A 56,497-nucleotide genomic window follows, 5' to 3' on the forward strand; every position below is an offset into this window, starting at 1 on the left:
AGTTCCGCGAAGGCGGCGCCTTCGAGGCGCATGATCACGACGACGAGGGCCATGGTGAGGAGGGCCACAAGCACGCCGAGGGCGAAGCGGAACACGACGATGCCGCAGCTCCCGAGGCTGCTGCCGCAGATGACCACGATCATGCGCATGAGGGCCATGATCACGAAGGCTTCGACATGCACCTGTGGCTCGACCCGCAAAATGCTAGGGCGATGGCAGCCGAGATCGAAAAGACGCTCACAGAGGCCGACCCGGACAATGCCGGCGCCTACAAGGCCAATCTCGAGAAACTCAACCAGCGCCTCGACGCGCTGGACAAGAGCCTGGTCGCAACCGTCGCGCCGGTGAAGGACAAGCCCTTCGTCGTCTTCCACGATGCCTATCAGTATTTCGAGCATCGCTACCAGGTGCGGGTGGCGGGCTCGATCACGGTCAGCCCGGAGGTTCTGCCCGGCGCCGATCGGCTGTCGCAGATCCACGCCAAGATCAAGGAACTGGGTGCGACCTGCGTCTTTGCCGAACCGCAGTTCGAACCGAAACTGATCAATGTGGTGATCGAAGGCACGCCGGCGAAATCCGGGACGCTCGATCCAGAGGCGGCCACGCTCGATGCCGGGCCGGACCTCTACTTCCAGCTGATGGAAGGTATCGGCACGTCGCTCAAGACCTGCCTCGCCTCGGCAAGCTGATCCGTGCTCCCAAGGCGGCATAGCCGTCCTCCCAAGGCGGCAAAGGCGCGCCACGCGCCGCCCCTCTCCGTCATGCTCGGGCTTGACCCGAGCATCCAGCGTGCCTCCCTGTGGGGCTTTCAGCCGCTGGATCCTCGGGTCAAGCCCGAGGATGACGAAAGGACAGATCAAGCCCCGGAAGTGACCGGCGGACAGGTCTAACCGATGACTGAGACCGGTCGAGGCAGGACCGGCGCACAAGGCCGAAGCCTCGCGGCCGATGGCAAAGCCAGTCCACGAGCGACCGGATTGTTCAGGCGGGCGTAAGCGTCCGCCTTTTATAGGCGCGTCAAGCGTAATGGTATAACATACAGGAAACAACGATGGAAAGACTTCCCGTAACCGTGCTGTCCGGCTTCCTTGGCGCCGGCAAGACGACGCTGCTCAACCATGTGCTGTCCAACCGCGACGGCTTGCGTGTAGCCGTCATCGTCAACGATATGAGCGAGATCAATATCGACGCCGCGTTGATCCGCGACGGCGGCGCCAACCTGTCGCGCACCGAAGAGCAGCTCGTTGAAATGACCAATGGCTGCATCTGTTGCACGCTGCGCGACGATCTGCTGCGCGAAGTCCGCGATCTCGCCGAACAGAACCGCTTCGACTACCTGCTGATCGAATCGAGCGGCATTTCCGAACCCCTGCCCGTCGCAACCACCTTCGATTTTCGCGACGAGGATGGCGAAAGCCTTACCGACGTCGCCCGCCTCGACACCATGGTCACCGTGGTCGATGCCGCCAATCTGCTTGCTGACTACTCCTCGCTCGATTTCCTTGCCGATCGCGGCGAGACGGCAGGCGAAGGCGATACCCGCACATTGGTCGACTTGCTTGTCGAGCAGATCGAGTTCGCCGATGTCGTCGTGCTCAACAAGATCGGCACGGCTACATCAGAGCAGCGCGATGCCGCACGCAAGATCATCGTCGGGCTGAACCCGGATGCGCAGCTGGTGGAAGTGGATTTCGGCCAGGTGGAACTGCGCGACGTGCTCGGCACCGGCCGCTTCGACCTTGCCAAGGCCGAACAGCACCCGCTCTGGTACAAGGAGCTGCATGGTTTCAAGGATCATATTCCGGAAACCGAGGAATACGGCATCCGCTCCTTCGTCTACAAGGCCCGCCGCCCGTTCGATCCCACCCGGTTCCAGGCGTTTCTCAATCGCTCCTGGCAGGGCGTGGTGCGGGCCAAGGGTTTCTTCTGGCTGGCGACGCGACCCTATCATGTCGGCGAACTGAGCCAGGCCGGGCCGCTGGTCAGAACATCAAAGATGGGCCTGTGGTGGGCGGCAGTGCCTAGGGAGCAATGGCCGCGCGACCCGGGCTTCCTGAAGGCTGTCGGTCCCTACATCGATCCCGTCTGGGGCGATCGCCGCCAGGAGATCGTCTTCATCGGCGCCGACCCCCTGGATCAGGCGATGCTGACGGCCGAACTCGACGCCTGCCTGGTCAATGACACCAGCTTCCAGCCGGACCGTTGGCGGGATCTGCCCGATCCCTTCGCGAACTGGTCGCAGCGGGCGGCCTGATGCAGGCGGCCGGTCCAAGACCACGTCGACCGCGCTTCACCTGCATGGGCCTCAATGCCGCCGGCAGGCCCGTGCCGATGTTCGATCCGTTCTTTGATGGACAGGATAATGGGGAGGAGGCACTCGCCCCGCCCGGCCCGCTGGAGCGACTGCTTTTCGGAGAGCGGGGTCGGACTGAAGCCGCGGACATTCCGTCGCTGCGTCGAACGACGGTGTAGGGAAAATCGAAGGGGTAGCCATAAAGCGCCCCCGGACTGCTGACAAAGTTGCCGCTGGTTATCTGCCGACCATTGGCAAGCTCAAGGCGATCGGAAACTTCCTTCATTCCTGTGCCTGTCACAGGAATCCAGTCAGCCCAAGTCCTTGGGCTAAAGGGTCTTTTGGCCCGACAGACGTCGGGCCACTGGATCCCCGCCACAAGGGCGAGGATGAGGAGAGCGGGTTTCGCCCTTCGTCAATAGATTCTTTCAGAGGCTGTAATAAGTTTGAAGGGGCAGCCCGAAAGGCTGCCCTCGATCAAATCGTTCAACGCGCAGACGTCAGGCCGACGATGACGCCGGTCGCAAGGCTGATCAGCAGGAAGTCGTTGTCGACACGCACCCACTGCTGGCCGCGCGGCGGCTGGCGCAGCTTGTAGCGGCGATAATCGCGCACCTGCGCCATGTGGCGGCGCTCGGCGGGGCTCAACCGATGGCCGCGCGACCAGCGTTCCTTCTTCTTGACGATGACACGCTTTTCGATTGTCACGTGCTTGTCGACATGCCGGTCCACGTGGCGGTCGACAGGTCGACGCTGATAGCGGTCGTAGTTCTGTGCGACCTCGAAGGAACCTGCCGGCTGGGCAAAGGCTGCTACCGGTGTGATCAGGAAGGAGCTGGCGACCAGAGCGGTCAGGAGACGTTTCATCGGGGTATCCTTTCGTTATTTGCACCCCGAAAATAGGTCCGGCTTCCTGAACCGAATATGAAACGCTACATTACAAATACGTAATGATATCGAGTACTTATAAGCGTTACCTTACAGACTGATATTCTCACTCTGAGAGGCTGACGTAACGGAACAGATCGAAATCCGCCGCCAGTCCCGCACCCGACGTGTCGAAGGCGAACATGCCGGCGAAAGCGCCGGTAAACGATCCATGTTCGCCGCGGCCGCCCTCGTCCGACACCACGCCAGCGTCGAGCACCGGGCCGAGGGCCTGCCAATCGACCGCCCCGTCTGCGCGCCAGAAGAACTGCAGGTCATTGTCGCGGATCTCCATGGCAAGCCCGATCGGCCCTCCGGGCACGGCGATGCCGCTTCCGACAGGAAACTGCAGCCGGCCAAGCGGGAAGTCGCCCGGGCAGGACAGGATCGTCAGCGTCCGCCCAAGAGTCTCGTGCCAGGTGAGGCCGAGCGCATGAAACTTGTGGCGGTTGTAGTAGTGCGTCAGCCCGGCGACCTGCTGATAGGTCTCCGGCGCGAAGTCGACCAAGGTTTCAGCGCGGAAAGAATGATGCTCCTGCCGGCGGGCGACCAAAGCCTGCTCGAACCAGCTGCCGATGCTTTCGCGGGCAAAGAGCCTCAAGTGCCCTGCCCGCCTTTCCAGCGAAAAGATCCGCTCCGGCAGCGGCGTGCGCAGCCACTGGAACTCGGCCGGAAGCGCGGCCCCATCGAAATCGGTTTCGACCACGCGCGGCTCCACCAAGGCCCCGACCGGGCCTGGAGCTGCGACCAGGACTTCGGGAACCGGCCCGCCGTTTTCGAGATAGAGCCAGCCGTCATCGCGCCAGACGCATTTCTGCAGTGCCGTCTCGCGGCCAAGCGTGCAGCGACGCTCCGGCGGCAGCGGCCGGCCGCAGAGATGGGTGTGATAGGCTTGCCCGTCCGGCGTCTCGACATATTGCCCGTGCCCTGCGCGCTGCAGCGGCGCATCAGGGTGATCCTTTGACGTGATTAGGTAGGTATCGGGATGGATTTCGTAGGGACCGTCGATCGTGCGCGACCGCGCCATGGTCACGACATGGTCGTATCCCGTGCCGCCTTCCGCCGTCGTCAGATAGTACCAGCCATTGCGCTTGAAGAGATGCGGCCCTTCGACCAGACCGAGCGGCGAGCCGGCAAAGATGTTCTTCACCGGCCCGGCCAGCCTGCGCGCGCGCTCGTCCCATTCCTGCAAGAGGATACCGTCGAAGGCCGGATGTTTCGGCGAGCCGCCTCTGCGATGGTTCCACTGCATGTTGAGGAACCATTTTCGCCCATCGTCGTCATGGAACAGCGACGGGTCGAAGCCGGAGGAATTGACGTAGACAGGATCGGACCAGACGGCTTCGATCGCCTCTGCCGTGACGATGTAGTTGTGTGCGTCCTTGAAGTTGCCGTCGAAGCGCTTGACGTCGGTATAAACAAGGAAGAACAGGCCGTCGTTATAGGAAAGGCACGGCGCCCAGACGCCGCAGCTATCCGGGTTGCCACGCATGTCCAGCTGGCTTGCCCGCTCCAGCGGCCGGCGCACCAGACGCCAGTTCACCAGATCGCGCGAATGGTGGATCTGCACGCCCGGATACCACTCGAAGGTGGACGTGGCGATGTAATAGTCATCGCCCACCCGGCAGATGGACGGGTCCGGGTTGAAGCCGGGCAGGATCGGATTGCGAATCAGGGCAGTCATTCCTCGGGCATCCTCCAATTGTCGGCCGCATCCAGCCCCAAACCGCCGTGATTTTCAAGACTGCAACGTTACAGTTGGTGACGTAGCCCACGACGCGGCATGAGTGGTTCACGCAGTATTGCCATTTGCGCCCTTCACATCTGCAGTGAAACCCACTGGCGATACTGGTTGGCACCCTGTTGTGCACAATGATTGGGCAATCGCCTGACAGCTCCATTCGACTTTAGTCTGGGGTGGCGGAACTAACCGGGAAAATCGAGCCTCGGACTTGAACGCTGGCTTGAAATCGGCACTCTGGTTGTGCTTGGCACAAAAACCAAAACAGCCACTGCGGGGAGGAAATCGATGAAAGCGTTACTCGGCTTCAGCCGACTCATAGACACGACGACCGAGTTCATCGGCAAATCGGTGTCCTGGCTCATTCTGGTCGCTGTGCTCGTCAGCGCCGGCAATGCCATCATCCGGAAAATGTTCAACATGTCGTCGAACGCCTGGCTCGAGGCGCAGTGGTATCTCTTCGGGGCGGCCTTCATGTTCGCCGCCGCCTATACACTGAGCCAGAACGAACACATCCGCATCGACGTCGTCTACGGCCAGTTCTCGCGCCGCGTGCAGCACTGGATCGACCTGTTCGGTCACGTCTTCTTCCTGATGCCGTTCGTGCTGCTGATGCTCTATTACTTCGTGCCCTACGTGAAGATGTCCTACATCTCGGGCGAGGGCTCCTCCAGCGCCGGTGGCCTGATCATCTGGCCGGCCAAGGCCATCCTGCTCTTCGGCTTCCTGCTGCTCGCCTTCCAGGGCGTATCCGAAATCATCAAGAAGGTCGCGATCATGACCGGCAACATGGACGACCCGACACCCTATGTGCCGACCCATGCACCGCTTGACGACGTCGTCGCTCCGGAGGCCCGTCCATGATCGAATTCATTGCTGAAAACCTGGCACCGATCATGTTCGTCTCGCTGATCGTGTTCCTGCTGCTGGGCTATCCCGTCGCCTTCTCGCTCGCCGCCAACGGCCTCCTGTTCTTCATCATCGGCGTGGAGCTCGCTCCGCTGTCGGATTCGATCAACCTGTCCTGGCCATTGCTCAACGCGCTTCCCGACCGGTTCTGGGGGGTGATGTCGAACGACACATTGCTTGCCATCCCCTTCTTCACCTTCATGGGGATCGTGCTCGAGAAATCGGGCATGGCGGAAGACCTGCTCGACACAATCGGCCAGCTCTTCGGCCCGATCCGCGGTGGTCTCGCCTATGCGGTCATCTTCGTCGGCGCGCTGCTTGCAGCCACCACCGGCGTGGTTGCAGCCTCGGTCATCGCCATGGGCCTGATCTCGCTGCCGATCATGCTGCGCTACGGCTACGACCGCAGGGTCGCATCGGGCGTCATCGCTGCCTCCGGCACGCTCGCCCAGATCATCCCGCCATCGCTCGTTCTGATCGTTCTCGCCGACCAGCTCGGCCGCTCAGTCGGCGACATGTATGCCGGCGCGCTTATCCCGGGCCTGGTCCTGACCGGCCTCTACATGATCTATATCCTGATCATGACCTTCGTCCGGCGTGACTCGATGCCGGCCCTGCCGCTGGCCGCCCGCACACTCGGCTCCGGCGTCACCTCACTGATCGTCGCGCTCATCGTCGCCGGCGCCTTTGCCTACGCGGCGCATATCTATCTCTATCCGACCCATGGCGAGAACGCCGACATCCTCGGCGCCACCGTTGGCGTCGGCTTCATCTACGTCGTCGCTCTTCTGGATCGCGGCTTGAAGATCAATGCGATGTCGCGGCTTGCCCAGCAGGTCATCATCGTGCTGATCCCACCGCTGGCGCTGATCTTCCTCGTGCTCGGCACCATCTTCCTCGGTATCGCCACGCCGACAGAAGGCGGCGCCATGGGTGCGGTCGGTGCACTGATCATGGCGGCGGCCAAGGGCCGCCTGAGCATGGACGTCGTTCGCTCGGCCCTGGCGGCAACCACCCGGCTTTCCGCTTTCGTGCTGTTCATCCTCATCGGCGCCCGCGTGTTTTCGCTGACCTTCTACGGCGTCAACGGCCACATCTGGGTCGAACACCTGCTGACGGCGATGCCGGGCGGCGAGACCGGCTTCCTGATCACGGTCAACCTGCTCGTCTTCTTCCTGGCGTTCTTCCTCGACTTCTTCGAGCTTGCCTTCATCATCGTGCCGCTCTTGGCTCCGGCCGCCGACAAGCTCGGCATCGACCTGATCTGGTTCGGCGTGCTGCTCGGCATCAACATGCAGACCAGCTTCATGCATCCGCCGTTCGGCTTCGCGCTCTTCTATCTGCGCTCGGTCGCGGCCAAGGTGCCCTATCTCGACAGGGTCACCGGAAAGATGACACAACCGGTGACGACAGGGCAGATTTACTGGGGGGCTGTGCCCTTCGTCGGCATCCAGATCATCATGGTGGCGCTGACGATCATGTTCCCGCAGATGGTCATGCACTACAAGGGAAGCGGCGAAGTCATCGATCCGAACACCATCAAGATCGAGGTGCCCGGATTCGGGACCGGTGGCGGCGGGCTTACGCTCCCCGACAACGGCGGCGGCCTCGGCCTTCCCGGCGGTCTCCAGCTTCCGGGCGGCAGCCCGCTCGACCAGAAGCCGGCGGACCAGAACGGCGGGGCTGGCGCACAACCGCAGACGGCGCCGTCAAACGACCTGAGCCAGCCGCCTTCGTTCAAGTAACGTTCGGCTTATGCAGACAGAGGGCGGCCCCGTAAAGGGCCGCCCTCTCAGCTTGCTGCCCCCCGAAGATCGCTTTCTGGCAAACGGGCATCCCATTTTCCCTCATCCTCGCCGTTGTGGCGGGGATCCAGCGACCTGACGTCCGTCGGGCCAAAAGACTCTTTTCAGCCCAAGGACGTGGGCTGACTGGATTCCTGTGACAAGCACAGGAATGATGGAGGTTTTGGATGGCGTTCGGGCTTTCCCCCGCAAACTTGCGATGATCGAACATGCCCTTGTCGGCAGTCAGGGCTGGCCCCACAAGGGCCGCCCTCTTCATGTGGCAACAAGCCTGCTCCAGCCACCGATGTCCGCTCAATCCAGCCGCTTGGCCGGATTGTCGCGATACCAGTCGACGATCATCGGCATCATCTCCTCGAACGGGCCGCCGACGAAAACATTGAGCAGGCCCATGCGCGACGTGCTCTCGTTGCGGAAGTCGTGCATCGTTCCGCGCGGGATGACACAGATCGATCCCTTCTCCATTTGGTGCCAGGTGTCGCCGACCAGGATGCTGGCGGTCCCCTCGATCACGTAGAAGATTTCGTCATTGTCGTCGTGCTTATGCGCCCCCGGCCCTTCGTGCCGCGCCTCCACCCACCATTCGGAAATCGAGAACCGACCTTGGGTCTCCGGGCCGTCGGCTTTGAACACGGCCTGTATCGCGCCCATGTCGTAGCGCCGGCCGCCGTCCGGCCCGTGCACGATCGATTGGCTTTCGCTCGGCATGGCATCCTCCTCATCGAGCGTTAAGACAGCAACCTTACCACGAAATCTGGAGACCGCGTCCACCCGCAAGCCGGAACGAAAAAGCCGCCCGCAACCGAAGTTGCAAGCGGCTTTCATTCCGGTTCGATGCCGCTTCCCATCAGCGATGGAAAGCGCTGTAGCCAGTCGCAGGCTTAGAGCTTGCCGCCCCGCTGCAGGATCATCATGAAGGTGTCGTAGTTGTATTCGGCGATCTGGGCGTTGAGGTAGTACTCGCCGCGGAATGCCTTGATCGAGTCCCAGATCTTCTTGAAGGTCGGGTTCGAAGCTTCCATTTCGGCATAGACTTCGTTCGCCTTTTCGAAGCACGCCGACAGGATTTCCGGGCTGAACGGGCTGAGCTTGGCGCCCGAAGCCACCAGGCGCTTGATCGCCGACGGGTTCAGGTAGTCGTACTTCTGCAGCATGTTTGCGTCGGTTGCGTGGCAGGCGGTGCGCAGCAGCGACTGGTAGTTCTTCGGCAGGCCGTCGAACGCCGCTTTGTTGAACATGGCGTGGACCGTCGGGCCACCTTCCCACCAGCCGGGATAGTAGTAGTAGGGCGCGACCTTGTAGAAGCCGAGTTTCTCGTCGTCATAGGGGCCGACCCATTCGGCAGCGTCGATGGTGCCCTTTTCGAGCGCCGGGTAGATGTCGCCGCCGGCGATCTGCTGCGGCACGACGCCGAGCTTTTCGACCACCTTGCCGGCGAAGCCGCCGATGCGCATCTTCAGGCCCTGCATGTCGGCAACGGTCTTGATTTCCTTGCGGAACCAGCCGCCCATCTGCACGCCGGTGTTGCCGCCGGGGTAGCCGACGAGACCCTGGGTCGCCAGGAACTCGTTGAATAGTTCGATGCCGCCGCCATGGTAGTGCCAGGCGTTCATGCCGCGCGCGTTGAGCGCGAAAGGAACGGCAGCGCCAAGCGCCCAGGTCGGGTCCTTGCCCCAGTAATAGTAGGCGACCGTGTGGCAGGCCTCGACCGTACCGGCAGCGGCAGCATCCGCAGCCTGCAGGCCGGGCACGATTTCACCGGCTGCAAAGACCTGGATCTGGAAATTGCCGTCGGTTGCTTCAGAGACATATTTCGAAAGGACTTCGCCGCCGCCATAGATCGTGTCCAGCGACTTGGGGAACGACGAGGCAAGGCGCCAGTTGATCTTGGGATTTGCCTGCGCGATCGCAGGCGATGCGAGCGCCGATGCGCCAGCCGCAGCCAGGCCACCGAGGCTTGCGTTTTTAATGAATGAACGGCGATCCATGGTTCCTCCCTATTTCCGCCGAGGCAGAATCCGGCGCAACCGTGGTCGCGCCTCCGCCCAATGGAACCTCACCGCCTTTGCGGCACGTGCGAGGCCCCGCTCCTCCTCCCAAAGCGTCGCGATCTCCAGGATTCGCTCGCTGCGCTTTAAGCTCTACTGCAGTTTCCTTAAATCCTATTCGATTTAAGAATAAAAACATGCAGCAATTCAAAGTGCTACAGCGACCTTTGCGTGTCTCATAAGACGCGCGGCGCTGTAGTTTCTGCAAAGCCGCTGCGCACGGCATGCTTTGGAGCCATCCGTGTCGCAGCGCGAACCGGTGGCATCGACGCACCTTACACGCTCACTTATGCATGTCCAGCGGACGCTTTCCGGCGCATATTCGACTTTTGTCTAATGCGCCGGAAAGTAATCGGAATTGCTCAAAATCGAGGCAAATCAATGTATTCGCAGGATCAGAGCTCGGCCGAAGAGGCCCAGAGATTGACGTCGGCTTCGCGCGCGTAAAGGTCGATCTCGGCCAGCTCTTCCGCCGTGAACGTGTCGTTTTCAAGCGCCTTGACGCAATCGACGATCTGCTCGGAACGGCTGGCACCGATCAGCGCCGAGGTGATGCGCCCGCCGCGCAGCACCCAGGCGAGCGCCATCTGCGCCAACGTCTGGCCGCGCTTTTCGGCAATGCCGTTGAGCTTGCGGATGTTGTCGATGATCGCCGGACGGATGAAGTCCTTCTTGAGGAAGTGGTTCTGTGCGGCGCGGCTGTCCTGCGGAATGCCGCCGAGATACTTCGTCGTCAGCATGCCCTGGGCGAGCGGCGAGAAGACGATCGAGCCGATGCCGAGATCTTCGAGCGTGTGCACGAGGCCGTCGTCCTCGATCCAGCGGTTGAGCATGGAATAGCTCGGCTGATGGATCACGCAGGGTGTGCCGAGTTCCTTCAGGATCGCGGCCGCCTCGCGGGTGCGCTGCGAGTTGTAGGAGGAAATCCCGACATAAAGCGCCCGGCCCGACCGCACGATATGGTCGAGGGCGCCGCAGGTCTCTTCCAGCGGCGTGTCCGGATCGAAGCGGTGCGAATAGAAGATATCGACATAGTCGAGCCCCATGCGCTTCAGGCTCTGGTCGCAGGACGCGATCAGATACTTGCGGCTGCCCCACTCGCCATAGGGACCCGGCCACATGTCGTAGCCGGCCTTGGATGAGATGATCAACTCGTCGCGCAGATGCGCGAAGTCCGTGCGCATGATCTCGCCAAAAGCGGTTTCGGCCGATCCCGGAGGCGGACCGTAATTGTTGGCGAGATCGAAATGGGTGATGCCCAGATCGAAGGCAGTACGGCACATGTCGACCTTGCGGTCGTGCGGGGTGTCGCCGCCGAAATTGTGCCAAAGCCCCAGCGAGATCGCCGGCAGCTTCAGGCCGGACCGTCCGACGCGGTTGTACTTCATGGTGTCGTAGCGGTTTTCCGCCGGTAGCCAGGTCATCGCAATTCCTCCGCGATCGGGTTTTGATGGCGAATAAGAGACCGCCATCCTGCAAATGAGAAAGGTTTCCGCGGCTGCGGAAACCTCTGTTCAGAAACGTCTAAACTGGTCCGATGCAGCTATGAAGCGGCAGCGGCACGATTTCCCGATATTTCTTCTTGAGGTTCGATGAGCAGCGCCCGCGCCTCCTCGATCCCGAGGGCTGCCGGCTGGGTGCAGGTGGTACTGAGTTCGATGAACCGCCCTTCCTCGCCCGACTTCAGGATCGATACCATCACGTCGACGCCGTGCAGCGCGCGGTCAAGCGAGCAGCGGGCATCGCGACCCTCGAGAATGGCGATCGCCATGTCGGCAAGGCCAGCCGTGCGGTAGTTCGCCATCGGGCCCTGCGGGTGCTCCTGGTTTTCGACGGCAAAGGGATGATCCCACATTTCCAGCGGCTGGATGTTCTTGTCCCGGCCGCTCGCTTCGACCTTGCCGCCGAAGAAGTTGGGATCAGGGACGAAAATCGAGCCCTCCGTGCCGTAGAGCTCCATATTGGCGTGGCGATGCGACCAGACATCCCAGCTCGCCGACAGGGTGATCGTTGCGCCGTTTGCGAACTCCAGCAGCGCATGGATGTTGGTCGGCGTCTTCACCGGGATGACCTCGCCGTTGCGCGGCTCGCTGGTAATGGTGCGTGTCGGATTGGCCATCGAAGACAGCGCTGCCACGCGCTTCACCGGACCGATGAGGTTGATCAGGTTGGCGATGTAGTAGGGCCCGAGATCGAGGATCGGACCGCCGCCGGGAAGAAAGAAGAAGTCCGGGTTCGGATGCCACATCTCCATGCCGGGGCTGAGCACGTGGCAGGTGCCCGACGTCACGCGGCCGATCTTGCCGGCGTCGATATAGCTGCGGGCAAGCTGGTGGGCGCCACCGAGGAAGGTGTCGGGGGCGCAACCGACCGTCAGGCCCTTGGCCTTGGCAAGGGCGCGGAGTTCCTCACCCTGCTCCAGCGAGAGCACCAGCGGCTTTTCCGAGTAGACGTGTTTTCCCGCTTCGAGAATACTCTTGGATACCGGGAAATGCGCATCAGGGATCGTCAGGTTGACGACGATATCGACATCCGGGTTGGCGAGAAGCGCTTCGATGCTCTGCGCTTTGACGCCATACTCAGTCGCCCGTGCTTCGGCTGCCGCCGGATTGATATCCGCGCAGGCGACGACTTTGATGCCCCTGAAAAGCGGGGCAAGCTTGAAATAGGTGGTGGAGATGTTGCCGCATCCGATGATGCCGACGCCAAGTTCCTTGGTCATGGATCTACCTGTTTTTCAGTAGGATTGGATGGAGGCGAGCGAGCGCTTGGCGAAGCGCTGGAAGTCACTCGGATTGTCGTGCTCGGCAATGAAATAGCGCGCCTTGGTGCCGGAGAGCGCCTGGAACAGGCCCTTCCAGTCGACCGTACCCTCGCCGACATCGGCCCAGCCGTCTTCGTCCTTTTTCTCGCCCGTCGGCGCGATGTCCTTCACATGCACGGCAGTGATCCGGTTGGCATATTTCTTGATCCAGGCGATCGGGTCGGCGCCGCCGCGGATGATCCAGGCGATGTCGGCCTCCCAGGAAAGATCCGGCCCACCCTCGAAGATCAGGTCCTGCGGAATGCTGCCATCCGGCAGGGCGAAGAATTCGAAGTCGTGGTTGTGCCAGCCGAAGATGAGGCCGGCATCGCGGTAGGGCTTGCCCGCCGCCTGCAGGCGCTCGCCGAAGGCGCGCCAGCCGGCCGCGTTCGTCGGGCGATGCTCGGGCAGGAGATAAGGGCAATAGATCGCCCGGATGCCGAGCGCCTTGGCGATTTCAAGCACCCGTGCCGGATCGCTTTCGAGCATATCCAGGCCGAAATGCGCCGTCGGCATGGCGAGGCCGTTCTCGTCGAGACCGTGCTTGAAGCTTGCGATCTCCGCATCGCTGAGCGCCGCATAGAGCGCGCCGTAACCTTCGACCTGGCTATATCCTGCCTCGCCGATCGCCTTCAGCACATCGGCGAAGGGCGGGAAGTTGCGGGCGCTATAGAGCTGAAAACTGACGTCTTTCATCGAAAATCCTCCTCGGGAAATCATCGTGATCGGTCTGATCGGCCAGGGGCGGGACGAGACCCGGCCGGGTTTTTCGTCATCCGGCCCTGAGCCAGGCGTCGTAATCCGACACCAGCAGATGGACGGGGGCTGTGTCCTCCTCGATCGCCGAGAAGCGACCAACGGGTTCGCGGAAGTAATTGTCGGTAAGGTCGTCGTTGACGGTCGAAACCTCGCCCATCAACACGTCTCCGTCTTCCGCCCAGAAGGCGTGCCAGTTGCCGGGCAAAAGCGTCACGCTTTCGCCGGGCATGAGTTTCAGGAGGTCGCCGGCCTTCAGCCGACGCAGGCGCGCATCGGTCGCTACCTCGACGTCGCTTTCGTCGTCGACAGAGCCGTCGGAGTGCGAATTGTACATCTGCAGCACCAGCGTGCCACCGCCACGGTTGATGATGTCCTCGGTCTTGGCGGCGTGGCGATGCAGCGGGTTGACCTGACCGTTGCGGGTGATCATCAGTTTCTCGGCATAGACCATGCCCTGCCCCGTCGTCAGGTTCGAGGCATCGCCATTGCGCAGCGTGAAGAGCACGAGACCGACCTCATCGAAGCGGCCCTTGCCGTAATCGGTGATGTCCCATCCGAGCCGGGCATCGAAGATCGTCGGGCAATCCGAAGCGACGCGCGACTTCATTTCTTCCGGCGACCAATAGGCAAAGGGCGGAAGCACGAAGCCGAAGCTGCGCATGAAGGCATCGCTGCTGGCGATGATGTCATTGACGTGGCTGCGTTTCACGGTGGGTCACCCCTTTCCCTGGCAGGATTCAAGATCGAAGGCGGCAAAGCGCGGCACCGTGCCTTCGGCAAGTGATGTCTTCGGCGTGAAGCGGATGACCTTCGTTTCACCTGATGTGAGATCGAAGGCATTGTCGGCGTAGCGCCCGGCGACGTCGGCCTCGATCATCACATGCAGCGCCAGGCCACTCGCCTTGATCGAGACGTCGTAGGCGCCGTCGCCGATTGGCAAGACCTCAAGCGACAGCTTGGAGGGCTGAAGATCGAGAGCCTTATAGGTGCCCGGCACGTGATGGCCTTCGCCACGCATGCCGTTCGACGCCTCGAACGACCAGAACAACAGTGCGTTTTCGGGAATGTCGCGCGCCGCGATGCTCACCAAGGTCGCCGCGCGGTCCGGCGAGCAGGTGCCTGCTGCCGCCATCAGCGGCGTGCGCGCACCGTCAAGCGTAACGACGAAGGCCTGCAGTTCCACAGTCACCGGCGCGGCGGTGTCGTTGACCATCGAAAAGGTGATTTCCTTGCCGTCGGCGGACGGAATGGCGGCAACGGCCACCGGCTGGAAGAAGCGGCGCACCATGTAATGCATGGCCTTCCAGCTGCCGCCGTAGTCGAGGCTCGACCAGGAAGCGACCGGCCAGGTGTCGTTGAGCTGCCAGTAGAGCGTGCCCATGCAATGGGGCTTGAGCGAGCGCCAGTAATCGACGGCCGTGCGGATCGCCAGGCCCTGCTGGATCTGGCTGAGATAGACGAAGCTTGGGAAGTCCTTGGGGAAGCGGAAATAGCGGAACATCGTGCCGGCAATGCGCTCGTTGCCGCCGACGTTCTTCTGGTGGCTCTCGATCACCGGCGACGCGATGTTGAGGTCCTTCTCGGCAGCAAACTGCCGGATGACGGGCATGGAGGTATAGGACTGGAAACCGAACTCCGAGCAGAAGCGCGGGCGCACGGACCGGTAATTGTCGAAGGATTTGTTCTCATGCCAGACCGACCAATAGTGCATGTCGCCGGAACCGTCGGAATGCCAGGCGTCGCCGAAATCGAGATAGCCGGAGGCCGGGCTTGAGGGCCACCACAGTGCGTCCGGCAGCGCCGCCTTCAGCGCAACTTCGACCGTACGGTTCAGGCGGTCATAGGAGACGAGATAACGGTCGCGATCCTTGCGCGGCTCGTCGAACCAGGTGAGCGCGCCCACCAGCTCGTTGTCGCCGCACCAGAGCGCGATCGACGGATGGGACGACAGGCGCTTGACCTGGTAGTCGACCTCGGCCGCGACGTTGTCGAGGAAATCGGGCGTCGAGGGATAGAGGTTGCAGGCGAACATGAAGTCCTGCCAGACCATCAGGCCCAGCCGGTCGCAGAGATCGTAGAACCAGTCCGGCTCGTAGAAGCCGCCGCCCCAGACGCGGATCATGTTCATGTTGGCGTCAAACGCTGAGCGCAGCAGGTCCTCGACACCATCAGGCGTCACCCGTGACATCAGCGCGTCGGCCGGGATCCAGTTGGCGCCCCGACAGAAGATCTCGCGGCCATTGACGCGAAAGGCAAAGCGGCTTCCCGCCTCGTCCTTGTCGGTCAGAAGCTCGATCGTGCGAAAGCCGATCTGACGCGTCACCTGCTCCTGTGGCACTTCCACGGTCAGCATCGAAAGGTTCTGCTCGCCGCTGCCGGCCGGCCACCAGCGTTTCGGCTCACTGACGGTAAAGACGTGGGTGATGCGGGTCTCGCCGGTGCCGACGGCGCAATCGAGCCGCTCCCTTTGGCCGTCGAGAGAGAAATGAACCGGGACGATGCCCGGACCATCGGCAAAGAGCGTGACCGTTACCTGCAGATCGACCGAGCCGTCGCCGAGCCAGATCTGCTTTGTCGTCACATGCTCGATGCGGGCGATCTCCAGCCGGCGCAGCGCCAGCGTACCGTAGACACCGAGCGGCGCAATCGCGATGTTCCAGTCCCAGCCGAAATGGCACTGGGGCTTCCTCAGCATGTTGCCGTTGGCGATCGGCGAATTTCCGGGGTGGTAGGGCACGTAGAAGGGCTGCGCCCTCTGCCGGCGTGCACCCTCTGATATCGAGGACGGCAGCACGATGCGGATACGGTTTTCACCGGCGACCAGCGTACGGGAGACATCGGGCCGATGACGGCGGAAGCAATTGTCGGCCTCGAGCACGAGCCGGTCGTTGACGAAGACCGAGGCGACCGTGTCGATGCATTCGAGGTCGAGATACCAGTAGCCGCCGAGATCATCCGCATCGATCGACACTGTGCGCTCGATCACCCAATCCTCGTGCGCCACCCATTGCACGTCATCCTCGTTGCGACCCACATAAGGGTCGTCGATGATGCCGGCCCTTTGCAAAGCCGTGTGCACGTCGCCCGGCAGCGCCATGGTCGTCGCGTGGCTTTTATCGCTGGAAGCGAGCTGCCATTCTCCCGCGAGGTCGAGATAGCAAGCGGTTCGATTCGGGTCCTGGGAGAGCATTTCCATATTCCGTTGATTGCCGGCGAAACTGCCGGCATGCCAGTGTGTCGAAACGCGCCGGATGATGAAAGCCGGCGCGTTTCCCCGTTGTTCAGAGACGATTTTCGCTGACCGCGTCGAAGATCGAGGCGACCGCCATGTCGAAGGAAAGCGTCACCGCCGTTCCCGGCTTGTAGCGGCGCTGGCCGCCGATGCGCACCGACATCGACTGGCCGGCAAGTTTCAGCCAGAGCAGGTTGTCGGCGCCCATCGGCTCCTCGATATCGACGACCGCCTGGTGCGACGGCTGGCCGTTCGGTGCCTCGTCGACACGCACATGCTCCGGCCTCAGGCCAAGGACGACCTTTTGGCCAGATTTGAACGGCCCGCGCGACGGATAGGCCGACACGTCGAAATCGACGCCATTGGCGCGCACGAAGGCCCGCCCATCCTTCAATTGCAGCTCGCCGCGGAAGAAGTTCATCGACGGCGAGCCGATGAAGCCGGCGACGAACAGGTTTTCCGGCGCGTTGTAGATCGTCATCGGATCGGCAAGCTGCTGGATGACACCGCTCTTCATCACCGCGATGCGGTCGGCTAGCGTCAGCGCCTCGATCTGGTCGTGGGTGACGTAGATCATCGTGTTCTTCAGGGACTGATGCAGCCGCTTGATCTCGACGCGCAGTTCCGAACGCAGCTTGGCGTCGAGGTTCGACAGTGGCTCGTCGAACAGGAACACGTCGACATCGCGCACCAGTGCCCGGCCGATCGCCACGCGCTGGCGCTGGCCGCCGGAAAGCTCGGCGGGCTTGCGCTTCAACAGCGGCTGGATCTGCAGGATCTCGGCGGCGCGGCTGACGCGCTTGTCGATCTCGGCCTTTTCGACCTTGGCCACCTTGAGCCCGAAGGAGAGGTTCTTCTCCACCGACATCTGCGGATAGAGCGCGTAGGACTGGAACACCATGCCGATACCACGGTCCTTCGGCTCCTCCCAGGTGACGTTCTTGTTCTTGATGAAGATCTGGCCGTCGCTGACGTCCAGGAGCCCGGCGATGCAGTTGAGCAAGGTCGACTTGCCGCAGCCGGATGAGCCGAGCAGCACCAGGAATTCGCCATCCTTGATGTCGAGGTTGAGCGTGTCGAGCACAGTGACGGCACCGAAGCTCAACGACAGATCCTTGACCGATACGCTGACGTTTTCCATGCCCTTACCCTTTCACTGCGCCGGCGGCGATGCCGCGGACAAAAAGCCGCCCGGAGACGAAGTAGACGAAAAGCGGCACGGCACCGGTGAGGATGGTTGCCGCCATGTTGACGTTGTATTCCTTCACGCCCTGTACCGAATTGACGATGTTGTTGAGCTGGACGGTCATCGGGTAATATTCCGGCCGGGTGAACACCACGCCGAACAGGAAGTCGTTCCAGATGCCGGTCACCTGCAGGATCATCGCCACCACGAAGATCGGCATCGACATCGGCAGCATGATGCGGAAATAGATGGTCCAGAACCCAGCGCCGTCGACGCGCGCCGCCTTGAACAATTCTTCCGGCAGCCCGGCGAAATAGTTGCGGAACAGAAGCGTCAGGATCGGCATGCCGAAGATGGTGTGAACGATGATCAGGCCGGTCAGCGAGCCATAGACGCCGAGCTCGCGCAGCACGATGACGATCGGATAGATCATCACCTGATAGGGGATGAAGGCGCCGACGATCAGGATAGTGAAGAACAGGTCGGCGCCCTTGAAGCGCCAGTTGGCCAGCGCATAGCCGTTGATCGAGGCAATCGCGATCGAGACGATGGTCGAGGGAACGGTGATGCGCACCGAGTTCCAGAAGCCGCGCGAAAGGCCATCGCAGTTGAGGCCGGTGCAGGCGCTCGACCAGGCCTTCACCCAGGGCTCGAAGGTGATTTCGAGCGGCGGCGCGAAGATGTTGCCGAGTCGGATTTCCGGCATGCCCTTCAGCGAGGTCATGACCATGACGTAGAGTGGCAGCAGGTAGTAGAGTGCCACGACAATCAGGGTGCCGTAGACCATGATGTTGCGGCCCGAAAGCGCCCGGCGCGGCTTGCGGCCCCGCGGGCCTGAAAGGGCAACGGAGGTCTTTTCCGCCTCGGGGTCGATACCGGCGGCGATGGCGTTGAAAGCGACGATCTCAGGCACGCTTGCGCCCTCCCCCAAATTCGAGATAGGCCCAGGGCACGATGATGATGGCGACGGTGATGAGCATCATGGTCGAGGCGGCAAATCCCTGGCCGAGATTCTGCGCCTGGAACATGTAGTCGTAGACGTATTTGGCCGGCACTTCCGAGGCGATGCCCGGGCCGCCGCTCGTCTGCGCCACCACGAGATCGTAAACCTTGACGATGCCGCTTGCGATGATCACCAGCGTGGTGATGAAGACGCCGCGCATCATCGGGATGATGACGAAGACATAGGTCTTCCACATCGGAATGCCGTCAACGCGCGACGCCTTCCAGATATCCTCGTCGATCCCACGCAAGCCGGCGAGCATCAGGCACATGACGAGCCCGGTCCCTTGCCACAGCGCCGCGATCAGGATGCCGTAAATGACGATATTGGAATTGTAGAGCGGGTCGAAGGCAAAACTCGTCCAGCCGAGAGAGCGCACCACCGACTGGATGCCGTATTCCGGGTTGAGCAGCCATTGCCACACGAGGCCCGTCACGATGAAGGACAGGGCGAAGGGATAGAGCATGATCGTGCGGAACGTGTTCTCGAAGCGGATCTTCTGGTCCATCAGCGCCGCCAGCAGGAAGCCGATGACCAGGCTGAAAATCAGCGAAAACAAGCCGTAGATCGCCAGGTTCTGCACCGACATCAGCCAGCGCGGCGCGGCCCACAGCCGCTCATACTGGTCGAGGCCAACGAAGGAAAGCCGCGGCAAGAGCTTGGAATTGGTGAAGGAATAGACCACGGTCCAGACCGTGCCGCCGAGGAAAATGACCACGGCCGTCAGGATCATCGGGATCGAGGCCAGCTTCGCATTCAGATTCCGCAGCCACTGGTTCGGCCGACCCGAACCGCGTGTGTGACCCATGTTTCGTTCCTCCGGAACTGCATTGGATTGCCGATGGCAGGCGGCGTCGATGACGAACGGATGTGCCGTCGCTCGAAAACCGCCTCGCCACGTTGAAGCCGTTCTCCCAATACGCCTGCCAGGCAAAGGCACGCTGGTCCGCCTGAACGTGTCGTGCCGAATGGGAGCCTTGGCCGACCCCGCCGAGGGCGGGGCCGACGGATCAAGGAAGCTCCATCAGTCCGCCGAAGCGATGATGTCGGCAAAGCGCTTCTGCGCTTCCTCCGGCGTCATGGAGGGGTTGGCGAAGAACTCGGAGAAGAGATCTTCCTTCTGTTTCTGGCTGTCAGCCGACAGAAGCTGGTCGGTCCACTGGATGACGTTGCCCTTGGCGAGGATGTCCAGGCCCTTCTTCATGCAGTCGTTGGCGGCAGCCAGATCGACATCGCCGCGCACCGGCAGCGAACCCTTCTTCAGGTTGAACGCCACCTGCGTCGCCGGGTTCAGGAGCGTCGATGCCAGCACTTCCTGGGCCTTGGATTTCTCCTCATCCTTCAGCACCGGGAAATAGAAAGCGTCGCCGCCCGTCGCGATGACTTCGTTGACGCCGAGGCCCGGCAGGCAGGTGTAATCGGTTCCGGCCTTCTGGCCGGCGAGCTGGAATTCGCCTTGCGCCCAGTCGCCCATGATCTGGCCGCCGGCCTTGCCGGTGATGACCATGTTGGTCGCCTGGTTCCAGTCCTGGACATTGGTGCCCTTGGACATGCGACGCGCGTCATCCGCAGCCTTGAACACCTTGGCAATTTCAGGACCGGCGGCCACTTCCTCGTCCTTGTCGCCAAAGACCTTGAGGAACGTGTCCTTGCCGGCAAGAGCGACGATGAGAACGTCGAAGGCACCGGCCGACTGCCACGGCTGTCCGCCGACGGCGAGCGGCACGATGCCGGCTTTTTCAAGTGCCGGTGCCGCTGCGACAAACTCGTCCCAGTTCTTCGGCACATCGACGCCGGCCTTCTTGAAGGCAGCGTTCGACAGCCAGAGCCACTGCCAGGAATGAATGTTGACCGGCGCGCAATAGACCTTGCCGTCGATGGTGCAGGAATCGAGCAGGCTCGCCGGCCTGATGATCTCTTTCCAGTTCTCCTTGGAGGCGACATCGGTCAGGTCGCGCATCAGCCCAGCCTCGACCAGTTCCTCTGCCTGGCGTCCATGGTTGAATTGCGTGGCACCCATCGGATCGCCACCGGTCAGGCGGCTGACCATGATCGGCCGCGCCGTGCTGCCGGCGCCGGCAATGGCACCGTCAACCCAGTGATTTCCGGTGGCATCGAACGCTTTTGCAAGCTCGGCGACCGCAGCAGCCTCCCCGCCCGACGTCCACCAATGCGTCACCTCGAGATCGGTTGCGTTTGCTGCACCAAATGGCAGCGCCACCGTCACCGCCAAAGCGGCCGCGAAAGAACGTAAATTCATGAGTCTCCTCCCTCACTGTAACGTTACCGTAAAAAACTTAGAGGAAACGATCCCGGTCCGCAACTCCCACCCCAATGAATTTAAACAGAAACATTTTCTGCAATCTACAGGCGTACTTTCGGACATCAAAGAGACGTGAACTGATCACGGGCAAGACCATGAAGATCCGGCATAGCGGGTTGATAACGCGCTGATTTTGATATTTTTTGTGCAGAAATGCTGGTATTTTGCTGCATATGCTCTCTCGCAGACGCAAAAAGCCCGCTGCAACACAGCACACTCAACCAGAGTGTTTCATTCACCGCAGCGCAGCAACGAAAATGCTCGACAGCGCTACTGTATCGTTACAGATTTGCCTCGGTGCCGTACGCCCATAGCAGGATAGCTCCCCGTCACATTTCGTATATAAGGCGGGAAGTGACGCTAAATGGGGCGGCGGGCGGCAACGGCAAGGGCGAGCGGGTGACAGCGATGGACAGCAAGACGAAAAACAGACCGCTGACGCCGCCGCCGGATGGCGGCAGGCCCACGCTGAAGACGATCGCCTTCATGACCGGGCTCGGCATCACCACCGTCTCGCGCGCCTTGAAGGATGCGCCCGATATCGGCGCCGAAACCAAGGAGCGCGTGCGCCTCGTCGCCAAGCAGATCGGCTACCAGCCGAACCGCGCCGGGGTGCGCCTGAGAACCGGCAAGACCAATGTCATCAGCCTGGTACTGACATTGGAAGAAGAAATCATGGGCATCACCAGCCCCATGGTCGTCGGCATCACCGAGGTTCTCGCCGGCACCCCCTATCATCTGGTGGTCACGCCCTATAGCGCTACCAAGGATGCGCTGGCGCCGATCCGCTATATCCTCGACACCGGCGCGGCCGACGGCGTGATCATTTCGCGCACCGAGCCGCACGACCCGCGCGTGGCGCTTCTGACGGAGCGCGGCCTGCCCTTCGTCACCCACGGCCGCACCGAGATGGGCGTCGTCCACCCCTATCACGACTTCGACAACGAGCGTTTTGCCTATGAGGCCGTGCGCGAGCTGGTGGAGCGCGGCCGCAAGCGCCTGGTGCTGCTGGAGCCGCCGCCGCACCTGACCTTCTATTCGCACATGCGCGCCGGCTTCGAGCGCGGCCTTCGCGATTTCCAGGCGGATGCGGTCAGCTTCCACCACATCAATATCGATCACACGCTGGTCGAGATCCGCGACGCCTTCGAGACGCTGATGCGCTCGGACAATCCGCCTGACGGCATCGTGTCGGGCAGCGGCTCCGGCGCGATCGCACTGATCGCCGGCCTTGAGGCCGCCAACAGGACACTCGGCAAGGATGCCGACATGGTGTCCAAGGTGCCGAGCGATTTCCTGCGCTGGCTTCGCCCCGAAGTGGTGACCATGTACGAGGACATCCGGGTTGCCGGGCGCGAACTCGCCAAGGCGGTGATCGGCCATATCGACGGCCAGCCGTCCGAAACGCTGCAGAGCCTCAGTCAGCCGGAGCTTCAGTCCGCCGTGCCGGTATCGATCAAACGGTAGGAACAGGGCAGTCCAGGTCACCGTCGGTGCATTTCAGGTAAACCTTGAGGTTTTCGATACGGACTTTGGTCATGCCATCACGGCACGAGTTGAAAATGAACGAATACAAGCTGCCCGTGACCACGGAACTCGAAAAGTTGCACTCGGCATCGCGGAACGCCACCCACGCCCTCTGCGCTGTTAGCAGCAGCCTTGTGGTGTCTGCGTCGTCCTTTAGTCGTGCCTCGATCTGCTTGTAGAGAGTGTTCAGTTCGGTGTCGGATTTGTCATAGGCCTTCCCGGCGCATATGTTCATGTCCGCTTGGTTCGTCAGGTCGCCGCAGCTTTGCTCCGCATATGCCGACGTGGACGTTGCCAAGACCAGGGCGGCAGTCAACAATGAAGCCTTCATGGAACTCAGTCTCCGTTTTTGAAACGACTCTGTTTCGCGCTTGGAACGAATAAATCCCTTACTGCAATTGGCCGTCTTATCAGCAACGGCGCACCGGGCGCGCTGCCGCCGCCGTTATCCGCAGCTCTCATGACAGTCTGATCATGGGCGCTCTCTTCGGTTTCATCGGCGATTCAATCACCGGTCGCACCAAGGACGGCCGTCTACTGCATACTGGTCTTCCTGCTCGATACAACCGTGTGAATAGATGGGGATCGATGACCAAACGAAACGGGGCGACCTACCGCATGTTGCCTTAAATCGCATTCGATTTAAGGATAAAAACATGCAGCAATTCAAAGTGCTACAGCGCCGCGCGTCTAATAAGACGCGCGGCGCTGTAGGCCGCCCCGTTCGAAATTCCGATTTTGCCCGCTCAGGCGTTGAGGCCGCTGCCCCACGGGCCGTGGTGGGCATCGGCGCCATCGACGCGGTCGAAGCCGTGGGCGCCGAAGAAGTCGCGCTGGGCCTGGATCACGTTGGCAGTGCCGCGGCCGCGGCGGTAGCTGTCGAAGTAGCCGAGTGCCGAGGCCAGCGCCGGCGCCGGCAGGCCACCGAGCATGGCCGCCGAAACGACACGGCGCAGTGCCCCGTCGGTTTCCTTGACCATGGCGGCAAAGGCCGGGGTGACGATCAGGTTGGCGGCATCGGGCGCCTTGGTGAAGGCGGTGGTGATTTCATCCAGGAACTGCGAGCGGATGATGCAGCCGGCGCGCCAGATCTTGGCAATCGTTGGCATCGGCAGCGACCAGTTGAATTCCTTCGAGGCGGCGGACATGACGGCAAAGCCTTGAGCATAGGCGCCGATCTTGGCGGCCAGCAGCGCGTTTTCCAGGTCCTTGATGAAGGCAGCCTTATCAGTGACCTTTAACTCGCCGACATCAGGCAGGCCGAGGATCTTCTCGGCGGCTTCGCGCTCATCCTTGGCGGACGAGATGCTGCGCGCGGCAACGGCCGCTTCGATCGCGGTTGCCGGAACGCCCATGTTCTGCGCTTCGATCACCGACCACTTGCCGGTGCCCTTCTGGCCGGCCTTGTCGAGGATCAGGTCGACGATCGGCTTGCCGGTCAGCGGATCCGCTGCCTTCAAGACCTTTTCGGTGATCTCGATCAGGTAGGAATTCAGGCGACCCTTGTTCCAGGCGCCAAAGACTTCGCCGATTTCGCCGGCCGTCATCTTCAAGCCGTCGCGCAGGATACCGTAGATTTCGGCGATCATCTGCATATCGGCATATTCGATGCCGTTGTGGATGGTCTTGACGAAGTGGCCGGCGCCGTTTTCGCCGAGCCAGGCAACGCACGGATCATTGTCGTATTTCGCGGCGATCGAGGTCAGCACCGTCTCGACGCGCTTGTAGGAATCTTCCGTGCCGCCGACCATGATCGACGGGCCATGGCGCGCGCCCTCTTCACCGCCGGAAACACCCATGCCGATGAAGGTCAGACCTGAGTCCTTCAGCGCATCGAAGCGGCGCATCGTGTCGCGGAAGTTGGCGTTGCCGGCATCGATCATGATGTCGCCCTTGGCGAGGTACGGCTTGAGGATTTCCATCTGCTGATCGACCGGCTCGCCGGCCTTGATCATGATGATGATCGGACGTGGCGGGCGGATGGCGGCGACGAACTCTTCGATGGTGTCGCAGGGCACGATCTGGCCCTGGAGTTCGCCGGCTTCCGCGTAGAATTTGTGCGTCGCTTCGACGGTGCGGTTGAAGACCGCTATCTTGTTGCCTTTTTCAGCGATGTTGAGCGCCAGGTTCGAGCCCATGACGCCGAGACCGATAAGGCCGATTTCCGCCTGTGACACGTGATTGCCTCCATTGGACAGGAGAGCCGGACGCGATCAGGATAAACGCGTGGGAGCCGGCCCCTCGAATTAAACTTCGCGCGCTCGCATTGCCCCTCGGGAAAGGGGCGGACGCGAGATGCGACGGCGGAGGCTGTTTTGGCATTCAAATCGATTAACGACAAGCGATTCTTGAGAAAATCACTCCTTTTCGGGCTTGCCGTCGCCATCGTCGAGCACGCGCCAGGAGGCGCCGTCGAGGTCTTCGTACTGGCCGCTCTTCAGCGCCCAGAGGAAGGCGACGAGACCGAGTCCCCCTAAGAACAATGCGATCGGAATGAGATAGATCAGCGTGTTCATGAGGCGCTTCCGATCGCGCCCAGCGTCGTCGGCGCCTGTCGCTCGATCGCTGCGGCAGACTTCGCCACCTTCGCGCGCAGCCGCAAAGCGTTGGCAACGACGATGATCGACGATGTCGACATGGCGATGGCTGCAATCAACGGCGTCGCGTAGCCCATGATGGCGATCGGGACGGCGATGACGTTGTAGCCGATCGCCAGCGCGAAGTTCTGGCGGATCAGCCGGCCTGCCCGGCGCGAGGTGTCGATCGCCATCGGCACGGCGTCGAGGCCCTGGTGCAGGAAGACGAAATCGGCAGCCTGCCGGCCGACGTCGGCAGCCGTTGCCGGCGCCATCGAGACGTGGGCTGCACGCAGCGCCGGCGCATCATTGATACCGTCGCCGACCATCAGCACGCGATGACCGCCTTCGGCCGCAGCCGCGCATTCGTCGACCTTGCCGCGCGGCGACAGTTCGGAACGCCAGCGGATGATGCCGAGCCTGCGGGCAAGCGCTGCCACGACCGGCTCGCGGTCGCCCGAGAGAATGCCGGTTGCAAAGCCCATGCGTGTCAGCTTGTCGACGCTTTCGCGCGCCTGTGGCCGCAGCCGGTCTTCAAAGCGGAAGCAGGCAAGCTCGCGTCCGTCGAGCGAGAGGATGACCTCCGACTGGCCGCTCGCCTCACCGGCGTCGCCACAGGCAAAGGCGCGGCTGCCGAGACGATAGATGCCGTCGGTCGTCTGTGCCTCGATGCCCGCGCCCGGGATTTCACGGATATCGCCGGAGAGAACCGGCGCGATCGCAGCCGCATCGTGAATGGCCATGGCCAGCGGGTGGCGCGAATGCACGGCAAGGCCGGCAGCGGTCGCCAGCACCGCCGGCTTGATCTCGGCCCCGTTGGTCAGGCGCGGTTCCCCGGCGGTCAGCGTGCCGGTCTTGTCGAACAGCACCGTGTCGATCTCGGCCAGCCGCTCCATGGCCGATCCGTCCTTTACCATGACGCCGTTCTGGAAGAGCCGGCCTGCGGCAATGACCTGCACCACCGGCACCGCCAGGCCAAGGGCGCATGGGCAGGTGATGATCAGCACAGCAACGGCCACCAGCATGGCGTGATGGAAATCGCCGTCGACGAACATCCAGCCGATAAAGCTCAGGAAGGCCAACAGGTGAACCGCTGGCGAATAATATTGCGCTGCCCGATCGGCGATGCGGCGATAACGCGCCCTGCCCCCTTCGGCCGCCTCCATCAGGCCCATGATTTCCGCGAGCAGCGAGTCGCGGGCAGCAGCCGTCGCCTCGATCGTCAGCGGTCCCGTCAGGTTGAGCGTGCCGGCCTCGACCGTGTCGCCAATATGCACCGGCGCGGGTGCGCTTTCGCCGTTGACGATCGAGCGGTCCAGGTCGCTCGAGCCGACGAGAATCCGGCCATCGACAGGAATACGCTCGCCGGCCGCAATCGCCAGCCGTTCGCCCGGCTTGATCTCGTCCACCGGACGGTATTCGCGGCTGCCGTCGGCATCGATGACCATCGCCCCGCGCGGCGACAGGCGCGCCAGGCTGCTGATCGCCGAGCGGGCGCGGCCGCGCATCATGTGGTCGAGCGTGCGGCCGATAAGCAGGAAGAACAGAAGCATCACCGTGCCGTCGAACCAGGCATGGGTGCCGTGAGTGATCGTCTCATAAAGCGAGATGCCGTAGGAGAGCGTGATCGCCAGGGCGATCGGCACGTCCATGTTCGTGCGGCCGTGCTTCAGCGCATTCCAGGCGGAGGCATAGAAGAACCGGCCGGCATAGATCAGCGTCGGCGCGGCGATCAGCGCCGAAATCCAATGGAAGAGATCGCGCGTTGCCGCCTCGGCGCCCGACCAGACCGAGACCGAGAGCAGCATGATGTTGGTCGAGGCAAAGCCGGCGACGGCAACGGCGCGGACCAGCTGCTTCAACAGCGTGTCGCCCTCTTCCTCGCCGGGTGCAAACAGATGCGTTTCGTAGCCGCGCTCGCGGATCGCGCGCGCCAGTTCGCGCGGATCGCTGCGCTGCCCCGCGACCTCTTCCTTCCAGACGACTGAGACCCGGCGCGAGGACAGGTTGACGCGGGCGCGCTCCACCTCCGGCCGGCTCTTCAGGGCAGCCTCGATCGTCGTGATGCAGGCGCCGCAGTGGATGCCGGGCACGCTGAGGTCGGTCTGGCGAAGGCCACTGCCGAGCGTGCGGCTGGTCAGCCACAGCTCTTCCGAACTCGGCAGGCCTTGCGCACTCCTGTCGATCTCCAGCGCGGTTTCGGCGCCGGCAGCGCAGCAACTCATGGACGCTCTCCCGGCGCGATGAAGCGAATGGCCTGGCGATAGACGACCTTGTCGCCCGACGTCGCGGTGATATCGGCAATCCATTGTCCGCGCTTAAGGTCGGTTGCGGCAACGAAGACGCCGTTGCCCTGATGCGCCATCTCGATCTGCACGTCCTCATGCTCCTCGACCGGACGCTTGAACACGGCAACGACCTTGTCGGCCGACGTTTCAGCCTTGCCTTGTCGCGTCAGCGTGTAGCGCACCGCGCCCGGCTCCAGGCTGAGCTTGCCGTCGAGGCCGCTCGCTGCAAAGGCGCGCGCCTCCTTCACCTTGCCGTTGAACTGCTGGCTGGCGACATAGGTGTTCTGGACGACGAGCCCGCTCCAGCTGTGGCTGGCGTTCCAGGCCATGATCAGGTTGACGGTGATGATGGTGCCGAAGAACAGCACCATCACGCCGAGCATGTGCCATCCGGTGAAGACACGGGGTTGCCTGCCTTGGTCAGCGGTCATTTCGCGGCTCCCGGTTGGTTGAAGTTGGCCTGGTATTCGTCGCGCTCATGGCTCGACGGGTCTTCTGCAATCAGGCTGAAGCCGTCTTCCGCTTCGCCGAGTTTATCCTTCGGCAGCGTCACGAACACTTTCAGCGCCGTCACCTTGTCCGGATCGACGCCGACGGCAAAGCTGCGGCCGTCGCCCGGTGCCTGGCCGGCAATGCGCATCATCGCCGACGGCATGCCGTCGATGGTGAGTGTGATCGTGCGCTGTTCGGGGATCATGTTCAAGAGCTTGACCATGTAGCCGTTGCGCACCGATCCATCCGATTCGAGCACGAATTGCGGGTTGCGATCGTGCAGCACGTTGAGCTCCAGCCGATCGCGCGCCAGGAGCGCATAGAGCAGGCCGATACCAACCAGCGTCCAGACGCCGAGATACACAAGCACGCGCGGCCGGAAGACGATCTTCCAGTTGAAATGCCTGACCTTGTCGACGAAGGTGCCGTCGGCGTCACGCACCCGGCCCGGGTCGATCGCCGTCGTGCCGCCGTCGGTGGCAAGCGCCATGTTGGAGGCATAATCGCTCAGCGTCGCATAGGCGATCAGCCCGCGCTCGCGCCCAAGCTTGTCCATGACGTTATCGCAGGCGTCGATGCAGAGCGCGCAGGTGATGCATTCGAGCTGCTGGCCGTCGCGGATGTCGATGCCCATCGGACAGACGACGACGCAGGCATTGCAATCGACGCAGTCGCCGACGCTCTCGCCCGCGGCTGCCGCCTTCTTCTGGTGGCGCGAGCGCGGTTCGCCACGCCAGTCGTTATAGGTGACGACCAGCGAGTTTTCGTCGAGCATCGCCGCCTGGATGCGCGGCCACGGGCACATATAGGTGCAGACCTGCTCCCGCATCAGCCCGCCGAACACATAGGTCGTGGCGGTGAGAATCGCGACGGTCATATAGGCGATCGTCGGCGCCTCGAGCGAGACGAAGCTCTTCAGCAAGGCCGGCGCGTCGGCAAAATAGAAGATCCAGGCGCCGCCGGTGGCAATGCCGATCAGAATCCAGATCGAATGTTTCGTCACCCGCTTGACGATCTTGGCCGCTGTCCATGGTCCGGCATCGAGCTTCATGCGCGCGTTGCGGTCGCCTTCAATGTAGCGCTCGACGACAAGGAACAGGTCGACCCAGACGGTCTGAGGACAGGTGTAGCCGCACCAGGCGCGCCCGACGGCTGACGTGACCAGGAAGAGGCCGAAACCCGCCATCACGAGAAGCCCGGCCACGAAGAAGAATTCCTGCGGCCAGATCTCGATGAAGAAGAAATAGAAGCGACGGGCGGCGATATCGACAAGCACCGCCTGGTCGGGCGCATGCTCGCCGCGGTCCCAGCGGATCCACGGCGTCAGATAGTAGATGCCGAGCGTGACCAGCATCACCAGCCACTTGAACTGGCGGAATCGTCCCTCGGCGCGCTTCGGGAAGATCTTCTTGCGCTTTTCGTAAAGCGGCTTGCGCACATGCGCCGCGTTGACCGCCTCGGCCTCGTGGCGTTCGACGATGGGGGCGTTTGTGGCGGATTGAGGCTGCATCTGTGGGATATCCCCGAATATATCGCGTATTGAACGCTGTTTTGCCCGATCTGGCGGCCGGAAACGTTGATCTGTGTCAAGTTTGCGGGCTAAAGCGGCCGCATGCGTCGAAACGTCCGGGCTTCATGCCGCGCGACTTGATGGCAATTGCCACACCACGACATCCCGCCAAACCTACGAGGACCGCATGGACACGATCATCGGCTTTTTGAACACGATCTTCTGGGGCTATGTGCTCATTTATGGCCTGCTCGCCGTCGGCATCTTCTTCACCATCCGGCTTGGCTTTCCTCAGATCGTGCATTTCGGCGAGATGTTTCGTGTGTTGAGCAGCGGCGGGTCGAAGGATGCGGCGGGCATCAGTCCGTTCCAGGCGCTGACCGTGAGCCTTGCCTCGCGCGTCGGCACCGGCAATCTCGCCGGCGTTGCCGTTGCGCTCTATCTCGGCGGACCGGGCGCCACCTTCTGGATGTGGATGGTCGCGCTCGTCGGCATGGCGACGGCCTATGCGGAAAGCGCGCTGGCCCAGCTCTACAAGGTCAAGAACGAAAACGGCCAGTATCGCGGCGGTCCGGCCTTCTACATCGCCCGTGGCCTCAATGCGCCGTGGGCGGCAACGATCTTCTCCGTCTGCCTCATCCTTTCCTTCGGTCTCGTCTTCAATGCGGTTCAGGCCAATTCGATCGCCGATGCCGTACAGGGCGCCTTCGGCATTCCGAAGATCGTGGTCGGCATCGCCGTTGCAGCGCTCTCGGGCATCGTCATCTTCGGCGGTATCCGCCAGATTGCGCGCGTTGCCGAAATCGTCGTGCCGTTCATGGCCGTCGCCTATCTGCTGATGGCGATCTATGTGCTGATCGCCAACGCCTCGCTGGTGCCAACGGTGCTCTGGACCATCATTTCCAGCGCCTTCGGCCTGCAGGAAGCGGCAGGCGGCATCACCGGCGGGGTCGCTGCCGCCATGCTCAACGGCGTCAAGCGCGGCCTGTTCTCCAACGAAGCCGGCATGGGCTCCGCCCCGAATATCGCAGCCGTCGCCACCCCGGTTCCGCATCACCCGGCCTCGCAAGGGTTCGTACAATCGCTCGGCGTCTTCATCGACACGATCCTGATCTGCACCGCGACATCGGTGATGATCCTCTTGTCCGGCACGCTGGAGCCCGGCTCCGGCATCACCGGCACGCAACTGACCCAGGCCGCCATGAACGTCCATATCGGCTGGGCGGGCAGCTATTTCATCGCCATTGCGATCTTCTTCTTCGCCTTCACCTCGATCATCGGCAACTATTCCTACGCGGAGAACGCGCTGACCTATCTCGGCGGCGCCAACCGTCTCGGCATCACCCTCATGCGATGCGCCGTTCTCGCCATGGTCGTCTGGGGCGCCTATGAGAGCATCGCCACCGTGTTCGACGCCGCCGACGCCTCGATGGGCCTGATGGCGACGATCAACCTGATTGCCATCCTGCTCCTGTCGGGTACCATTGCCAAGCTGACGAAGGACTATTTCGCCCAGCGCAAGCAGGGTGTCGAGCCGGTCTTCCACGCCGCCGACTACCCGGAACTGCAAGGGCAGATCGACGGCAAGATCTGGTCGCGCGATTAGGGCGGCAAGAGACAGGTAACCGGAAGCGGGAGACCTCGGAGGGCAAGGCATGCATGGTACCTTGCGGCCACTGACGCTTGCCAAGCGCTGCGGCATCTACCGCGAGCGCTCGGCGCCTGCCTCGCTTGCGGGCCATGTGGAGTGCCTTTGGAGCCATACCATGCCCGAGGGCCCGCCCTCGCCCATGGCTGTCGTTCCCGATGGCTGCGTCGATATCATCTGGTCGAGCCGGGGTCTGGCTGTTGCCGGCCCAGACAGGGTCGCGGCCTTTCCGGTCATCGGCCCCGGCGAGACCGTGGTCGGCCTGCGCTTTCGGGCCGGTATTGCCGCCTCCTGGCTGCGCACGCCGCTTTGCGAGCTGACCGGTACGGTCGTGCCGCTCGATGCCTTCTGGGGTGCCGCCGCCGATGAACTCCATGCGCGGATGACTGAGGCCGGTAGCGCAGCAGCGCGTGCCGCGATGCTTGCTCACGCGGTTGAGAAAAGGCTGGCGGCGGTAGCAGCCCCGCCTGCCGACATCGCCGCTTGCCTGGCTGAGTTGCGCCAGAGGCAACCGATGTCTGACAACCCGATCCGGCTGCTGGCGCAGACGACAGGAACCAGCGAGCGCACGCTGCGCCGCCGCTGCCACGAACATTTCGGCTATGGCGCCAAGACGCTCGACCGCATCCTCCGCCTGCAGCGTTTTCTCGCCACCTGCCGAAGCGACGTTGAGGCGAGCCTGAGCGCGCTTGCGCTTGATACCGGCTACGCCGACCAAGCCCACCTGACGCGCGAGACCAGGGAGCTGACCTCGCTCTCGCCGCGCGAAATCCGGCGCCAGCTCGCGAACTGACTGGCCGTTTCATTCAAGACGGCGACGCCCTGTGGTGCTACCCCTTGATTGCAACGGCAATGGCAAGGCGACGAAACGCATGACGACACTGGCAGCGAAAATCATCCACATCTCGATCGAGCGCGACTGGCACGAGGTCTATGTTTTCATGGCCAAGCCTGAAAACATGCCGCTCTGGGCATCGGGCCTTTCGTCCGGCCTGACGCGCGACGGGGAAGAATGGGTCGCTCCGGGACCGCTCGGCAACGCGCGCGTGCGTTTTGCCCCCGACAATGCCTTCGGCGTCGTCGATCATCTGGTGACGCTGGAAAACGGCGTGAAGGTGCACAACGCCCTGCGCGTCGTGTCGAACGACGATGGCGCCGAGGTGATGTTCACGCTGCTGCGGCAGGCCGACATGAGCGACGAGCAATTCGCCGGCGATGCCGAATGGGTGGCGAAGGATCTCGCCGCCCTTAAGTCAATCTTGGAATCAGAAAGCGACAGGACACATCATGGGTAACAAGGGCAACGATCGCCGCATCGACTATGTCGAGTTCAACGTCTCCGACATCGCCGCCAGTAAGGCGTTCTATGGCGGCGCCTTCGGCTGGACCTTCACGGATTACGGCCCCGAATATTGCGAGTTCCAGGACGGAAGATTGACCGGCGGCTTCACCACGACAGGGCCAGTCCGGGCCGGAGGGCCGCTGATCATCATCTATGCCGACAATCTGGAAGAGAGCTTGACGAAGGTCGAGGCGGCCGGCGGAAAAATCCTGCAACCGATCTTCCCCTTCCCCCGCGGCCGGCGCTTCCACTTCGCCGATCCTGACGGCTACGAGCTGGCGGTTTGGTCGGCGCAATAACCATCCCTCGCGCCGGTTTCCGCCACCTGTGGACAACCGGCGTCTGCGCCTGCAGATTTTACCCAGACTTAATCTTTGCATCCCAAGATTGCGCGCGAAAACAAGAAGCGGCAAAGGGCGCTGGGCAATGTCAGACGATCACGAGTTTCTGCGGAATTCCGTCATCATCGGCGCCCACCCCGACGACGAACTGCTGTGGTTCACCTCGATCCTGAAAAAGGTCGACGAGGTCATCATCCTTTATCGCGATATCTGGTCGGAGCCGCAGATGGGCGACGCCCGCGTTGCCGCCATCAAGGCCTATCCCCGCGGCAACGTCCGGTTCCTCGAGATGGAGGAGACCGGCTCCTTCGACTGCGCCGATTGGACGAGCCCGAAGCCTGGCCCCTACGGCATGGAGTTCGGAACCGAAGGCACGCGTCGCGAGGCCAAGCGCGTGGTGAAGAAATCGCTGTCGCAACTGATGCCCGGCAGCTTCCGCCACTCGACGCGGCCGATCGCCCAGGCCTACCGTGAAAACTACGAAACGCTCTATCGCACGCTGCAGCCGCGGTTGAAGCCCGACATGAACGTCTTCACCCACAATCCCTGGGGCGAGTACGGTCACGAGGATCATGTGCAGGTGTTTCGCGTGCTCGACCGGCTTCGCGACGAAATCGGCTTCAAGCTCTGGATGTCGAACTATTGCACCGAACGCTCGATGCCGCTGGCGATGCAGTATTTTAGCCGCAAGCCGGTCAACTACATCAGGCTGCCGGCCGATAAGGCCTTCGCCGAGGAGGTTGCCGCCGTCTATCGCGACAAGGGCTGCTGGACCTGGCGCAATGACTGGATCTGGTTCGACGACGAATGTTTCATGGAAGCCCCACGCAGCAAACCCGAGGGCGGCGGCTTTCACCTGTTGCCGATGAACCTGTTCAATTTCGGCACCGTCGTGCGCCGACCGGTCAACGCGCCGCTGCTTTTGGGCGCCGCCCTTTCAAGCGTCATGGTCGGCGCCACCATCGCCGCTGCGCTGGAATGAAGATAGGCCGCGTCTTTCGACGCGGCCATTTTCTTAACTTGACGATTGGTACCGCCCCTCATCCGCCTGCCAGCACCTTCTCCCCGCCAGCGGGGCGAAGGTAGCAAGCCGGGCCGGCACCGCACCCATCAACGCCGATGTTCGGCGAAAGCGTCGCTCCCAACGGCTCTCTCCCCGCTGGCGGGGAGAGATGTCCGGCAGGACAGTGAGGGGCAAACCTTAGCTCGGGGCGCGAGCGTTCCCCTACTCGCCGCCGCCGAGCGAATGCACGAACACGGCAAGCTGCTTGACTGTGGTGTCGCCGAGGCGTGGCAGCCAGGCCGGCATGACGCCGTGCTTGGGCGCCTTCATCTGCGCGACGATTGCCTGCTCGCTTGAGCCATTGAGCCAGAGCGCATCGGCAAGATCCGGCGCGCCGAACTCGCGATTGCCCTTGGCGTCGGCGCCGTGGCACGAGGCGCAATTGGCCTCGAACAGCGCCTTGCCCGGTTCGACCAGCGCCGCATCCGAAGGCGTGCCGGTGAGGCTGACGACATAGGCGGCGGTCTGCTTGATCTCTTCCGGCTTGAGGATCTCGGCAAAGGACGGCATTTCGGAGACGCGCGTCTCGTCGTCGCCGGTATAGCGGATGCCGTGCGCCACCGTCTGGTAGATCTCCTCAGGTTTGCCGCCCCACAGCCAGTCGTCGTCGTTGAGGTTGGGGAAGCCGGCCGAACCGGCGGCACCCGAACCGTGGCACTGGGCGCAGTTGACCTTGAAGGCCGAGGCGCCGGCCGCAACTGCGAACTGGTGAAGCTGCGGATCGGCGATGATCTGGTCGAGTGAGCTCGCGGCGATCTTTTCCAGATTGCCGGCCTGCGCCGCCTTGGCATCGGCAAGCTCGACGCTGAGTTCCGCACGGCTGGAGTAGCCGAGCACGCCCTTGGTCGCATCGGTTAGCAGCGGCACGGCCGGATAGACGATCATGTAACCGATCGCCCAGACGATGGTGGCGTAGAAGGTATAGACCCACCAGCGCGGCATCGGGTTGTTGAGCTCGCGGATCCCGTCCCATTCGTGGCCGGTTGTCTCGACGCCGCTGATCTCGTCGACATGTTTGTCCGACATGGATCAATCCTCCTTACGAGCGGAATGAGGAAAAGTGTTTTGCGGTTTTCCGCCCGCATTCCGCTCTGATTTCTGAGTCTCGATCACATCGTGATCGAAGGGGATGGCTGCGGCCCGATCGGCGGCCTTCTTGGCGCCGGGCCTAAAGATGAAGGCGACGACGCCGAGGAAGAAGAGCGTCATGGCAAGCAGCGCCCAGCTGTCGGCGAACTGGCGCATGGCCGTGTAGGTTTCCATGTCCGTGCCCTCCCTTAGCGATAGCCCGTGGTGTCGTCGTAGGTGGAGAAGTCGACCAGCGTGCCGAGCATCTGGAGATAGGCGACGAGCGCGTCCATCTCCGTCAGCTTCTGCGGATCGCCGTCGAAATCGCCGAGCTTGGCCTTGGGATAGCGCGCCTCGACACCCGACGTGTCCGCATTCGGGTCGGCCTGCGCCTTGATGTCGGCGGCGGCGTTCTCGATCATCTCGTCCGAATAGGGCACGCCGACGGCCCTGTTGGCCTTCAGCTGTCCGGCGACGTTCCTCACGTCGAGCGGCGTCGACTTCAGGAACGCATAGCTCGGCATCACCGATTCCGGCACCACCGAGCGCGGCTCGGTCATATGCTGCACGTGCCACTCGTTCGAATAGCGGTCGCCGACGCGGGCGAGATCCGGCCCGGTGCGCTTCGATCCCCACTGGAACGGATGGTCGTACATGGATTCTGCCGCCAGCGAGTAGTGCCCGTAGCGCTCCACCTCGTCGCGGAACGGCCGGATCATCTGGCTGTGACAGACGTAGCAGCCTTCGCGAACGTAGATGTCGCGGCCCGCGAGTTCCAGCGGCGAATAGGGCCGCATGCCTTCGACCTTCTCGATGGTGTTTTCGAGATAGAACAGCGGCGCGATTTCAACGATGCCGCCGATCGAGACGACGAGAAGCGAGCCGACGAGCAGCAGCGTTGCGTTGCGTTCCAGGGTGGCGTGTTTGTCGAGAATGGACATGGGTACTGCCCTCCTATTCCGCAGCCTTGAGCACGGGCGTCGAACCGAAGATCGGGGCTTCGTCACGCACGCGGCCGAGGATGGTCATTGTTACGTTGAAGGCCATGAGCAGAGCGCCGGCGAGGAACAGGGCACCGCCCAGCGCACGCAGCACGTAGTAGGGCAGCATGGCCGCGACCGATTCCGCGAAGGAATAGACGAGGAAACCCTGGTCGTCGTATTCGCGCCACATCAGGCCCTGCTGGATACCGGCAACCCACATGACAGCGGCGTAGACGACGATGCCGAGCGTGGCGAGCCAGAAGTGCCAGTTGACCATGCGCACGCTATAGAGCCGCTCGCGGTTCCACAGCTTCGGCGTGAGGTAGTAGATGGCGCCGAAGGTGATCAGTCCGTTCCAGCCGAGCGCACCCGAATGCACGTGGCCGATCGTCCAGTCGGTATAGTGACTGAGCGAGTTGACCGTCTTGATCGACATCATCGGACCCTCGAAGGTCGCCATGCCGTAGAAGGCGACGGCCATGACCATCATGCGGATGATCGGGTCGGTGCGGATCTTGTCCCAGGCGCCCGAGAGCGTCATCAGGCCGTTGATCATGCCGCCCCAGGACGGCATCCACAGCATGATGGAGAAGACCATGCCGAGCGTCTGCGCCCAGTCCGGCAGAGCCGTATAGTGCAGGTGGTGCGGACCGGCCCAGATGTACATGAAGATCAGCGACCAGAAGTGAATGATCGACAGGCGGTAGGAATAGACGGGGCGGTTGGCCTGTTTCGGAATGAAGTAATACATCATGCCGAGGAAGCCGGCCGTCAGGAAGAAGCCGACGGCGTTGTGGCCGTACCACCATTGCGTCAGCGCGTCCTGCACGCCGGCAAAGGCCGAATAGCTCTTGGAGCCCAGGAACGACACCGGAACCGCCAGGTTGTTGACGATGTGCAGCATCGCGATGGTGACGATGAAGGCGAGATAGAACCAGTTCGCCACATAGATATGCGGCTCCTTGCGCACCAGCAGCGTGCCGAGGAACACGGCGAGATAGGCGACCCAGACGATCGTCAGCCACAGGTCGACATACCATTCCGGCTCCGCATATTCCTTCGACTGGGTGATCCCCAGCAGATAGCCGGTGGCGGCCAGGACGATGAAGAGCTGGTAGCCCCAGAACACGAACCAGGCGAGATTGCCGCCGAACAGGCGCGCACGGCTGGTGCGCTGGACGATGTAGAACGAGGTCGCGATCAGCGCGTTGCCGCCGAAGGCGAAGATCACCGCCGAGGTGTGCAGCGGCCGCATGCGACCGAAGTTGAACCACGGCTCGATGTTGAGATCCGGAAAGCCCAGTTGGAGCGCAACCACGACGCCCACGAGGAAGCCGACGACACCCCAGAAGACGGTGGCGATGACGCCATACTTCACGACTTCGTCGAAATATTCCGACTGCGGTGCGGCCGCCTTGCCTGCTGACGCCGTGCTGAAGTCGAGGCGCCGCATCATAACGATCGTGCCGCCGAGCAGCACGAAGAACAGCACCCACATATGGGCTTCGAACTGCCGGTCCTGTGCGAATCCGGCGCCTAGAAGCGCCAGGAAAGCACCGACCCCGAGCAGGATCGTCTCGAAAGTGTATTTCATGGTTGGGTCCCCAACTTTATCCAGATGCAGACGCGTGCACACGCCTAAAGGCGGCATGCCCAGCGCAGCTTGCCGGAAAGTGTCAGAATCGGGGCACCCTCACCTTGATTCAGATCAAGGCCGGGGGCCTCCACTTGCTTCACCCTCAGGAAACAATGAGGGAGCGCCATAGGAGCTGGCGTCAGAACAGCATGAAGAGAACGAATGATAGTGGAATGATCCGGGTGTGGACGGGTTTGCGAGCGCGCCCTGCCCCGATGGGCGAACCGCGGGCCTGGCTGGCACGTGCGCATCAGGAACAGCTTGCGCTCTGCAACAGCCTGGAGGAAATCGCCGACAGCCTGCCGGCTGAAATCGACCGGCAGAAATGCGCCTATGCCGCCAAGATGCTGGAGCCGCTCATACGCGAACTGCATTCGGGCGAAGAGAGCGCGGTGTTTCGCTGGGTCGAGCAGAATTTCGGCGACGACCCGTCGATCGCGGCAACGCTCGCGCGGCTCAAATACGAACATTGCGAAGATGAGTGCTTTGCCGAAGAGCTCACGGAGATGCTGGTGAAGCTCGGCGCTGCCGACGAGAGCGTCAATGCGGAGACAGCCGGCTACATGCTGCGCGGCTTCTTCACCAATCTGCGAAGGCACATCGGCTTCGAGCAGGAATGTCTTCGCACGCTGCTTCCAGTCGACCCGGACATCAATTGAACGAACGGCGGCTCGAAAGGGCCGCCGTTTCTGTATCCGGCTCAACTGCATGTTTTCTTAAATCCTATTCGATTTAAGGAAACATGCAGCAATTCAAAGTGCTACAGCGACCTTTGTGCGTCCAATAAGACGCGCGGCGCTCTAGGCGACAGGGATCAGGCGGCGATGGCGCGGCGTCGGTCCGCATGCTCCTGGATCACCAGGATCGCACCGATGAGCTTGCCGTTGCTCGACATGCACGGCGTCAGCCGGCAGCGCACCACGACGGTTCGCGCGTCGACGGTCTTGGCGAAGGTATAGTCGACCACCTCGCCCGCAAAACAGCGATCGAGATAGCTCTTCACGCGCAGCTCGAAGCGCTGGATGCCAATGAATTCGACGATATGCCGACCGATGAGATCCATCGGGCGGCTTTCGAGATGGTTCGCGTTGAGCGGATTGGTATAGAGATACCGATAATCCGGCGTGATCACGGCGATGCGGTCAGGGAAGCTGTCGAGAATCGCCTCGTTGAGAAGCCCCTCGTCCGCCCGCCCCTTGTGTGGTGCAGCCGGCGTGCGCTCCAGTCGCAAGTCGGCAGCGTTGACCGCGCCCGTGGCTGCGAAATAGCGATTGATCAGCGACTGCAAAAGCTGCGAATGGCGCAGCACGCAGGAAATATCGTCGGCCTCGACGCGCAGAATATCGATCAGAAACTGGAACTGAAGGCGGGCATCTTCGACGCTCACGGCCTTCTCATCATAGACCGACTTCAAGATGGGATCGAGCTCGCGATCCAGAAGTCCGATCAGATGTTCGTCTGCTGTACGTACTGCATACTGCAGTTGTGAATACTTGAACCAGAACAGCTCAATCAGTGCGTTCAATTCGAAACCCCAATCCCCCACGGCCGAGGCCGCGCCGATGCACTTATATGACAGGCTTTGATGATGTAGATGCTGATCTACAGCGCCGCGCGTCTTATTAGACGCGCAAAGGTCGCTGTAGCACTTCGAATTACTGCATGTTTTTATTCCTAAATCGAATAGGATTTAAGGAAACATGCAGGCGTTGACGTTTCCCCCACATCCTCAGCGAAAACCACAAAGACTTGGCCACCCAAAGCGCTTGCAGTCTGCCCCTCGCAATACAACGGTGAGTTTACACTCATTACCGCCCCGTTCAACATCAGAAAGGGAAGCTTGCGGTTTCGAAACGACTTCAACGGCGCAAAGACGGCGATTTTCTCCAGCAAATGCCTTAGGCATAGACAAAAAGGGCGTTAATGCCTGCGGCGGCAACGCCTTTTGCGGTTCGAAGAGAATCAGTCTTACAGGTAGCGCTTGATGTGCCAGCGGTCGTGGTACCACAACCATTGCCCGGGATACTCCCTCACCCAGCTCTCCACCTTGTCGTTGAGAACCTGTGCCGTGGCGTTGACGTCGACAGCGCCATCGGGCTTGCGCGGAATGTCGATCGCCGGCTCCAGCTCCAGCCGAAAACGGTTGCCGGGCAGCCGGATGCAGCGGGCGGGATAGACCTCGCAATTGAACTGCCGCACGAGCTTGGCGAGCAGCGGGTTGGTCTGCACGTCCTGGCCGAAGAATTTGGTCTTCAGGCCCTTGCGGAATTTCTGGTCGACCAGAACGCCGACGCCGTTGCCGCGCTCTAGCTGGCGGGCGAGTGCGAAGGACGAACCCGCATGCGACGGCACGAGATTGCCCATGCGCTCCTTGCGGAACTCGAAGACCTTCTCGGCGACGTAAGGGTTGTTCGGCGGACGGAAGAGCACCGTCACCTCCAGCCCGAAGGCGGAGCCAGCGACCGGCAGCATCTCGAAATTGCCGCTGTGGGCGGTAAAGACGATAAAGGGTCGCGGGTTGTCGCGCAGCTCGAGAAAGAGCGGAACGCCGGAGACTTCGACGCGGCCGGGCTTGGTCGCCTCGGGATCGAAATCGAACAGCCGGTCGAGGAAGACATATTCCGCCGCCATGCGGCCCATATTGCCCCAGCTCTCCATGGCGATCGCTTCGATCTCGGCCTCCCGCTTCTCGGGAAAGGCGTTGCGCAGATTGGTCAGCGTCAGCTTGTGCCGGCTGGTCTTCGGGCCGATGAAGCGTGCGGCGCGATCCATGAAGCGGATCGCGCCGTCAGCCGGAAACAGCTTCAGGATCGTCAGAAGCAGAAAGACGAGTTGCGCAATCAGCCACTGCCGGAAATGATCCGCCGTCAGAACCAGCCGTGTGATCAGCATGCGCACGTGGATCAATCCATCTTCAGGATGATCTTGCCGAAGATCTGGCGCGATTCCATCCGCTCCAGTGCCCGGTCGATCTCGTCGAAACCGACCTGCGTATCGATGACCGGATGCACCAGGCCGCGCGCCATCTTCTGCATGGCGTTGGCCATGTTTTCCATGCGGCAGCCGAAGGAGCCGAGCAGCTTCAGCTGCTGCTGGAACAGCATCATCAGGTTCATGTCGGTCGACACACCGGAGGTCGAGCCGCAGGTGACCAGGCGGCCTCCCCGCTTCATGCAGAGCATTGAGCCGGCCCAGGTGTCCTTGCCGACGTGTTCGAACACGACGTCGACGCCCTTCTTCTTGGTGAGCTTGCGCACGACACCTTCGAAGCGGTCGGTGCGGTAGTTGATGACGTGATCGGCGCCGAGCGCCTTGGCCTTCTCGATCTTGTCGTCGGATCCGACGGTAGTGATAACCGTGCAGCCGATCTTCTTGGCAAGCTGGATTGCCGCCGAGCCGATGCCGGAGCCGCCGGCATGGACGAGAATGGTTTCGCCTGGCTCAAGCTTGGCGTTGTCGAACAGCATGTGCTCGACCGTGCCGAAGGTGACCGGTGCAAGCGCTGCGGCCACGGCATCGATGCCCGGAGGTGCCGGCACCAGCAGGCGTGCGGGAAGATTGATCTTCTCCTGCGCGAAGCCGTCGAGGTGGAAGCCATGCACGCCGCCCACATGTTCGCAGAGATTGTCGCGACCTTCGCGGCACGGGCGGCAGAGGCCGCAGGTGCGCGCGCCATAGATCGAAACGAGCTGCCCCGGAAGCACGCTTGAAACGCCCGGGCCGATGCTTTCGACCACACCGGCCGCCTCGGCGCCGATGACGAGCGGCATCTTGCGCTTGGCAAAGGCCATGCCGCGCCAGCCCCACACGTCGATGTGGTTGAGTGCGACGGCCTTGACCCGGAGCGTCACTTCGCCCGGGCCTGGCGCTTCCGGCTCGGGAACGTCGGTGATTTCGAGCTTGCGGTCATCGAGCAGTTGCAGGGCGCGCATGATCTTTCCTCTGCCTTGAGCGGCATCATTTCGTCTGAAGTTTCTGCGGCGTGCTTCCTTAGATCGGATCCGGTTCAAGGAAGCGTGCAGCAGGCTTAAAGCGTTACAGCGTCGCTTGCGCGTCATGTTCGACGCGCGGCGCTGTGACCGCCGACTTAGGCCGGCTCGGCGGTCATGACAAGGCTGGCGTTCTGTCCGCCGAAGCCGAAGGAGTTCGACAGCACGGCAGAGACCTGCTGGCTGCGCTTCACGTTCGGCACGACGTCGAGCACGATGGCCGGGTCGGGATTCTGGTAGTTGATCGTCGGCGGCAAGGTGCCGGTCAGCATCGTCTGGATCGAGAACACTGCCTCGACTGCGCCTGCAGCCGTCAGCGTGTGGCCGATCATCGACTTGTTCGACGAAACCGGGATCGACGGCAGATGTTCGCCGAAGACGGCCGACATCGACAGATATTCCATCTTGTCGTTTTCCGGCGTCGAAGTGCCATGGGCGTTGATGTAGCCGATGCCACCTTCGTCGATGCCGGCGTCGGCAAGGGCCGCGCGGATCGTCGCGATCGCCGGGCCGCCATCGGGCGACGAGCGCGTGCGGTGGAAGAGATCGGCCTTCTCGCCGCACCCCTTCAGGATGCCGTAGACACGGGCGCCACGAGCGACCGCTGCTTCCAGCGATTCCAGCACCAGGGTTGCCGCGCCTTCGGCGATGACGAAGCCGTCACGGTCCTTGGTGAAGGGCTTGGAGGCCTTTTCCGGCGGGTCGTTCTGGGTCGACAGCGCCGAGAGCAGCGCAAAGCGGATCAGCGCCTCGGCACTGACCGAACCGTCGGTCGCGACTGTCAGCGCGCGATCGGTGCGGCCCTGGCGAATGGCCTCGACGCCGAGCTGGATTGCAGTTGCGCCCGAGGCGCAGGCCGTCGACAGCGTCACCGGCAGGCCGCGGGTGCCGAAGCGATCGGCCAGGCGTTCGGAGATCGCGCCGAAAAGCACGGCCTCGTGAAACACCGGATCGGCCTTCTCGCGCATCGCGGCAAGGAAGCGATTGTAGGCGTCGCCCGGCTGGGTCGACGGTGGCGAGCGGTCGGCCAGTTCAAAGCGCGCGCTCCATTCCGGCTCGATCGGCGGAGCGGCGAGAAACAGCGGGCCGTTGAAATCGCCGGAAAGACCGGCCTGCGCCAACGCCTCAAGCGTCGTTTCGCGCGCCATGGCGTAGGAGCGCTCGACCGAATTGGCCGCCGGGACCTCGATGAAATCGACCATGCCCGAAATGCGCGTGTTCAGGCCTTCCGTCGGGAAACGGGTGATCTTGCGGATGCCGGAGACGCCGCCGGTCAGCGCCGCCCAGTTGTCTTCGAGACCCTGGCCGAGCGAGGTGATGACGCCCATGCCGGTGACGGCGACGATCGGACGACCGAGATGATCCTTGTAAGCGTTGCTCATCAATCGTTCCTCTTATTCGGCCGAAAGGACCGCGACGCCTTCGCCGCGTGAATGACCAATGGTCGTCACGACCGCCGTTCTGGCGCCCGCCGTCATCGGTTTTTCGAAGCTTGCGTCGAAAGCCGGAACCTTGGCGCCGTGGCCGAGCGCCAGTGCGGCAAGCGCGAGGCCCGCCGGAAACTGCGCTTCGATGCTGTGGCCGACAAGCCCGCCATAGGCGCGCACCGGCGCGCCGGCGAGCTTTGCTTCCAGAAAGGTCTTTTCGTGGGCAACGAGATCATGCAGGCCCGAGGTGCCGGAGAAGACCACTGTCTGCGCCGGATCGAGCGTTTCGGCCGGTTTTGCCAGATCGGCAAGGCGCGCCTCCAGCTTGCCGTCGCTGCGGCTGCCACGGTCGCTGCCGATCGCGTCGATCGTGGCATAGATGCGGGCGCCTCGGGCTTCGGCATATTCGCGCGATTCCAGCATCAGGAAGGCGCCGACGGAACCGAGGATCATTCCGCCGCCATCCTGGCGCTTGCGCGACCAGATCGGCTGCCAGTCGCCGACCGTCTGCGCCTGGATGGCCTCCGTCATCAGCATGATGTCGAGACGTTCGGCCGAAAATGCGCCGCCCGCCAGCGTATGTGTCGACTGTCCCGCCTTGATGCGGAAGAACGCCGTTTCGATCGCCGAAATGCCGGCCGCCTCTTCGCCCATGAAGGTGCGCGACGATCCCGTCACCTTGTGCACGATCGAGATGTTACCGGCGAGAAGGTTGGAGAGCTGGGCGAGGAACAGCGTCGGGCGCAGTTCGGTCGTCAGCTTCTCGTTCAGCAGCTGCTCGCGGTCGTTGCGCTTCAGCGCCTCGTCGACGATCAGCGAATCGACATTGATGTCGCGCTCGCCGCCGCCGGCGGCCACGATCATGTCCATGCTGCCGCAGGCGTCGAGATTGTCCTTGAGGCCGGCGTCGTCGAGCGCCAGGCCTGCTGCAAACACGCCGAGGCGCTGCCAGTTTTCCATCTGGCGCTGGTCGCCACGCTTGGCGATCTGCTGCGACCAGTCGATCTGCGGCAGCGGATGCACCGGATAGGGCTTGAACTTTTCGGCCTCGACGCGTGGCTCCGGCGCCTCGGCCGCGTTCAGAAACGCCACATGCGGCTCGACGCCGACACCCTGGCTTGTGACGATACCGACGCCGGTGATCACCACGTCGTTTGCGGATTTGCTCATCTTCACTTCTCCGAAGCGGCATCCGCCGCAAGTGCCGTCATCAGGCCCACCTCGTCGGCGCGCCTGCGCACGATATCGCCGAGCGGCACCTGATCGAACGGCATCGTTCTGAGTTTCAATTGTGCGTCACAGACCTTCTTGCCCGCAGACGTGATCTTCGCCTTGGTGACGGCGAAACCGGAGCCATCGTGCTCGAGGAAGGCTTCGATATCGAGTTCTGCCGACGGCTCGACGAAGGCCCGCATCTTGGCGCCATCGACCGACATCAGAAACGGCATTGCCGCGAAATTGGTCGCGGCCAGCACCAGAAATCCCGAAGCCTGCGCCATCGTCTCGATCAGAAGCACACCCGGCACCAGCGGATAGCCTGGAAAGTGGCCCTCGAATACCGGGCTCTTTTCGGGAACGACGGATCGCGCCGTCAGCCGGCCAGCCGACAGATCGACCGTTTCGACACGATCGATCATCTGGAAGTATTCAAGGAGCATGGAGGCTCACCCCGTTTGGTTTCGGGCTCAAGTAAAAACGCCAATGCCGCCTGTCAAGCGCGAGGCGCGACCGGCGGCATTGGAAATCGAGTGGAAAGGCTTGAACCTTGGCCCGATCAGGCCTTGGCAGCCCGCAGCTCGTCGATCTTGGCGCAGAGGTTCTTGAGCACGAAGTATTCTTCGGTCGAAACCTTGCCTTCGTTGACTTCCTGCGTCCACTGTTCCAGCGGAATCTTGATACCGAAATCCTTGTCGATCGCAAAGACGATGTCCAGGAAGTCCAGGCTGTCGATGCCGAGATCGTCGATCGTGTGGCTTTCCGGCGTAATCGTCTCGCGATCTATCTCGCTCGTTTCAGCGATGATGTCGGCAACCTTGTCGAATGTAGCAGTCACGCGCATACCTCTTTATTATTTTATTCCGAGTCTCGGCGATCCTATAGGTAAATGCGCCGCAAAAGCCAATGGCCTTGATGGCAACCTCTGCGATTTGAAATGCGGTGTTGCTAAACGGCGACCGAATGGCGCCCCCGTCCTGACTGAAGATGAGTGTCGAAAATGGCCGCCACCGACCGGGCAAACGGCCGGCCGCGTTCGGTAAGGCTGAAGACGCCGTCCTCGATCGTCGTCAGCCCGTCCACATCCCTTGCGCGCCAGAGCTTTGCCTCCTCGACGACCGCTCCGGCGAGTTCAGGAAACTCCGCCTTGATTCGCGAGAACGAGAAGGCGAAATCGCACATGATGGATGCGATCACCCGCGCCCGCAGGCGATCATCAGGCGTCAGCATGTAGCCGCGCATCGCGGCCAGGCCTGCGTTCTCCACCTGGCGCAGATATTCGCCGGTTGCCGGCATATTCTGCACATAACCTTGACGGAACTGGCCGATCGCCGAGGCGCCAAGACCGATCAGGGTTTCGGCGCTGTCACATGTATAGCCCTGGAAATTCCGGCGCAGGCGCCCTTCCCGGTTGGCAACGGCCAGACTGTCGCCGGGCCTGGCGAAATGGTCGATGCCGATCGCCTCGTAGCCGGCGGCAACAAGCATGTCGGCCGCCCGGCTCATCTGGGCAAAACGTTCGACGATACCTGGCAGGCTCTCGTCTGATATCATCGACTGGTGCTTCTTCATCCACGGCACATGGGCATAGCCGAAGAGCGCGACGCGATCCGGCGCCAGCGACACGACGGCGTCGATCGTTGCCTCCAGCGACGACAGGCTCTGGTAGGGCAAGCCGTAAAGCACGTCGCAATTGACCGAACCCACGCCGCGGGCTCGCGAAGCCTCGATCGCATCACGCGTCTGCTCATAGGTCTGGATGCGGTTGATCGCCTTCTGTACCACGGGGTCGAAATCCTGGACGCCGAAGCTCGCCCGCGTCATGCCGATCGCTGCCAGCGCGTCGTGGCGCGCCGCGTCGAGGTCGTTCGGGTCCATCTCGATGCTGATTTCGCAATCGCTGGAAAATTCGAAGTGACTGCTGAAGGCGCGCTTGAGCGCGATCAGATCGTCCGGCCTGACCAGTGTCGGCGATCCGCCGCCCAGATGCAGCGCCGTGACCTTCGCTTGGCGGTTCACCCGCCCGCCGATCGTGGCGATTTCGCGGTGCAGTCCGTTCAGGTAGCTCGCCACCGGCTCGTAGCGTAACGTCTGCTTGGTGTGACAGGCACAGAACCAGCACAGCCGGTCGCAATAGGGCACATGGGCGTAAAGCGACAGCGCCTCACCCGGCCCGATGGCCTCTAGCCAGGACTGGTACTCAGCCTGACCGACCGCCTCCGAAAAATGCGGCGCGGTGGGGTAACTGGTATAGCGCGGCACGGGGCTCGCATATTTCAGGATCAGAGCGTCGTCCATCGGTCTCTCCGTCAAGATGGCAAACGCATAGGACGGATGGGAAAGCACGCCGTTGATTTTGATCAAGCCGTCGAATTAACACGTTAAAATTGACAATGCTCAATTCAACATGAGACATTGTTTCGCGCTTCCGGAATTAGCACCTGTCAACTCTTGATTTAACCGCCCGCATCCTCTTTGGTCCCTCGAACAAACCCGATGCAGGGAAGAAAGATTTGCAGATCGTGACCGAACATCGCCGCAAGGATATCCACAATTCGGACATTCCAGCCGTCTGTGCTGCCTGCGAGGCGCGCCACGGCGGCGTCTGCGGCACGCTGACTGCTGACCAGCTTCTCGACCTCAGCCGGCATTCGACCCGCAGGCGTGTCGAACCCGGTCGCGAGGTCGTCGGCCAGGGCGAAATGACTGACAGCTACGCCAACATCATCAGCGGCGTCGTCAAGCTGAGCAAGGTTCTCTCCGACGGACGCCAGCAGATCGTCGGCCTGCAGTTCGCTCCCGATTTCATGGGCCGGCCGTTCACGCGTGAAAGCGCGCTGACCGCCGAAGCGGCGATCGACACCGACATCTGTTCGTTCCCGCGCAATGTCATCGAGCGGCTCGTTGCCGATGCGCCGGGCCTTGAACACCGCCTGCACGAACAGGCGCTGAAGGAACTGGACGAAGCGCGCGACTGGATGCTGACGCTCGGCCGCAAGACCGCGCAGGAAAAGGTGGCGAGCTTTCTCTATATCATCGCCACTCACATCGATCCGGAAAACGGCACGGCAACAGCATTCGATCTGCCACTGTCGCGCGCCGATATCGCCGACTATCTCGGCCTGACGATCGAGACCGTCAGCCGGCAGGTGACCAAGCTGCGCAAGGACAATGTCATCCACATCGAAAACAGCCGTCACGTCACCGTGCCAAGCATGGACCGGTTGATGCAGGTGGCCGGCATCGACTGAGTCCGCCGTCCAAGGTTCAGCGCGTTTCCGCTTTAAAGAAGTCGCGGAAAACCGCTGCGCACTTCTCCGGGAAATGCTCTATCTCTTTGTTTTATGCATTCTCCGACGGAAAACCGCTCCGCACTTTTCCTGGAAATGCTTTTAACGCGTGATGACGATGCGCGTGTTTTTCAGCCCGTGTTCACGGGCAAGCGCGAAGAACTCCGCGGCATTGTTGGGATGCAACCGCACGCATCCGTGTGAGGCAGGGCGGCCCAGGAGCTTGACATCATAGGTCGCGTGAACAGCATAGCCACCGTTGAAGAACACGGCGTAAGGCATTGGCGCATCATCATATTTTTTCGAGCGATGATTGCGCGAAAGCCACTTGGCCTTCCAGCTCCCCTTCGGCGTGACATAGCCCTTGCGCGCGGTGGAAACCTTCCAGCGATACATCACGACGCCGTTCTGCTTTACCACCATCGTCTGGGAGGAGAGGCTGATCTTGGCAACGAGATTGGCGGCGTTCAGCGGCTGAACGGAAAACTGCATCAGAACGGCAATCACCACAATCAGGGATGTGTGTCGCATGCTTCACTCCCCGCGTGTGAAACCTCGACTGCATGCCTCCGATCAGCGGAGAAAATCCCGCAGCAGGCTTCAGGCGCGTTGCAGCATCCTTTGCGCGTCATATTTGACCCGCAAGGCCGCAATCAGTGGAACCAAACGTCCGCAGAGAATAACCGGCCCGTAATGTTGCAAGTTTAATACATATGGAAAGAAAAGTCTTAATGCCAAGATCAACTTGCCGTGGATACGCGGTAGAAACCGATCAAATCATGGCGATCAGAAGAACAGCCAAGGTCATTGCCGAACAAGCACCATAGAATACAGCGATACCGGCGTCGATGTCTTCGCTTTCGGCAACGGCGCGGCCAGGCCCATTGATCATCGGTTCGCTGACCATGACCCCGCCATAGACGCGCGGACCCGCTAGCTGCAGGTCCAGCGCGCCGGCCATCGCCGCTTCCGGCCAACCTGAGTTGGGGGAGCGGTGCAGGCCGTGATCGCGAAACGCCACTCCGATCGCATCGGCCGCCGCGGGGCGCCCACGATGCAGCCAGGCGCCGGCAGCGATCAACAGGACGGATAGTCTCGCTGCCGGCAGGTTGGCGACATCGTCGAGCCGGGCGGAGGCCCAGCCGAAATTGAGGTATTTCGGCGATTTGTGGCCGATCATCGAATCGGCGGTGTTCAGCATCTTGTAGGCGAGCAGCCCGGGAAGACCGGCAACCGCATACCAGAAGGCAGGCGCCACCACCCCATCGGAAAAGTTCTCGGCAAGGCTTTCGATCGCGGCGCGGCAGACGGCGGGCGCATCGAGCGTCTTCGGGTCGCGCCCGACGATCATCGACACGGCGTTTCGGCCGCCTTCCAGCCCCCCCAACCGCAAGCCTTCGGCAACGCGCCGGACATGATCGCCAAGGCTCTTCTGCGCCAGGAACACCGCAACGACGACAGCCTCGAGCAGGTAGCCGATGGGGGCCATCACCGAGAACAAGCGGTGCAGGATGCTGCCGGCAAGCACGCTGGCAAGCAGCAGCACGCCGATCGTCAGGATACCGCGTATTTTCAGGGCGCCGGCACCGAGGCTCTCATGCCTGTTCAGCGCCCCATCAAAAACCGCGATCGCCTTGCCGAAAAACACCACGGGATGCGGCAGGCGTGACCAGAGCCAGTCCGGATCACCGACGACACGATCAAGCAGCAGGGCAGCCACAAGGATGAGAAGAATCTCGCTCGACACTCAGTACTCCCCTGGGCGCAACGCGTCCCCAGGGCGCAACGCGTCCCCAGGGCGCAACGCGTCCCCAGGGCGCAACGCGTCCCCAGGGCGCAACGCGTCCCCAGGGCGCAACGCGTCCCCACGGCGCAGGGCGTCCGCCAGTCGCCGGTCACCTTCCGCATCGGGCGCAAGCCCGATCCTGAGCCAGCGAGAATCGTAGTCGAATTTGCGCGTCAGGATCTGCGCCTCGCAGAGATGACGGTGCAAGGCATGGGCATCGGCATGTTCCACCAGCACGAACAGCCCGGTTCCACCGATGCGCTTGAGACCGGCCTCATCAAGAACCGCATCGAGCCCGGCGCGACGCTCAAGAATGCCCGCGGCGATCGCTTGCGTATCGCCGGACATCAATGCCTTGGAGATAACCAGCGCCGGCCCGGACACTGCCCAGGGGCCGAGCCACTCACGAAATGCATCGAGCACGGTATCGGCTGCCACGACGAAGCCCAGGCGCAGGCCAGCCAGACCGAAGAATTTCCCGAAGGAGCGGAAGACGATGAGATTGTCGTGGGCGCCGACTTGGCCGGCGACACTGAAGTCCGGCTCCAGATCGCCGAAGGCCTCGTCGACGACCAGCACGCCGCCATTCGCCGCCATCGTCGCCGCCATCGCCAGGATTCCTGCCGGCTGGAAGGCGCGGCCGGTCGGGTTGTTGGGGTTGACCACAACTGCAAGGCCGTGGTCGACGCCAAGATCCTCGGCACGCTCCACCCGATCGACGGCAAAGCCTGCCGCGGCCAGCACGCGTGCGTATTCGCCATAGGTCGGGCCGAAGACCGCGACGCGGCGACCGGTAGGAACCAGCCGCGGCAACAGCTGGATCACCGACTGGGTGCCGGGAACCGGCAAGGGCTGGATACCATCGGTTCGGTAGTAGCTGGCGGCGGCAGCGCGCGCGCCATCGATCGTCAGTTTGTCGGGCAGCCGGTGCCAGGCCTGCTGCGGCACCGGCGGCAATTCGACCGGGCGCGGATTGATGCCGGTCGACAGGTCAAGCCAGTCCTCGAAGCGGCCGCCGAAACGGGCAGCGGCTTCGGTGACGCCGCCGCCATGCACGATCGGCGCGCTCATGGCCTGCCCGCAATATCGATGAGATGCATGAACGAGCCGGCGACATTATCGCGCTTCAAACCCGCCTGCCCCAGATCTACGCTGGCGGCATCGCTGACGGAAAACAGCCGATCGGCTGCCCCTTCCGAGACGATGGTCGCATAGTGGAATTCGTGCGCCGTCATGGGTCCATCGAAGAATGTGTTGTCGAGGGGCACGACGCGGCGGTAGCCGAGGTGCCGCCTGCGCTCGGCAAAACTTGTGGTGAGCGGCAGCAGGCCGAGCATTTCGTAGCGCGCACCGTCGGCCGCGACAAGCCCCTCGCCCAGCACCATGTAGCCGCCGCACTCGCCGAAGATCCGCGCGCCACGCCTGGCCGCCGTCCCGATACCGGATCGGAAGGCTGCCGCCGCCTGCAGGCGTCCAGCATGAAGCTCGGGATAGCCGCCCGGCAGATAGACCGCATCGGCCGCCACGTCCGGGCCTTCGTCGGCAAGTGGCGAAAAGAAGGAGATTTCCGCCCCGGCGCGGCGCCAGCCGAAGAGCAGGTGTTCGTAGCAGAAGGCGAAGGCCACATCCCGTGCCACGGCGATATGCTGGCCGAGCGGTTTGAACCGGGTGACCTCGGCCATCACCCGCTCTTCCGGTGAAAGTGCTGACGCAGCGCGGATCGCGTCGAGATCGCAGGTCGCCTCGACCCGGTCCGCCGCATAGTCGATGAAAGTTTCAAGCGTGCCGTGTTCTCCTGCCTGCACCAGGCCGAGGTGCCGCTCGGGCAGCTTCAGGGCACCATCCTGCCGCAGCACGCCGAAGACAGGCATGGCCACGCGCGTCAGCGCATCGCGCAGCATCATCTCATGCCGATCGCTGCCGACCTTGTTGAGAATGACGCCGGCAACGCGGATATCTTTGCGGTGATCGGCATAACCGCGCACCAGTGCCGCCACCGAATGCGACATGCGGGCACAATCGACCACCAGGATGACGGCGAGATCGAGTGCCGCGGCAAGATCGGCCGGCGCACCGCTGCCGTCGGCGGCACCGTCATGCAGGCCCATCATCGCCTCGACGACGAGCGTGCGCCCATCGGCGGCGTAGGCCGCATTTGTCGCGAGAAGCGCGGGGCGCATGGCCCAAGGGTCATAGTTGAGGCAGGGCTCGCCGCTCGCCGCGGTATGAAATGCCGGGTCGATATAATCAGGACCTGCCTTTCCCGGCGCGATCGCCATGCCGCGCCGTCGCATGGCGCGCATCAGCCCGAGTGTCACCGTGGTCTTGCCGGAGCCCGAACAGGGCGCGGCGATCAGCAATCCGCTCATGCGGGATCCCTGAGCCCGCGGCTTGCAAGAGGATCGGCCACAAGCTGCCGCCCATCAAGCGCCCCGATCCAGTCGAGCGACGCCCGCAGGCGCACGACCTCGCCGACGACGACGATCGCCGGCGGCTCCAGACCGGAAGCGATAACATCGGCTTCGGCGCGCGCCAGCGTCGTTTCGAGCACCGTCTGCTCCGGCGTTGCCGCATTGCAGACGAAGGCCACCGGCTCTTCCGGCGAGCGCCCGGCACCAATGAGATTGGCGGCGATGGCGCCGATATGTTTCATCGCCATGTACATCACGATCACGGGCGAGCCCGAGGCAATGCCTTGCCAATTGATGCGGTCCGGCACTAGGCCGGAGGAGTCGTGACCGGTCAGGAACGTGACGGCGTGGTTGACCTCGCGGTGGGTGACGGGAATGCCGGCATAGGCAAGCCCACCAATCCCGGCAGTAATGCCCGGCACGATGCGAAACGGGATGCGGTTTTCGACCAGCGTCAGCGCCTCCTCGCCACCCCGCCCGAAGACGAAGGGATCGCCGCCCTTGAGACGCAGGACGCCCTGGCCGGCGCGCGCCAGCTCGACGAGCCGGAGAGAAATATCGCGCTGTTTCGGCGAAGGCTTGCCACCGCGCTTGCCGGCAAACTCCAGCACGGCGCCCGGCCGGGCGAGCTTCAGGCAGTCCTCGTTGACCAGCGCGTCGTGAACGATGACATCCGCCTGCCGCAGCGCATTGGCGGCATGAAGCGTCAGCAGGCCGGGGTCGCCCGGGCCAGCGCCGACGAGCCAGACGGTACCGGGCTCAAGCGCAGGCAGGCCGGAAAAAATCGTGTCGTTCATGCCGTTTCTCCCGCCACGCGCTTAAAGCCTACCGCTGAACTGCCTTGGCACCGAGCGGATTCAGATTCACAGGAATTCCGCATAGTTATTTGAAATATCTTGCATATCTTTACCAAAACGCGATCCGAGAAATAGCTCATGATGCGGCCGCCAGGGTTGCCGGCATGATTGCCAGACGGTGATCGGCAGGCCCGGCAATCGCTGCCGTTGCATGTGAAGACGTGAGCTTGGCAACCAGCAACACGCTTGCCGAGCCGGCGCCGACAAGAGCGGCGCCCTCGGCAACACCGTGGCAGCCGGTATGGGCAAAGACAATCGCCGAGGGATTTTGCAGCCGGGGCGCTTCGGCTTCAAGCGTCGCCGCATCGAAGAAGCGTGCGGCCACGGCAAAGTGCTCGGCGGCAGCGTGGATCGCCGGCTCGCCGCGCCTCGCGTCGAGCGAGGCGACGAAGCCGATATCGGCTTTGTCAGCGCCGGCCTGCGCCAACGCCTTTTCGGCAAGCGCAATCACTTCATCAATCGGCGTGCCGCGCTCGCAGCCAAGACCGAGGACGAGTGGTCCCGGCGGTCGCCGCGCTATGCTGGATGATTTCATGGTCGACCTCGGCCCCCTTCGCGGCAATCCACACGAAGCGCCGCCCGGCTCAAATCCCGGGTCGGTCTGGACAGCACCGATTCCAGCCCCCTGCCTGGGTCGGCCGCATCGGACGCTCTTTCAGTCCGCCAGAAGCGGACGCCGTCGCACATCCGTCATTTTTACCGGAGGCAACCGCACGGGTCAAACCGGATTGCGCCATCGCCATGTCGCGTTTGACGAAACCCACCACTCGCCTTCGGCGCGCGCATACCGCCAGAACCGGCAATCGACGGAAGACAGCAAACGCCCATCCGAGTACCCATAGTCTCAGAATAAGACACTGATTTCTTGAGAGAATTCTCATCTTGCGACGAGCATCGCAGATGCACCACGACAGAAGGCTTTGCATTTCGCCGCGGCCTCTGACACAAGGCGAGAAAGGCCTGCATACTCCTCCCTCCTCGAGTCTCTCCCGTGCAAGATCTCGCTTTCCACCTGCTCGTGTTCCTGTTCGTTGCCGCCTTCATTGCCGGCTTCATCGATTCGATCGCCGGCGGTGGCGGCATGATTACCATTCCCGCCATGCTGATTGCCGGCATCCCGCCGCTCCAGACGCTGGGCACCAACAAGCTGCAGGGGCTGTTCGGCTCGGGCTCGGCAACCCTTTCCTATGCCCGGCGCGGTCACGTGAACCTGAAAGAGCAATTGCCGATGGCGCTGATGTCGGCGGCGGGCTCCGTGTTGGGCGCGCTGCTCGCGACCGTCGTTCCCGGCGACGTTCTGAAGGCGATCCTACCCTTCCTGCTGATTGCCATCGCGCTCTATTTCGGCCTCAAGCCGAACATGGGCGACGTCGACCAGCACCGCCGCATCACGCCGTTCGTGTTCACGCTGACGCTCGTGCCGCTGATCGGCTTCTACGACGGCGTCTTCGGTCCCGGCACCGGCTCGTTCTTCATGCTCGGCTTCGTCACGCTTGCCGGATTCGGCGTCTTGAAGGCGACGGCACATACGAAATTCCTGAACTTCGGCTCGAATGTCGGCGCCTTCGCCGTCTTCCTGTTCTTCGGCGCCATCCTGTGGAAGATCGGCCTGATGATGGGCGTCGCCCAGTTCCTCGGCGCCCAGGTCGGCTCGCGCTATGCCATGGCCAAAGGCGCCAAGATCATCAAGCCGCTGCTCGTCGTCGTCTCGATCGCGCTGGCCGCCCGGTTGCTGGCCGACCCGACACATCCGCTGCGCATCTGGCTGGGGCTCTGAGGCGGGACCCACCTACGCGCTGTTTGCCTGTGCTGCCGAGCGCAGGCGGCCAACGTCATCCTCACGCGACCGGTCAAAGGCTCGGATCTGAAGAGCTGGGCGTTGGCGGTCGCCTGACGTGCGGGTCCCAGAAAGGCGCGTGTCGCACTGGCCCGCAAGCTGGCGGTGGTGTTGCACCACATGCTCATGGACAGAACCAACTTCATTCCCCACAAGGTGACGCCAGCCATGGCCGCTTGAGCCGGAAGGAGACAACAACACAGGTTTCGGGTGGGCACTGCCATCAGCCCCCCGAGCGAGGTCCCTTCGCCGGGACGATGGATGGGTTAGGCCGCAGACTTGGGCGCAGCACTCAGGTGACTGCGCGCCCCTAGATTGGCCAGCCGGTCCTCAGCAGACCCCATAGAGCAGCGGCCCAGCGTCGACTGCGAACAGAAGCAAGCACTCGGCGAGGGATTAAGCTCACAAGGGATTGACTCAAGGCCCGTTACAGAAGGCCAAGTCTCCCGCACTCCTTGGCGGGAGGTTCGAACTTAGGAGATTACAATGAAAATTATTATCGCCGCAGTGGCATCACTCGCGTTTGCGACTTCCGCTATTGCTGCTGTGCCGTCGACGCCAACCGAGAAGAAGCCCACTGTCAAAACTGCAGGCCAAGTTGAACTGGCATGGGGCAAAAACCGCTCGGGCCAAACCACGACATCGTCCGACAAGTACTCGAACGGCAGGACCTTTCGCTGATCCAGCCTAATGCAAAAAGGGCGGCTGCGGCCGCCCTGAATTTTGGCAATATGCGGCTATGGCGGGAAGCGGTGACGTCCTCCCCAAGGCCCCCGCGGGTGTCACCTCTCACCGTCGGCTCGCCGGTGAAATTCCCGTAACCAAGACGAAAGTCGAGCAAGGCCGCACCTTGAGCCTCTAGTCGCTAGAGATTTCAGAGTGCCACTCATGCTTCGCCAGTCAGGGGCCGCATGGGGCCGCCTGCCCGCGAAGCGTCGTGCTGTCCTTCGCTCGCCTTGAGGTTCCAATGTTTACCACCCTGCCCGCCATCCTGATGCTTGTCGTCGGCCTGTTCACCCTGGCGCTGGCGATCCTGCGCCGCGTGCAGTCTGGCCGCTCGCCCGTTGTGCTGACCTATGGCAACGACGCGGAAGGTTTTGCCGGCAAGCTCTTTCGGATGATCGTGGCGGCGCTGGTGGTTCATCTCCTGGCGATCGCCGCCTTTCCCGATGCGGTCGACGCCACGCTCGGCCGGATCCCGATGCTCGACAAGCCGCTCCTTCACGCCGTTGGCCTCGTGCTCATGACGCTCGGCGGCGGGTTGACGATGCTGTCGCAATGGGCGATGCGCCACTCGTGGAAGATCGGCATACCGGAGGAGCAGGACGCGCCGCTGGTCACCTCCGGCCTCTACGCGTTTTCCCGCAACCCGATTTATGTCGGCATGGTCACGGCGCTGACCGGCACCGTGCTGGCCGTGCCGAACGTCGCCTCGGTGGCGCTCACTCTCTCAGCCTGGATATCGATCTCCTATCAGATCCGCATGGAGGAAACGTACCTCTCCCGCGCTTTTGGCGAGGCGTATGGCGCCTATTGCAAGCGCGTCCGGCGGTGGATCTGAAATCACGCGGATTGCGCGCCAATGGAACCTGCGGCGGCTGGACCCGCACCCGACCTCAAAACACCGCCAGCAGCAGCGCGCCGGCGGCAATGAAAACGACACCGAGCCAGTTCATCAGGTTGAGCTTTTCGCCGAGGAACAGCACGCCGAAGATGGCGACCATGACGATCGACAGCTTGTCGATCGGCGCCACCCGCGCCGCATCGCCGAGCTTCAGGGCGCGGAAATAGGCAAGCCAGGAGGCGCCGGTGGCAAGGCCGGAAAGTGCCAGAAACAGCCATGTCCGCCCCGGGATTTCCGAAGGCTTCTGCCATTGCCCCGTTGCCGCGACGATGCCGGCCAACACGAGGAGGATGACGACGGTGCGGATCAGCGTGGCGAAGTCGGAGTTGATCTGGGCAACCCCGACCTTGGCAAACACTGCCGTGAGCGCCGCAAAGGCAGCCGAAAGCAGAGCCCAGAACTGCCAGCTCTGGCTCATCAGAACTCGACGCCCTTCTGCGCCTTGATGCCGGAGCGGAACGGATGCTTGATCAATTCCATCTCGGTCACCAGATCGGCGGCTTCGATCAGGTCTTCCTTGGCGTTGCGGCCGGTCAGGACCACATGGGTCATGTGCGG

At 62.5% G+C, this 56,497-nt stretch carries 53 protein-coding genes and 1 pseudogene (2 of these 54 only partly in view); 15 read left to right on the forward strand and 39 right to left on the reverse strand.

The window, feature by feature from the left end; all coding sequences use genetic code 11:
• Both znuA and zigA read left to right on the forward strand, forming a co-directional pair.
• On the forward strand, positions 1–689 hold the 3' portion of the coding sequence (gene znuA / locus ASD00_RS21435) for a zinc ABC transporter substrate-binding protein ZnuA (protein WP_025427321.1). 337 nt of this gene lie to the left of the window's left edge; 689 of the gene's 1,026 nt are visible here — the last part of the coding sequence; the start codon falls outside the window, past its left edge; it ends in the stop codon at positions 687–689.
• A 362-nt stretch (positions 690–1,051) separates the two neighbouring features.
• A complete protein-coding gene (zigA, locus tag ASD00_RS21440) occupies positions 1,052–2,254 on the forward strand; it encodes a zinc metallochaperone GTPase ZigA (protein ID WP_057208718.1) in 1,203 nt (400 codons plus the stop codon).
• A gap of 525 nt (positions 2,255–2,779) precedes the next feature.
• On the opposite strand, the gene ASD00_RS21445 is transcribed toward zigA, so the two are convergent.
• Positions 2,780–3,160, reverse strand: a complete 381-nt coding sequence (locus ASD00_RS21445) for an RcnB family protein (RefSeq protein ID WP_025427323.1) — start codon at positions 3,158–3,160, stop codon at positions 2,780–2,782.
• A 127-nt stretch (positions 3,161–3,287) separates the two neighbouring features.
• Positions 3,288–4,904 carry a glycoside hydrolase family 43 protein gene (locus ASD00_RS21450; protein WP_057208720.1) on the reverse strand — a complete coding sequence of 539 codons (1,617 nt, stop codon included), beginning with the start codon at positions 4,902–4,904 and terminating at the stop codon, positions 3,288–3,290.
• A 345-nt stretch (positions 4,905–5,249) separates the two neighbouring features.
• Between ASD00_RS21450 and ASD00_RS21455 the strand changes: the two genes are divergently transcribed.
• Both ASD00_RS21455 and ASD00_RS21460 read left to right on the forward strand, forming a co-directional pair.
• Positions 5,250–5,825 carry a TRAP transporter small permease subunit gene (locus ASD00_RS21455; protein WP_025427325.1) on the forward strand — a complete coding sequence of 192 codons (576 nt, stop codon included), beginning with the start codon at positions 5,250–5,252 and terminating at the stop codon, positions 5,823–5,825.
• Entirely contained in the window at positions 5,822–7,615 is a 1,794-nt protein-coding gene (locus ASD00_RS21460; protein WP_025427326.1) for a TRAP transporter large permease subunit, read from the forward strand. Before ASD00_RS21455 ends, ASD00_RS21460 begins: the two co-directional genes overlap by 4 nt.
• Positions 7,616–7,969: 354 nt before the next feature.
• Here the strand turns inward: ASD00_RS21460 and ASD00_RS21465 are convergent, their stop codons facing one another.
• From ASD00_RS21465 to ASD00_RS21515, 11 genes are all read right to left on the reverse strand, one after another.
• Positions 7,970–8,383 carry a cupin domain-containing protein gene (locus ASD00_RS21465; RefSeq protein WP_057208722.1) on the reverse strand — a complete coding sequence of 138 codons (414 nt, stop codon included), beginning with the start codon at positions 8,381–8,383 and terminating at the stop codon, positions 7,970–7,972.
• 173 nt (positions 8,384–8,556) lie between these two features.
• Entirely contained in the window at positions 8,557–9,663 is a 1,107-nt protein-coding gene (locus tag ASD00_RS21470; protein ID WP_025427328.1) for a TRAP transporter substrate-binding protein, read from the reverse strand.
• A gap of 455 nt (positions 9,664–10,118) precedes the next feature.
• Positions 10,119–11,147 (reverse strand): L-glyceraldehyde 3-phosphate reductase, encoded by a 1,029-nt coding sequence (gene mgrA, locus ASD00_RS21475; protein ID WP_025427329.1) that lies wholly within the window; start codon positions 11,145–11,147, stop codon positions 10,119–10,121.
• A 119-nt stretch (positions 11,148–11,266) separates the two neighbouring features.
• Complete coding sequence (locus tag ASD00_RS21480) at positions 11,267–12,445, reverse strand: Gfo/Idh/MocA family oxidoreductase (RefSeq protein ID WP_025427330.1); 1,179 nt, start codon at positions 12,443–12,445, stop codon at positions 11,267–11,269.
• 15 nt (positions 12,446–12,460) lie between these two features.
• The gene (locus ASD00_RS21485) at positions 12,461–13,222 is read right to left on the reverse strand and encodes a sugar phosphate isomerase/epimerase (RefSeq protein ID WP_025427331.1); all 762 of its coding nucleotides are present in this window, start codon (positions 13,220–13,222) and stop codon (positions 12,461–12,463) included.
• 76 nt (positions 13,223–13,298) lie between these two features.
• Positions 13,299–13,994, reverse strand: a complete 696-nt coding sequence (locus ASD00_RS21490; RefSeq protein ID WP_025427332.1) for a D-lyxose/D-mannose family sugar isomerase — start codon at positions 13,992–13,994, stop codon at positions 13,299–13,301.
• 6 nt (positions 13,995–14,000) lie between these two features.
• Entirely contained in the window at positions 14,001–16,475 is a 2,475-nt protein-coding gene (locus ASD00_RS21495; RefSeq protein ID WP_025427333.1) for a glycoside hydrolase family 2 protein, read from the reverse strand.
• A gap of 91 nt (positions 16,476–16,566) precedes the next feature.
• Positions 16,567–17,658, reverse strand: coding sequence for an ABC transporter ATP-binding protein (locus tag ASD00_RS21500; RefSeq protein ID WP_057208724.1), 1,092 nt, complete (start codon positions 17,656–17,658; stop codon positions 16,567–16,569).
• 4 nt (positions 17,659–17,662) lie between these two features.
• Positions 17,663–18,490: a carbohydrate ABC transporter permease gene (locus ASD00_RS21505; protein ID WP_225906378.1), complete on the reverse strand. Its 828-nt coding sequence runs from the start codon at positions 18,488–18,490 to the stop codon at positions 17,663–17,665.
• A gap of 118 nt (positions 18,491–18,608) precedes the next feature.
• Positions 18,609–19,514, reverse strand: coding sequence for a sugar ABC transporter permease (locus ASD00_RS21510; protein WP_025427336.1), 906 nt, complete (start codon positions 19,512–19,514; stop codon positions 18,609–18,611).
• Positions 19,515–19,730: 216 nt separating this feature from the next.
• Positions 19,731–20,966, reverse strand: coding sequence for an ABC transporter substrate-binding protein (locus tag ASD00_RS21515; protein WP_025427337.1), 1,236 nt, complete (start codon positions 20,964–20,966; stop codon positions 19,731–19,733).
• A gap of 471 nt (positions 20,967–21,437) precedes the next feature.
• Here ASD00_RS21515 and ASD00_RS21520 point away from each other — a divergent pair, with 471 nt between their 5' ends.
• Positions 21,438–22,496 carry a LacI family transcriptional regulator gene (locus tag ASD00_RS21520; RefSeq protein ID WP_025427338.1) on the forward strand — a complete coding sequence of 353 codons (1,059 nt, stop codon included), beginning with the start codon at positions 21,438–21,440 and terminating at the stop codon, positions 22,494–22,496.
• On the opposite strand, the gene ASD00_RS21525 is transcribed toward ASD00_RS21520, so the two are convergent.
• From ASD00_RS21525 to ccoG, 6 genes are all read right to left on the reverse strand, one after another.
• On the reverse strand, positions 22,486–22,887 hold the full coding sequence (locus tag ASD00_RS21525) for a lysozyme inhibitor LprI family protein (RefSeq protein WP_057208726.1): 402 nt from the start codon (positions 22,885–22,887) through the stop codon (positions 22,486–22,488). The genes ASD00_RS21520 and ASD00_RS21525 overlap by 11 nt on opposite strands.
• Before the next feature lie 415 nt (positions 22,888–23,302).
• On the reverse strand, positions 23,303–24,733 hold the full coding sequence (gene gndA / locus ASD00_RS21530) for an NADP-dependent phosphogluconate dehydrogenase (protein WP_025427339.1): 1,431 nt from the start codon (positions 24,731–24,733) through the stop codon (positions 23,303–23,305).
• Positions 24,734–24,913: 180 nt separating this feature from the next.
• Positions 24,914–25,072 carry a cbb3-type cytochrome oxidase assembly protein CcoS gene (gene ccoS / locus ASD00_RS21535; protein WP_025427340.1) on the reverse strand — a complete coding sequence of 53 codons (159 nt, stop codon included), beginning with the start codon at positions 25,070–25,072 and terminating at the stop codon, positions 24,914–24,916.
• Positions 25,069–27,357 (reverse strand): cation-translocating P-type ATPase, encoded by a 2,289-nt coding sequence (locus ASD00_RS21540; RefSeq protein WP_025427341.1) that lies wholly within the window; start codon positions 27,355–27,357, stop codon positions 25,069–25,071. The genes ccoS and ASD00_RS21540 overlap by 4 nt, the downstream gene beginning before the upstream one ends.
• Positions 27,354–27,851, reverse strand: coding sequence for a FixH family protein (locus ASD00_RS21545; RefSeq protein ID WP_025427342.1), 498 nt, complete (start codon positions 27,849–27,851; stop codon positions 27,354–27,356). The genes ASD00_RS21540 and ASD00_RS21545 overlap by 4 nt, the downstream gene beginning before the upstream one ends.
• The gene (gene ccoG / locus ASD00_RS21550; protein ID WP_025427343.1) at positions 27,848–29,422 is read right to left on the reverse strand and encodes a cytochrome c oxidase accessory protein CcoG; all 1,575 of its coding nucleotides are present in this window, start codon (positions 29,420–29,422) and stop codon (positions 27,848–27,850) included. Before ccoG ends, ASD00_RS21545 begins: the two co-directional genes overlap by 4 nt.
• Before the next feature lie 187 nt (positions 29,423–29,609).
• Between ccoG and ASD00_RS21555 the strand changes: the two genes are divergently transcribed.
• The 5 genes from ASD00_RS21555 to ASD00_RS21575 all read left to right on the forward strand — a co-directional run bounded on the left by ASD00_RS21555 (position 29,610) and on the right by ASD00_RS21575 (position 33,735).
• A complete protein-coding gene (locus ASD00_RS21555) occupies positions 29,610–31,028 on the forward strand; it encodes a sodium:alanine symporter family protein (protein ID WP_057208728.1) in 1,419 nt (472 codons plus the stop codon).
• 49 nt (positions 31,029–31,077) lie between these two features.
• On the forward strand, positions 31,078–31,863 hold the full coding sequence (locus ASD00_RS21560) for a helix-turn-helix domain-containing protein (RefSeq protein ID WP_025427345.1): 786 nt from the start codon (positions 31,078–31,080) through the stop codon (positions 31,861–31,863).
• Positions 31,864–31,942: 79 nt separating this feature from the next.
• Entirely contained in the window at positions 31,943–32,365 is a 423-nt protein-coding gene (locus ASD00_RS21565; RefSeq protein WP_025427346.1) for a polyketide cyclase, read from the forward strand.
• Positions 32,358–32,711 (forward strand): VOC family protein, encoded by a 354-nt coding sequence (locus ASD00_RS21570; RefSeq protein ID WP_057208730.1) that lies wholly within the window; start codon positions 32,358–32,360, stop codon positions 32,709–32,711. Before ASD00_RS21565 ends, ASD00_RS21570 begins: the two co-directional genes overlap by 8 nt.
• 127 nt (positions 32,712–32,838) lie before the next feature.
• Positions 32,839–33,735, forward strand: coding sequence for a hypothetical protein (locus ASD00_RS21575; protein ID WP_025427348.1), 897 nt, complete (start codon positions 32,839–32,841; stop codon positions 33,733–33,735).
• Between the two features lie 243 nt (positions 33,736–33,978).
• Here the strand turns inward: ASD00_RS21575 and ccoP are convergent, their stop codons facing one another.
• The 4 genes and pseudogenes from ccoP to ccoN all read right to left on the reverse strand — a co-directional run bounded on the left by ccoP (position 33,979) and on the right by ccoN (position 37,461).
• Positions 33,979–34,842 (reverse strand): cytochrome-c oxidase, cbb3-type subunit III, encoded by an 864-nt coding sequence (gene ccoP / locus ASD00_RS21580; protein ID WP_025427349.1) that lies wholly within the window; start codon positions 34,840–34,842, stop codon positions 33,979–33,981.
• 87 nt (positions 34,843–34,929) lie between these two features.
• Positions 34,930–35,079: pseudogene (locus ASD00_RS41845) on the reverse strand (cbb3-type cytochrome c oxidase subunit 3); the annotation flags it as partial.
• A gap of 14 nt (positions 35,080–35,093) precedes the next feature.
• Entirely contained in the window at positions 35,094–35,825 is a 732-nt protein-coding gene (gene ccoO / locus ASD00_RS21590; protein ID WP_025427351.1) for a cytochrome-c oxidase, cbb3-type subunit II, read from the reverse strand.
• A gap of 13 nt (positions 35,826–35,838) precedes the next feature.
• Positions 35,839–37,461, reverse strand: coding sequence for a cytochrome-c oxidase, cbb3-type subunit I (gene ccoN, locus ASD00_RS21595; protein WP_025427352.1), 1,623 nt, complete (start codon positions 37,459–37,461; stop codon positions 35,839–35,841).
• Positions 37,462–37,676: 215 nt separating this feature from the next.
• Between ccoN and ASD00_RS21600 the strand changes: the two genes are divergently transcribed.
• A complete protein-coding gene (locus tag ASD00_RS21600) occupies positions 37,677–38,162 on the forward strand; it encodes a hemerythrin domain-containing protein (protein ID WP_025427353.1) in 486 nt (161 codons plus the stop codon).
• A gap of 155 nt (positions 38,163–38,317) precedes the next feature.
• Here ASD00_RS21600 and ASD00_RS21605 read toward each other — a convergent pair whose 3' ends face one another.
• The 8 genes from ASD00_RS21605 to hemN form a co-directional block, all read right to left on the reverse strand.
• Positions 38,318–39,028, reverse strand: a complete 711-nt coding sequence (locus ASD00_RS21605; protein WP_025427354.1) for a PAS domain-containing protein — start codon at positions 39,026–39,028, stop codon at positions 38,318–38,320.
• 443 nt (positions 39,029–39,471) lie between these two features.
• Entirely contained in the window at positions 39,472–40,395 is a 924-nt protein-coding gene (locus tag ASD00_RS21610; protein ID WP_038577074.1) for a lipid A biosynthesis lauroyl acyltransferase, read from the reverse strand.
• Positions 40,396–40,406: 11 nt separating this feature from the next.
• Positions 40,407–41,435, reverse strand: coding sequence for a zinc-binding dehydrogenase (locus tag ASD00_RS21615; RefSeq protein ID WP_025427356.1), 1,029 nt, complete (start codon positions 41,433–41,435; stop codon positions 40,407–40,409).
• Between the two features lie 155 nt (positions 41,436–41,590).
• Positions 41,591–42,874: a beta-ketoacyl-ACP synthase gene (locus ASD00_RS21620; protein WP_025427357.1), complete on the reverse strand. Its 1,284-nt coding sequence runs from the start codon at positions 42,872–42,874 to the stop codon at positions 41,591–41,593.
• A gap of 12 nt (positions 42,875–42,886) precedes the next feature.
• A complete protein-coding gene (locus tag ASD00_RS21625) occupies positions 42,887–44,089 on the reverse strand; it encodes a beta-ketoacyl-ACP synthase (protein WP_025427358.1) in 1,203 nt (400 codons plus the stop codon).
• 2 nt (positions 44,090–44,091) lie between these two features.
• Positions 44,092–44,577 (reverse strand): 3-hydroxyacyl-ACP dehydratase FabZ family protein, encoded by a 486-nt coding sequence (locus ASD00_RS21630; RefSeq protein WP_057208732.1) that lies wholly within the window; start codon positions 44,575–44,577, stop codon positions 44,092–44,094.
• A gap of 116 nt (positions 44,578–44,693) precedes the next feature.
• On the reverse strand, positions 44,694–44,978 hold the full coding sequence (locus ASD00_RS21635; protein WP_107027602.1) for an acyl carrier protein: 285 nt from the start codon (positions 44,976–44,978) through the stop codon (positions 44,694–44,696).
• 104 nt (positions 44,979–45,082) lie between these two features.
• Complete coding sequence (hemN, locus tag ASD00_RS21640) at positions 45,083–46,432, reverse strand: oxygen-independent coproporphyrinogen III oxidase (protein WP_057208758.1); 1,350 nt, start codon at positions 46,430–46,432, stop codon at positions 45,083–45,085.
• Between the two features lie 215 nt (positions 46,433–46,647).
• On the opposite strand from hemN, the gene ASD00_RS21645 reads away from it, so the two are divergent.
• Positions 46,648–47,385: a Crp/Fnr family transcriptional regulator gene (locus tag ASD00_RS21645; protein WP_051509171.1), complete on the forward strand. Its 738-nt coding sequence runs from the start codon at positions 46,648–46,650 to the stop codon at positions 47,383–47,385.
• 141 nt (positions 47,386–47,526) lie between these two features.
• Here the strand turns inward: ASD00_RS21645 and ASD00_RS21650 are convergent, their stop codons facing one another.
• From ASD00_RS21650 to ASD00_RS21675, 6 genes are all read right to left on the reverse strand, one after another.
• Positions 47,527–47,955, reverse strand: a complete 429-nt coding sequence (locus tag ASD00_RS21650) for a L,D-transpeptidase (protein WP_057208733.1) — start codon at positions 47,953–47,955, stop codon at positions 47,527–47,529.
• 241 nt (positions 47,956–48,196) lie between these two features.
• The gene (cbiB, locus tag ASD00_RS21655) at positions 48,197–49,171 is read right to left on the reverse strand and encodes an adenosylcobinamide-phosphate synthase CbiB (protein ID WP_025427364.1); all 975 of its coding nucleotides are present in this window, start codon (positions 49,169–49,171) and stop codon (positions 48,197–48,199) included.
• Positions 49,172–50,281 carry a threonine-phosphate decarboxylase CobD gene (gene cobD / locus ASD00_RS21660; protein ID WP_082523668.1) on the reverse strand — a complete coding sequence of 370 codons (1,110 nt, stop codon included), beginning with the start codon at positions 50,279–50,281 and terminating at the stop codon, positions 49,172–49,174.
• On the reverse strand, positions 50,278–51,579 hold the full coding sequence (locus ASD00_RS21665) for a cobyrinate a,c-diamide synthase (RefSeq protein ID WP_025427366.1): 1,302 nt from the start codon (positions 51,577–51,579) through the stop codon (positions 50,278–50,280). Before ASD00_RS21665 ends, cobD begins: the two co-directional genes overlap by 4 nt.
• Complete coding sequence (cobA, locus tag ASD00_RS21670; RefSeq protein ID WP_057208735.1) at positions 51,576–52,418, reverse strand: uroporphyrinogen-III C-methyltransferase; 843 nt, start codon at positions 52,416–52,418, stop codon at positions 51,576–51,578. The genes ASD00_RS21665 and cobA overlap by 4 nt, the downstream gene beginning before the upstream one ends.
• A gap of 136 nt (positions 52,419–52,554) precedes the next feature.
• Complete coding sequence (locus ASD00_RS21675) at positions 52,555–53,013, reverse strand: cobalamin biosynthesis protein (protein WP_025427368.1); 459 nt, start codon at positions 53,011–53,013, stop codon at positions 52,555–52,557.
• A gap of 456 nt (positions 53,014–53,469) precedes the next feature.
• On the opposite strand from ASD00_RS21675, the gene ASD00_RS21680 reads away from it, so the two are divergent.
• From ASD00_RS21680 to ASD00_RS21690, 3 genes are all read left to right on the forward strand, one after another.
• Positions 53,470–54,255: a TSUP family transporter gene (locus ASD00_RS21680; protein ID WP_025427369.1), complete on the forward strand. Its 786-nt coding sequence runs from the start codon at positions 53,470–53,472 to the stop codon at positions 54,253–54,255.
• Positions 54,256–54,801: 546 nt separating this feature from the next.
• Positions 54,802–54,996 carry a hypothetical protein gene (locus ASD00_RS21685; protein WP_025427370.1) on the forward strand — a complete coding sequence of 65 codons (195 nt, stop codon included), beginning with the start codon at positions 54,802–54,804 and terminating at the stop codon, positions 54,994–54,996.
• A 286-nt stretch (positions 54,997–55,282) separates the two neighbouring features.
• Positions 55,283–55,876, forward strand: a complete 594-nt coding sequence (locus ASD00_RS21690) for an isoprenylcysteine carboxylmethyltransferase family protein (protein ID WP_057208736.1) — start codon at positions 55,283–55,285, stop codon at positions 55,874–55,876.
• Positions 55,877–55,931: 55 nt separating this feature from the next.
• Here ASD00_RS21690 and ASD00_RS21695 read toward each other — a convergent pair whose 3' ends face one another.
• Both ASD00_RS21695 and cobO read right to left on the reverse strand, forming a co-directional pair.
• On the reverse strand, positions 55,932–56,357 hold the full coding sequence (locus ASD00_RS21695) for an EamA family transporter (protein WP_025427372.1): 426 nt from the start codon (positions 56,355–56,357) through the stop codon (positions 55,932–55,934).
• Positions 56,357–56,497, reverse strand: the final stretch of a protein-coding gene (cobO, locus tag ASD00_RS21700) for a cob(I)yrinic acid a,c-diamide adenosyltransferase (RefSeq protein ID WP_025427373.1). The gene runs 504 nt beyond the window's last position; the window shows 141 of its 645 coding nt (coding positions 505–645); its start codon lies beyond the right edge, outside the window; it ends in the stop codon at positions 56,357–56,359. Before cobO ends, ASD00_RS21695 begins: the two co-directional genes overlap by 1 nt.

Source organism: Ensifer sp. Root31 (assembly GCF_001424825.1).
Classification (GTDB): domain Bacteria; phylum Pseudomonadota; class Alphaproteobacteria; order Rhizobiales; family Rhizobiaceae; genus Ensifer; species Ensifer canadensis.

What these genes read in the sequence shown, in the direction of transcription:
- ASD00_RS21625 (WP_025427358.1), bottom strand. Translation starts at nt 44,089, where the DNA reads ATGAGCAAATCCGCAAACGACGTGGTGATCACCGGCGTCGGTATCGTC.
- ASD00_RS21450 (WP_057208720.1), bottom strand. Translation starts at nt 4,904, where the DNA reads ATGACTGCCCTGATTCGCAATCCGATCCTGCCCGGCTTCAACCCGGAC.
- ccoN (WP_025427352.1), bottom strand. Translation starts at nt 37,461, where the DNA reads ATGAAATACACTTTCGAGACGATCCTGCTCGGGGTCGGTGCTTTCCTG.
- ASD00_RS21515 (WP_025427337.1), bottom strand. Translation starts at nt 20,966, where the DNA reads ATGAATTTACGTTCTTTCGCGGCCGCTTTGGCGGTGACGGTGGCGCTG.
- mgrA (WP_025427329.1), bottom strand. Translation starts at nt 11,147, where the DNA reads ATGACCTGGCTACCGGCGGAAAACCGCTACGACACCATGAAGTACAAC.
- ASD00_RS21620 (WP_025427357.1), bottom strand. Translation starts at nt 42,874, where the DNA reads ATGAGCAACGCTTACAAGGATCATCTCGGTCGTCCGATCGTCGCCGTC.
- ASD00_RS21540 (WP_025427341.1), bottom strand. Translation starts at nt 27,357, where the DNA reads ATGAGTTGCTGCGCTGCCGGCGCCGAAACCGCGCTGGAGATCGACAGG.
- ASD00_RS21600 (WP_025427353.1), top strand. Translation starts at nt 37,677, where the DNA reads ATGATCCGGGTGTGGACGGGTTTGCGAGCGCGCCCTGCCCCGATGGGC.
- ccoG (WP_025427343.1), bottom strand. Translation starts at nt 29,422, where the DNA reads ATGCAGCCTCAATCCGCCACAAACGCCCCCATCGTCGAACGCCACGAG.
- ASD00_RS21520 (WP_025427338.1), top strand. Translation starts at nt 21,438, where the DNA reads ATGGACAGCAAGACGAAAAACAGACCGCTGACGCCGCCGCCGGATGGC.
- ASD00_RS21480 (WP_025427330.1), bottom strand. Translation starts at nt 12,445, where the DNA reads ATGACCAAGGAACTTGGCGTCGGCATCATCGGATGCGGCAACATCTCC.
- ASD00_RS21575 (WP_025427348.1), top strand. Translation starts at nt 32,839, where the DNA reads ATGTCAGACGATCACGAGTTTCTGCGGAATTCCGTCATCATCGGCGCC.
- ccoS (WP_025427340.1), bottom strand. Translation starts at nt 25,072, where the DNA reads ATGAACACGCTGATCTATCTCATTCCGATCGCATTGTTCTTAGGGGGA.
- ASD00_RS21560 (WP_025427345.1), top strand. Translation starts at nt 31,078, where the DNA reads ATGCATGGTACCTTGCGGCCACTGACGCTTGCCAAGCGCTGCGGCATC.
- ASD00_RS21555 (WP_057208728.1), top strand. Translation starts at nt 29,610, where the DNA reads ATGGACACGATCATCGGCTTTTTGAACACGATCTTCTGGGGCTATGTG.
- ASD00_RS21500 (WP_057208724.1), bottom strand. Translation starts at nt 17,658, where the DNA reads ATGGAAAACGTCAGCGTATCGGTCAAGGATCTGTCGTTGAGCTTCGGT.
- ASD00_RS21510 (WP_025427336.1), bottom strand. Translation starts at nt 19,514, where the DNA reads ATGGGTCACACACGCGGTTCGGGTCGGCCGAACCAGTGGCTGCGGAAT.
- ASD00_RS21665 (WP_025427366.1), bottom strand. Translation starts at nt 51,579, where the DNA reads ATGAGCGGATTGCTGATCGCCGCGCCCTGTTCGGGCTCCGGCAAGACC.
- ASD00_RS21505 (WP_225906378.1), bottom strand. Translation starts at nt 18,490, where the DNA reads ATGGTCTACGGCACCCTGATTGTCGTGGCACTCTACTACCTGCTGCCA.
- ASD00_RS21685 (WP_025427370.1), top strand. Translation starts at nt 54,802, where the DNA reads ATGAAAATTATTATCGCCGCAGTGGCATCACTCGCGTTTGCGACTTCC.
- ASD00_RS21570 (WP_057208730.1), top strand. Translation starts at nt 32,358, where the DNA reads ATGGGTAACAAGGGCAACGATCGCCGCATCGACTATGTCGAGTTCAAC.
- ASD00_RS21635 (WP_107027602.1), bottom strand. Translation starts at nt 44,978, where the DNA reads ATGCGCGTGACTGCTACATTCGACAAGGTTGCCGACATCATCGCTGAA.
- ASD00_RS21525 (WP_057208726.1), bottom strand. Translation starts at nt 22,887, where the DNA reads ATGAAGGCTTCATTGTTGACTGCCGCCCTGGTCTTGGCAACGTCCACG.
- ASD00_RS21565 (WP_025427346.1), top strand. Translation starts at nt 31,943, where the DNA reads ATGACGACACTGGCAGCGAAAATCATCCACATCTCGATCGAGCGCGAC.
- ASD00_RS21610 (WP_038577074.1), bottom strand. Translation starts at nt 40,395, where the DNA reads ATGCTGATCACACGGCTGGTTCTGACGGCGGATCATTTCCGGCAGTGG.
- ASD00_RS21690 (WP_057208736.1), top strand. Translation starts at nt 55,283, where the DNA reads ATGTTTACCACCCTGCCCGCCATCCTGATGCTTGTCGTCGGCCTGTTC.
- cobA (WP_057208735.1), bottom strand. Translation starts at nt 52,418, where the DNA reads ATGAACGACACGATTTTTTCCGGCCTGCCTGCGCTTGAGCCCGGTACC.
- ASD00_RS21460 (WP_025427326.1), top strand. Translation starts at nt 5,822, where the DNA reads ATGATCGAATTCATTGCTGAAAACCTGGCACCGATCATGTTCGTCTCG.
- ASD00_RS21455 (WP_025427325.1), top strand. Translation starts at nt 5,250, where the DNA reads ATGAAAGCGTTACTCGGCTTCAGCCGACTCATAGACACGACGACCGAG.
- ASD00_RS21445 (WP_025427323.1), bottom strand. Translation starts at nt 3,160, where the DNA reads ATGAAACGTCTCCTGACCGCTCTGGTCGCCAGCTCCTTCCTGATCACA.
- ccoP (WP_025427349.1), bottom strand. Translation starts at nt 34,842, where the DNA reads ATGTCGGACAAACATGTCGACGAGATCAGCGGCGTCGAGACAACCGGC.
- ASD00_RS21675 (WP_025427368.1), bottom strand. Translation starts at nt 53,013, where the DNA reads ATGAAATCATCCAGCATAGCGCGGCGACCGCCGGGACCACTCGTCCTC.
- ASD00_RS21630 (WP_057208732.1), bottom strand. Translation starts at nt 44,577, where the DNA reads ATGCTCCTTGAATACTTCCAGATGATCGATCGTGTCGAAACGGTCGAT.
- ASD00_RS21695 (WP_025427372.1), bottom strand. Translation starts at nt 56,357, where the DNA reads ATGAGCCAGAGCTGGCAGTTCTGGGCTCTGCTTTCGGCTGCCTTTGCG.
- ASD00_RS21615 (WP_025427356.1), bottom strand. Translation starts at nt 41,435, where the DNA reads ATGCGCGCCCTGCAACTGCTCGATGACCGCAAGCTCGAAATCACCGAC.
- ASD00_RS21495 (WP_025427333.1), bottom strand. Translation starts at nt 16,475, where the DNA reads ATGCTCTCCCAGGACCCGAATCGAACCGCTTGCTATCTCGACCTCGCG.
- ASD00_RS21470 (WP_025427328.1), bottom strand. Translation starts at nt 9,663, where the DNA reads ATGGATCGCCGTTCATTCATTAAAAACGCAAGCCTCGGTGGCCTGGCT.
- ASD00_RS21650 (WP_057208733.1), bottom strand. Translation starts at nt 47,955, where the DNA reads ATGCGACACACATCCCTGATTGTGGTGATTGCCGTTCTGATGCAGTTT.
- ccoO (WP_025427351.1), bottom strand. Translation starts at nt 35,825, where the DNA reads ATGTCCATTCTCGACAAACACGCCACCCTGGAACGCAACGCAACGCTG.
- ASD00_RS21465 (WP_057208722.1), bottom strand. Translation starts at nt 8,383, where the DNA reads ATGCCGAGCGAAAGCCAATCGATCGTGCACGGGCCGGACGGCGGCCGG.
- hemN (WP_057208758.1), bottom strand. Translation starts at nt 46,432, where the DNA reads ATGGACGACGCTCTGATCCTGAAATATGCGAGCCCCGTGCCGCGCTAT.
- ASD00_RS21485 (WP_025427331.1), bottom strand. Translation starts at nt 13,222, where the DNA reads ATGAAAGACGTCAGTTTTCAGCTCTATAGCGCCCGCAACTTCCCGCCC.
- zigA (WP_057208718.1), top strand. Translation starts at nt 1,052, where the DNA reads ATGGAAAGACTTCCCGTAACCGTGCTGTCCGGCTTCCTTGGCGCCGGC.
- cobD (WP_082523668.1), bottom strand. Translation starts at nt 50,281, where the DNA reads ATGAGCGCGCCGATCGTGCATGGCGGCGGCGTCACCGAAGCCGCTGCC.
- ASD00_RS21545 (WP_025427342.1), bottom strand. Translation starts at nt 27,851, where the DNA reads ATGACCGCTGACCAAGGCAGGCAACCCCGTGTCTTCACCGGATGGCAC.